This window comes from Streptomyces sp. NPDC101237 (assembly GCF_044767465.1).
GTDB classification, from domain to species: domain Bacteria; phylum Actinomycetota; class Actinomycetes; order Streptomycetales; family Streptomycetaceae; genus Streptomyces; species Streptomyces gramineus.
This window is the reverse complement of record NZ_JBIWNY010000020.1, coordinates 1-57,671: the sequence shown is the minus strand read 5'-3', so window position 1 is coordinate 57,671 and position 57,671 is coordinate 1. Positions and strand designations below refer to the sequence as shown.

Here is a 57,671-nt window from a genome sequence, read left to right as displayed (position 1 = left end):
TTGAAGAGCGCGAACAGGGGCACCGCGAGCCCCGCCGACAGAGGCCGCACCAGATGCTCGATGCGCTCGCCGGGCGAGTGCCGTTCGCCCTCCCGGGTGGTGCAGCGCAGCATCAGGCCCATGGCGACGCCGGCGATGGTCGCGTGCACACCGCTGTTGTACATCAGCGCCCAGATGACGACGGCGAGCGGCACGTACACGTACCAGCCGCGCACGCCCTTGCGCAGCAGCAGCCAGAAGACGGCCAGACCGAGGAACGCGCCGCCGAGCGCGGCGAAGTCGATCCGGGCGGTGAAGAAGACCGCGATGATCAGGATGGCGAACAGGTCGTCGACGACCGCGAGGGTGAGCAGGAAGGCGCGCAGCGCGCCCGGCAGCGAGGTGCCGATGACCGCCAGCACGGCGAGCGCGAAGGCGATGTCGGTCGCCGTGGGCACCGCCCAGCCGTGGGTGGAGCCGCCGCCGGTCAGGTTGGTGAGGGTGTACACGAGTGCCGGTACGGCCATGCCGCACAGGGCGGCGACCACCGGCAGCGCGGCCGCCTTCGGGTCGCGCAGGTCGCCTGCCACCAGTTCGCGCTTGAGCTCGATCCCGGCGACGAAGAAGAAGACGGCGAGCAGGCCGTCGGCGGCCCAGTGGGTGACGGAGAGGTTCAGGCCGAGGGCGCCGGGGCCGAGGTGGAAGTCACCGGCCGCCTCGTAGCTCCGGTGCAGTGCGGGGATGTTCGCCCAGACCAGTGCGGCCACGGCGGCGCACAGCAGGAGCACGCCGCCGACGGTCTCGGTCCGCAGCGCATCGGCGACGAAGGTCCGCTCGGGCAGTGAGAGCCGCCCGAGGACCCTGCGGACGGGCGTGGTGCGGGGCGCGGACACGGGGACCTCCGGTCGGTGGGCAGGACTGAACTACTGCCGACCAGACTTCCCGGCACACCTTGAGAGACACGCTGCATTACTTAGGTTACCTAAGGTGTGCCGGTGGTTGCCAGACGAGTCTCACGGTAGGGGCAAAAGGGGCGCCCGGCGCGTCCGCGCCGGGCGCCCCTCCGGGACCGTCGACCGGGGTCAGTCCTCGCTGGGCGCCGCCGGGAGCTTCGCCTGGATGAGGTCCATGACCGTGGAGTCGGTCAGCGTGGTCACGTCGCCGAGCTGGCGGTTCTCCGCGACGTCGCGGAGCAGCCGGCGCATGATCTTGCCGGAGCGGGTCTTCGGCAGTTCCGCCACCGGCAGGACCCGCTTGGGCTTGGCGATGGGGCCGAGCGTGGCGCCGACGTGGTTGCGGAGTTCGTTGACGAGGCCCTCGTCCTCGGCGTTCGCCGTGCCCCGCAGGATCACGAAGGCGACGATCGCCTGCCCGGTCGTCTCGTCCGCCGCGCCGACCACGGCCGCCTCGGCGACCGACGGGTGCGACACCAGCGCGGACTCCACCTCGGTCGTCGAGATGTTGTGCCCGGAGACCAGCATGACGTCGTCCACCCGGCCGAGCAGCCAGATGTCGCCGTCGTCGTCCTTCTTCGCCCCGTCACCGGCGAAGTACGTGCCCTCGAAGCGCGACCAATAGGTGTCCAGGAACCGCTGGTCGTCGCCCCAGATGGTGCGCAGCATCGACGGCCACGGCTCGGTCAGCACCAGGTAGCCGCCACCTCCGTTGGGCACCTCGTGCGCCTCGTCGTCCACCACGGTCGCCGAGATGCCGGGCAGCGGGGTCTGCGCGGAACCGGGCTTGGTCGCGGTGACGCCCGGCAGCGGCGAGATCATCATCGCGCCGGTCTCGGTCTGCCACCAGGTGTCCACGATGGGGGTCTTGTCCGCGCCGATGTGCTTGCGGTACCAGATCCAGGCCTCGGGGTTGATCGGCTCGCCCACCGAACCCAGCACCCGCAGGGAGGACAGGTCGAACTTCGCGGGGATGTCGTCGCCCCACTTCATGAACGTCCGGATCGCGGTGGGCGCGGTGTACAGGATCGTCACCCCGTACTTCTGCACGATCTCCCAGAACCTGCCCTGGTGCGGGGTGTCCGGAGTGCCCTCGTACATCACCTGCGTCGCGCCGTTGGCCAGCGGTCCGTACACGATGTACGAGTGGCCGGTCACCCAGCCGACGTCGGCCGTGCACCAGTACACGTCCGTCTCCGGCTTGAGGTCGAACACCGCCCAGTGCGTGTACGACGCCTGGGTGAGGTAGCCGCCCGAGGTGTGCAGGATGCCCTTCGGCTTGCCCGTCGTACCGGACGTGTACAGGATGAACAGCGGGTGTTCGGCGTCGAAGGCCTCGGGCGTGTGCTCGGCCGGCTGCCGGTCCACGATCTCGTGCCACCACACGTCCCGCGTCTCGTCCCAGGCCACTTCCTGCCCGGTGCGCCGTACGACCAGTACGTGCTCGACGTTGCCGGCCTTCGCGGCCGCCTCGTCCACGGCCGGCTTGAGCGCGGACGGCTTGCCGCGCCGGTAGCCGCCGTCGGAGGTGATGACCACCCTGGCGTCCGCGTCCTGGATGCGGGTGGCGAGCGCGTCCGCCGAGAAGCCGCCGAAGACCACGGAGTGGGCGGCGCCGATCCGGGCGCAGGCGAGCATGGCGATCGCCGTCTCCGGGATCATCGGCATGTAGACCGCGACCCGGTCGCCCTTCCTGACTCCGAGCTCCAGCAGCGCGTTGGCCGCCTTGGAGACCTCGTCCTTCAGCTCCGCGTAGGTGATGGCGCGGCTGTCGCCCGGCTCGCCCTCGAAGTGGATGGCGACCCGGTCGCCGTGGCCGGCCTCCACGTGCCGGTCCACGCAGTTGTACGCGACGTTCAGCTCGCCGTCCTTGAACCACTTGGCGAACGGCGGGTTCGACCAGTCCAGCGTCTCGGTCGGCTCCTTGGCCCAGGTCAGCCGGCGGGCCTGCTCGGCCCAGAAGCCGAGCCTGTCAGCCTTGGCCTGTTCGTACGCCTCGGCCGTGACATTGGCATTCGCGGCCAGGTCAGCGGGCGGCGCGAAGCGTCGCTCCTCCTTCAAGAGGTTGGCCAGGCTTTCGTTGCTCACGACATCTCCCTTTCCAAGGGTGTCCGTTGTGTCCCAGGCCACAGCTCATCAGACCTGGGGGTCCGGTGACAAGGGCCGTCGAAAAATTGGTTTAGACCTGTTGGGTGCGACGGTGTGCGCGGAGCCCGCCGGTGACGGCCTGGACGGCACCGGCAGGCCCCGCACCGCCGTCCCTCAGGCCGGGCCCCGCAGCTCCCCGGCGCCCGCCACCCCCTCGAACACCCCTCCCTCGCCCTCGCCGTCGGCCCGGCGCAGCAGATAGGACTGCGCCTCGCCCACATGGAAGTACATCCCGTGCAGTTCCAGTTCGCCTGCCGCCAGCGCCCGCGACACCGACTCGTGGGCCCGCAGATGGTCCAGCTGCTGGACCACGTTGGCCAGGCAGAGCCGCTCCGCCGTGTCCGCCGCCGCCCGCCCGGTCAGCCGCACTTCAGGCGCTCCGTCCTCGGCCAGCCGGGCCAGGCTCGGCAGCCCGTGCCGCAGCCAGCGCCCGAGCGGACTCGTGCCGTCCGCGGACCCGGAAGCCAGCAGCGCCTGCATCGCCCCGCATCCGGAGTGCCCGCACACCGTGATGGAGCGCACCTTCAGCACGTCCACCGCGTACTCGATCGCGGCCGCCACCGAGTCGTCGCCGTTGTCCTCGCCCGGGAGGGGGACCAGGTTGCCGACGTTGCGGACCACGAAGAGGTCGCCAGGACCACTGGAGGTGATCATCGATGTGACGAGCCGGGAGTCGGCGCAGGTGAGGAAGAGCTGCGACGGCCGCTGTCCCTCGCGCGCCAGCCGGGCCAGCTCCTCCCGCACCAGGGGCGCGGTCTCGCGCTGGAACACTTCGATCCCGTCGGCGAGTTCATGGCCCGAACCGGCCGGTCTGGCGCCGCCCCAGCGGGCGAGGGCCGGCGCGACGGGTCCCGCACCGTCGCCGCGACCCGCCCGGAGCCCGGGACGCGACCCGAGGTCCGGCTCCCGCTCCGGTCCTCGCTCCTGCTCCCGCTTTCCTCCCCGCCCCGGTCCGTGTCCGTACTCCGGTGAGCGCACGCCCACCCGGCAGCCGGTCAGCTCGGCCGAACCGCCCCGCGCGGTGTGGGCCCTGTGCCAGTCCCGCAGCGACTCGTAGGCCGCGTGGTCCATGAACGAGCCGTCCAACTCGACCACGGCCCGGGCGCCCTGAGGGACGAGATGCAGGGCCCTGCTGAGCCGGGGCACCGCCAGGAACGTCAGCTGTCCTCTCACGTGCACACGGTGGACTCCTTCCTCCTCTTCATGGGTGATGCGGGTGTGGGCCAGACGGCGCAGGGCGAGGGCGACGGCCACCGCGACCCCGAGGAGCACGCCCTGCAGGACGCCGACCAGCACCACGCCGAGTGTGGTGACGGCGTACACCGCGACCTCACGGTGGCGGGTCACCGTGCGGATGTGGTGCAGGGACACCATCTGGATGCCGACGGCCATCACCAGGGCGGCGAGCGAGGCGAGCGGGATGAGGTCCAGGACGGGGACCATCAGCAGCGCGGCGGCTACTACGAAAACGCCGTGCAGCATCGTGGAGTTCCGGCTGACGGCGCCGGATTGCACGTTCGCCGAACTGCGCACCGCCACGCCCGCGACCGGCAGCCCGCCGAGCGCTCCGGAGACGATGTTGGCCGCGCCCTGGCCGAGCAGCTCGCGGTCCAGGTCGGAACGGCCGATGCGGGACTGGGGTCCGGAGCGGCCGGCCACCAGCTTGTCCACGGCGACCGCGCCGAGCAGCGACTGCACGCTGCACACCAGCGTGGTGGTGAGCACGGCGGCGACCAGGCCGAGGACCGGCCCCTCGGGGAGCCCGGCCAGGGCGTGGCTGCTCCAGGACGGCAGGTCGACCCGGGGCAGGGCGAGTCCGGTGAGCGAGGCGGTCGCGGTGGCACCGGCGACGGCGACCAGGGCCGCCGGAACCGTGCGCAGCACGCGGCCCGCTCTGCCGGGGATCCGGGGCCAGCCGAACAGCAGGGCCAGGGTCAGCGCGCTCATCGCCACGGCGGCCGGATGCAGGTGCGCCAACTGGGCGGGCAGCGCCAGGACGTTGTCGAGGACCGCGCTCTGCGGGTTGCCGCCGAGCACGATGTGCACCTGGGCGACGGCGATGGTGACACCGATGCCCGCGAGCATGCCGTGCACCACGGCCGGGCTGACGGCGAGCGCGGTACGGGCCACGCGCAGGCAGCTCAGGCCGAGTTGGGCCAGGCCCGCGAGGACGGTGATGCCGCAGGTGGCCCGCCAGCCGTAACGGTGGATGAGGTCGGCGGTGACCACCGTGAGCCCGGCGGCCGGGCCGCTGACCTGGAGCGGGCAGCCGGCGAGCCGCCCGGCGACCAGGCCGCCGACGGCCGCCGCGACCAGCCCTGCCTGCAGCGGTGCGCCGGTGGCGAGGGCGATGCCGAGGGAGAGCGGCAGGGCGATCAGGAAGACCGAGACGGACGCGGACAGGTCGGCGCCCTCGATCCGCGGGCCGCGGCGCGACGGGCCGGCCGGAGCCGGCGCCCGGCCGGCGTGCTCGACGGGCTGGGGACTCGTGGCCTCGGCCGGGGCTCCGGAACGGGCCGGGCCGAGGTTCTCGGGTTGGGTGGGTACGCAGGCTGACGACATGTTTCCCGTCTCCTCCGGGGCAGCGCGGTCGCGGAACAGGGGTCCCCTCGCCAGCGGGCCGGGGCGTGGTCGCGGCCGTGGGTCACGGGCGTGCAGTGGCGGGATGAATCAACACTCGGTAAACGAATCGTAATGCAAAGTAAAGGTCAGGCATGGATGTTCTGCGCAAATGGGGCACCCCTTCACCTCCATGGGTGAAGTGAGCAGTTCATCGGCTTGTCGTATTAATCCCTCTCTCGGTCCCATGCGACCTTGGCGGCGCTGTCGGCACGTATCCGGCACACCGCCATAAAACGCCGTGATCGGCGTTCGCCGAGAGAAGGAAGAAGGTGGGCGGAATTGGCCGCCACCCAGAGGATCGCCGTCGGCGCCGTGGCCGCCGCGGCCTGTGCCGCGTCGCTGGCGGGCTGCGCGACCGGCACCCACACCAAGGAAGGGGCGCCCGGTCCGGAGAAGGGAGCACCGGCGCCCCAGAGCCTGGTCCGTCTGATCGGCGACGGATCCACCTCCTACACCGGCGCGCAGCCCCATCTGCCCCGGCCGGAGAAGCTCAAGCCGGGCGAGAAGCCCCCGCAGTTCGTGGTGTTCTCCTGGGACGGCGCGGGCGAGGACAGCCAGAAGCTGTTCTCGCACTTCCGCAAGATCTCCAAGGAGAACAACGCGACCATGACGTACTTCCTCAGCGGCGTCTACATGCTGCCCGAGGAGAAACGTGACCTCTACCGTCCGCCGCAGCACTCTCCCGGCCGCTCCGAGATCGGCTTCAACGACGAGCAGGGCATCTCCGACACCGTCAAGCAGCTACGGCTCGCCTGGCTGGAGGGCAACGAGATCGGCACCCACTTCAACGGGCACTTCTGCGGCCCCGACGGGGGTGTCGGCGAGTGGTCGGTGGCCGAGTGGAAGAGCGAGATCGCCCAGGCCAAGCGGTTCGTGAAGAGCTGGAAGACCAACACGGGCAAGAAGGACGCCGCGCCGCTGCCCTTCGACTACGACAAGGAGCTCATCGGGGCCCGCACCCCCTGCCTGGAAGGGCAGAAGAACTTCGTGAAGGCGGCGAGCCAGCTGGGCTTCCGCTACGACACCAGCGGCGTCAACGACCAGGTCTGGCCCAAGAAGCGCGAAGGGCTGTGGGATCTGTCGATGCAGCTCGTCCCCTTCCCGGGCCACACCTTCGAGCAGCTGACCATGGACTACAACTTCATGGTCAACCAGTCCGGCACCTCCACCCAGGGCGACCCCGACAAGTACGACTACTGGGGCGACCAGATGCGTGACGGACTGATCCAGGGCTTCAACCGGGCCTATAACGGCAACCGCGCACCGCTCGTCATCGGCAACCACTTCGAGTCCTGGAACGGCGGCACCTACATGCGGGCCATCGACGACGTCGTCGAGAACGTCTGCAACAAGCCCGAGGTGCGCTGTGTCTCCTTCCACCAGCTGGCCGACTGGCTGGACGCCCAGGACCCGAAGGTCCTGGCGAGGCTGCGCACCCTCGAGGTGGGCGAGGCCCCGCGGCAGGGCTGGGCGTCCTTCCTCTCCGGGCGGCCCGCCCCGGCGCCGAAGGGGGTGCCCGGGGCGCCGGCGGTCAAGCAGTAACCGGCGGGCGGGCGCGGCGTCCCGCCGGCGGAGTGCCCACCTCCGTCAGACGGGCGCCGCCACACCCTCGCCGAGCACGAAACCGGGGTCGATCTGGGCCGCCAGGTCGACCCCGGTGCGCTCGTTGCCCCACGACTGGGCGTTCTTCAGGTGGAAGTGCGCCATCTGCCGGGTGTAGCGCTCCCAGTCCCGCAGGCCGTACGTGGCGTCGGCCGCGGTCTTCAGGCTGCGCAGAGCGAGGGAGTTGGCGTCCTCGAGGAGCTCGAAGCGGGGCGGACGGCCCTTCTCCATGGCGCGCACCCAGTCCGAGTGCCCGACCGTGACCAGCAGGTCGTCCCCTACCTCCGCGCGCAGGAAGTCGATGTCGTCCTGACCCTGCACCTTGTTGCCGACGACCTTCAGGACGACGCCGAAGTCCCGGGCGTAGTCTTTGTACTGGCGGTAGACGGAGACAGCCTTCCGGGTCGGTTCGGCGACGAGGAACGTGATGTCGAAGCGGGTGAACATGCCGGAGGCGAAGGAGTCCGAACCGGCCGTCATGTCGACCACGACGTACTCGTCCGGGCCGTCGACCAGGTGGTTCAGGAACAGCTCCACCGCGCCCGTCTTGGAGTGGTAGCAGGCGACTCCCAGGTCGGCGTCCGTGAAGGACCCCGTGACCATCAAACGGACGGCGCCGCCGTCGAGTTCCACGGGGCGCGCACAGGCGTCGTAGACCGGATTGGGTTCCCGGACCCGGACCAGCCGGGAGCCCTCGCCGGGCGGGGTGGTCTTGATCATCGTGGCGGCGGAGGCGATGCGCGGGTTGTTGCCGCGCAGGTAGTCCTTGATCAAGGAGAGCCGGTCGCCCATCGCGGGCAGTGCCGCCGACTCCGTCTCGTCGAGTCCGAGCGCGGGGCCCAGGTGCTGGTTGATGTCGGCGTCGACGGCGACGACCGGCGCGCCGGCGGCGGCGAGATGCCGGATGAACAGGGAGGAGAGCGTGGTCTTGCCACTGCCGCCCTTCCCGACGAAAGCAATTTTCATGTTCACGAAGAGTAGTCGTGTGATAGCTGTACGTGTCAGGCGAAGTGAAGAAGACCACTCCTTCGTGGAGTGCCGGGCAGGGGATGCGTAGGGTCGTACTCATGAGTACGACACGTGCGACCGCCGATCCGCTCGCGGCCCTGGGCTCGCTGCCCGGAGTGGCCGAGTCCGTGGAGTCCGTGCGCAAGGCCGTGGACCGGGTCTACGGGCACCGGGTCATGCGGCGCCGCAGCCACGCCGTCACGTCCGAGGCCGCGCTGCGCGGCGCCCGGGGCAGTGCGGCGCTGTCCGGGGCCGACTGGGCGCTGGAGGAGGTGCGGCGGCGCTCCGACTTCGGTGCCGACGGCGAGGCGCGGGTGGTGGGCGCGGCGCTGCGGCTGACCGCGGAGGCCGGTCAACTGCTCTCCGTCTGGCGGCAGTCGCCGCTGCGCGTGCTGGCCCGGCTGCACCTGGTGGCGGCCGCGACCGCCGGCGACGAGGTCGGCCGGCCGCGCCGGGCCGGTGAAGGCGTCGACGAACCGCTGATCGAGCTGCCGCTGCCGAGCGCCGACGAGGTGTCGGGGCGCCTGGAGGGGCTCTCCGGGCTGATCATCGCGGAGAGTTCCGCGCCGGCGCTGGTGACGGCCGCCGTGGTGCACGGCGAACTGCTCGCGCTGCGGCCCTTCACCTCGCACAACGGGCTGGTCGCCCGCGCGGCCGAACGGATCGTGCTGATCGGCAGCGGCCTCGACCCCAAGTCGATCTGCCCGGCCGAGGTCGGCCACGCCGAACAGGGCCGGGCTTCCTACGTGGCCGCGCTGGAGGGGTACGTCTCGGGCACCCCGGACGGCATGGCGGCCTGGATCGCGCACTGCGGCCGCGCGGTAGAGCTGGGTGTCCGGGAGTCGACCGCGGTCTGCGAGGCGCTTCAGCGCGGCGCGGCGTAGCGGTCCGGCAGGGCCGGAGGGTCTGCCCCAACGGGTTGCGGCGGTACGAGGACTCGTACCGCCGCTGGCATGTTCACCGGGTTACCAAGCGTCCTCGAAGTTCGCCCATCAGGTCGGGAACTCTGCCCGTCACCTGGTGCGGCTGGCCCGTAATCGACGGGTCGACGTCGCGTGGGTGCCCGGTGTCCATGCTGGGTCCGTGGGGCCGAATGCGTTGGAAAAGGTGATCCTCTCGGATGTCCTCGGGTCTCGCGGGCCGCTAAACCCTTTGTACTGCAAGCCCGGGGCAAGCGGAACCCCTGCCTGCAGTTCTTTACTTTTGCGCTCAAAGTCGGACTGAAGAGTGTGAAATGCTCTTCGGTGCGCTGAACGGGTGAAAAGGGAGGCCGGTGCGGCCGTTCAGGCGACGGTGTTCCGGCGCCGGCTCGCGTACCAGACCAGACCCGCCGTGGCCGCAGCCGCTCCTATCGCCGCCGCGGCGACCAGGGCGGGCCGCGGGGGTGCGGGGATCCGCTGCTTGAGCCGGACCGGGCGGTGGAAGTCCAGGATCGGCCAGCCGCGTCCGAGCGCCTCGCGGCGCAGGGCGCGGTCCGGGTTCACCGCGTGCGGGTTCCCGACCGCCTGGAGCATCGGCAGGTCGGTCGCCGAATCGCTGTACGCGTAGCTCCGGTCGAGGTCGTACCCCTCGGAGACGGCCAGCTCCCGGACCGCCTCGGCCTTGGTCGGGCCGTAGGCGTAGTACTCCACCTCGCCCGTGTAGCAGCCGTCGTCGCCGACGACCATGCGGGTGGCCACCACCCGGTCGGCCCCCAGCAGTTCGCCGATCGGCTCGACCACCTCGGCGCCCGAGGTGGAGACGATGACGACGTCCCGGCCGGCCCGGTGATGGGCCTCGATGAGGGAGGCGGCCTCGTCGTAGATGATCGGGTCGATCAGGTCGTGCAGGGTCTCGGCGACGATCTCCTTGACCTGCTGGACATTCCAGCCACGGACCAGACCGGACAGGTAGGCGCGGGTGCGCTCCATCTGGTCGTGGTCCATACCGCCGACCAGGAACACGAACTGGGAGTACGCGGTGCGCAGCGCCGCCCTGCGGTTGATCAGACCGCCTTGGTAGAACGACTTGCTGAAGGTGAGCGTGCTCGACTTCGCAATGACCGTCTTGTCCAGGTCAAAGAAGGCCGCTGTGCGGGGCAAGGAGTGGTTTTCCACGTCCCCGAGCATAGGCGCCCACCATTCGGCGTAAGGTGGGGCGCGTGGGTTTGCCTGAGAGGGCTCTCGGGTACACCATGGAAGTCACGGATCGTTCGCGACCGTGCTAACCCGGTCCGGCTCCTCCCCCCCCGAGTCGGCCGTGGAGACGACCCCCACTCTCCCCCCCGGTGGGGGTCGTCGCATGTCCGGACGGGTTTTTCCCCTCCTCTCCAGATGTCGAAGCCTTGGCCGGGCGGCTGCCGCCCGGCCTTTCGTGCACCCATGATTCATCACTCTGGGTAGTCGTCGCGCTGCGCTGTGGAAGTCGCACAGCGCCCAGAACAGGCCTCACCGGTATGGGTGACGGCGATATTCACAGCCGTCGTCTTGTCCACAGTTTTCGACCAAGATCCACACGATTTCCGGGTTCGTCGCACCGTGATTCCAGCGCGCTCCGACGGGCGGCGAGTTCATGGCCGGTTCCGTTTGTCGGGCGCCCATGGCCGGTTTCTGTCGGCCGTGCACAGGGAGACCGCAAGCCGGTTCTCCACACGTATGGGAATCGCGCGGCCCTGGAGGCCGCACGCACGAACACAGCCGAGGGGGAACCTCACGTGGCCGGAACTGTCACCTACGAATCACCGTCCGCCGCCCCGGGACGACCCGGACGACCGATGATCGTCACCGAGGACGCCGAACTCCTCGACGACCTGCTGCGCCTGTGCGCGGCGGCCGGCGCCAAACCCGAGGTGCACCACGGACTGCCGGAACGCGGCGGCGGCTGGGAGTCCGCCCCGCTCGTCCTCGTCGGTGACGACGCCGCCTGCCGGGTGCGCGGAGCCACGCGCCGACGCGGGGTGGTGCTGGTCGGCCAGGACCAGGACGACCCCGACGTGTGGAAGCGCGCCGTGCAGATCGGCGCCGACCACGTCCTGATGCTGCCGGACGGCGAGCAGTGGCTCGTGGACCGGATCGCCGACGTCGTCGAGGGCGTGGGCCGACCGGCCCTCACCGTCGGGGTGATCGGCGGCCGGGGCGGGGCCGGAGCCTCCACGCTCGCCTGCGCGCTCGCCGTCACCTCGGCGCGAGAAGGACTGCGCACCCTCCTGGTGGACGCGGATCCGCTGGGCGGCGGCATCGACGTCCTCCTCGGCGCCGAGACGACCGAGGGGCTGCGCTGGCCCGCGTTCGCCGCCTCGCGCGGCAGGCTCGGCAGCGGCGCGCTGGAGGAGTCGCTGCCCGAACTCCACTCGCTGCGGATCCTCAGCTGGGACCGCGGCGACAGCGTGGCCGTTCCGCCGCCCGCCGTCCGCGCGGTGCTCGCCGCCGTCCGCAGGCGTGGCGGCACGGTCGTCGTCGACCTGCCGCGCCGCCTGGACGACGAGGTCGCCGAAGTCCTCACCCAGCTCGACCTCGCCGTCCTGGTGGTCCCCGCCGAGATCCGGGCGATCGCTGCGGCGGGCCGGGTGGCGGCCACCGTCGGCATGGTCGTGCGCGATCTGCGGGTGGCGGTACGGGGCCCCTACGCGCCGGGACTGGACGACCGCGAGGTGGCCCGGCTGCTCGGCCTGCCGCTGGCCGGCGAAGTGCCCGCCGAACCCGGCCTGTCCCGCCCGAACCGGAAACCCCCTGGCTCCGCCGCACGCGGACCGCTGGCCCGCTTCTGCAAGGGCTTCTGGGAGCGCACGCTCGTCGAGGCGGGTGGCGTATGAGGCCCGGCACGGCGGCGGCCGAAGGGCCGGCCCTGCTCGACGGGGTCAGGCGCTGGCTCGCCGAACACGGCGCCGAACCGACGCCCGCGCGCGTGGCGCAGGCGCTGCGCGCACAGGGCCGGGTGCTCGGCGACGCCGAGGTCCTCGGAGCGGCCGAGCGGCTGCGCTCCGAACTGATCGGCAGCGGCCCGCTGGAACCCCTGCTCGCCGACCCCACGGTCACCGACGTCCTGGTCTCGGCCCCGGACCGTGTCTGGGTGGACCGCGGCGGCGGACTGGAACTGACCCCGGTCGCCTTCCCGGACGCCGCGGCCGTACGGCGGCTCGCGCAGCGCCTGGCCGCGGTGGCCGGCCGGCGCCTGGACGACGCCCGGCCCTGGGCGGACGCCCGGCTGCCCGACGGCACCCGCCTGCACGCGGTGCTGCCACCGGTGGCCGTCGGCTGCACCTGCCTGTCGCTGCGGGTGGTGCGACCGCGGGCTTTCACGCTCGGCGAACTGGTGGCGGCCGGGACCGTGCCGCCGGGCGGCGACCTGATCCTGCGCGCGCTGCTGGCGGCCCGGCTCTCGTTCCTGGTGAGCGGGGGCACCGGCACCGGGAAGACGACCCTGCTCAGTGCCCTGCTCGGCCTGGTCGGCCCGGGGGAGCGGATCGTGCTCGCCGAGGACTCGGCGGAGCTGCGGCCCGAACACCCGCACGTCGTACGGCTGGAGACGAGACCCGCCAACCAGGAGGGCGCCGGTCTGGTCACCCTGGAGGACCTGGTCCGGCAGGCACTGCGGATGCGCCCTGACCGGCTGGTCGTCGGCGAGGTGCGCGGCCCCGAGGTCGTCGACCTGCTGGCCGCGCTCAACACCGGGCACGAGGGCGGCTGCGGCACGGTGCACGCCAACGCGGCCGCGGACGTCCCCGCCCGGATGGAAGCGCTCGGTACGGCCGCCGGACTCGACCGGGCGGCCCTGCACAGCCAGTTGGCGGCCGCGCTGTCGGTGGTGCTGCACCTCGTGCGGGACCGCGCCGGCCGGCGACGGATCGCCGAGGTGCACGTCCTGGAGCGGGACTCCTCGGGTCTGGTGCGGACGGTGCCGGCCCTGCGCTGGGGGACGGAGGCCTTCGAGCGCGAACCGGGGTGGGAGCGGCTGCGGGAGCTGCTGCGAAGTGACGAACGTGATCTGCGAGCCGGAAGGGCTGTGTGCGATGGGTGAGACGACGGTCGGTGCGGCCGTGATGTGCGGGGGAGTCCTGGCGTGGCTCCTGGCCGAGCGGCAGCGCGAGGTACGGCGGGCCCGACTGCTGCTCGCCGGAGGCGGGGCGATGGCGGCCGGACCGCCTTCCTGGGAGCGGACGGCCGGGGAACTGCGGCGGCTGCGCGCCCGCTGGCGGGGCGAGTGGTGGGCCCTGGCCGCCGGCATCGCGCTGGCCCTGGTCGCCGCCTCGGTGATTCCGGTCCTCGCCGGGGCGGCCGGGGTGCCGGTGCTGCGCCGGCTGCGGCTGGCCCGGAGGGCCGCCCGGATCCGGCAGGCACGTGCGGACGCGGTGATCGCTTTCTGCGGGACGCTCGCCGGTGAGCTGCGCGCCGGACGGCAGCCCGGCGAGGCGCTGCTGCGGGCCGCGCGGGACTCCGGCGGGCTCGGCGAGGCCCGGGCGGCCGTGGTGGCGGCGGCCCGCTTCGGCGGAGACGTCCCGGCCGCCCTCGTGACGGCCGCACGCCGGCCGGGCGCCGACGGCCTGCTGGGGCTCGCCGCGTGCTGGCGGGTGGCCGTCGACCAGGGCGCCGGGCTCGCGGCGGGGCTCGGCCGTCTGGAGACGGCTCTGCGCGCCGAACGGGACCAGCGCGCCGATCTGCGCGCCCAGTTGTCCGGCGCCCGGGCCACCGTGGTGCTCCTCGCCGCGCTGCCCGCCCTCGGTCTGCTGCTCGGCTCGGCCATGGGCGCCGACCCGCTGCGCGTGCTGCTGCACACCGGGGCCGGGCTGGGCTGCCTGGCCGCCGGAGCCGTGTTCGAGGGCGCCGGGATGTGGTGGGCGGCCCGGATCGTGCGAGGAGCTGAGGCGGTATGACAGCGGATCTCGGGCCGGGGACGGCGGCCCTGGCGCTGTCGGCCGCGGGCTGGCCCGCGTGGCGGCTGTGGACCGCGGGACGTGGCCGCCTGGCCCGGCGCAGGGCGGCCGAACTGCTGGGCCTGGAGCTGCCGGAGCGGCGGTCCGGCAGCGGCCGTGCCGTCCGCCGGTGGCTGCCGGTGGCCGGTGTGGTGTGCGGCGGCTGGGCGCTGGTCGGCGGGGTCGTCGGCCTGCTGGTCGGGCTGGGCGTCGCGGCGGCGCTGTGGCGCCTGCGGTCCCGCGAGGCGGACGCGGCACGGGCGGCCGAGGCCGAGGCGTCCCGGGCCGCCCGTCAGCTCCCGCTCGCCTCCGACCTGCTGGCCGCCTGCATCGCCGCCGGGGCGGCCCCCGCGGTCGCCGCCCAGGCCGTCGGCGAGGCGCTCGGCGGCCCGGTCGGTGAAGGGCTCGCCCGGGGTGCCGCGGAGGTCCGGCTGGGCGGCGAACCGGCCGACGCCTGGCAGCGGTTGGCGGCGCTGCCGGGAGCCGCGGCCCTGGCCCGGCTGCTGGAGCGCGCGGCGGAGTCCGGCCTGCCGGCGGCCGCCCCGGTCGCCCGGCTCGCGGCGGACGCCCGCGCGGAATGGGCCAGGGGCGCGACCGAGCGGGCCCGGCGGGCGGCCGTGTTGATCTCGGCACCGGTGGGGCTGTGCTTCCTGCCCGCGTTCATCGCGGTCGGCGTACTGCCCGTGGTGATCGGGCTGGCCGGCGGGGTGATGCGAGGGGGTGGTGGATGAAAGAGGCGATACGGGTCGTCCAGTGATCAGAACATCGGAATGCGGAATGCTTCGGAATACCTAGGAGTCGGGATGTACGGGAAAGTGCGGAAGGCGCTGCGCCGGGACGCGGGAATGGTCACCTCGGAGTACGCGATGGGGATCATCGCCGCCGTCGGGTTCGCCGCGGTTCTCTACGCGGTCGTGACGAGCGGAGAGGTCAGCGCAGAACTCCAGGACATCGTGAAACGGGCCCTCGGTGCGCGGATGTGAGCGGGGGCGCGGGGCGGACCGCGGGTTCGTGACGGCGGAGACGGCCGTGGTGCTGCCGGTGCTGGTGGCGTTCACGATGGCGCTGGTGTGGGGGCTGCTCGTGATCGCCGACCAGGTCCGGTGCGTGGACGCGGCCCGCACCGGGGCGCGGGCCGCCGCGCGGCAGGACGCCGAGGGCGCGGTGGTCGCCGTGGTGAAGGAGGCCGCGCCGCACGGGGCGTCGGTCACCGTCGGGCGGGAGGGCGACCTGGTCAGGGTGACGGTGGTGGCGAGGCCGCCGGTGCTCGGGGCGCTGCCGTTCGAGGTGCGGGAGTCGGCGGTGGCGCTGGCCGAGGAGGCGGGGCCATGAGACGCCGGTACGCGGACCGGGGGTCGGCCACCGTCTGGAGCGTCGGCGCGATCGGCGTCCTGTGCGCGGTGTTCGGGGTACTGCTCGGGCTGGGTCAGGCGATCGTGGTCCGGCACCGCGCGGCCGGTGCCGCCGATCTGGCGGCCCTCGCGGCGGCGGACCGCTGGGCCGAGGGCACGGCGGGTGCCTGTGCCCGCGCGGACCGCGTGGTCCGGGCGCAGGGGGCCCGGCTGACGCGGTGCGTGATCGTCGGGGACGTCTCGGACGTGACGACGGCGTCGGGCGGCGGGCTGTTCGGAGCGGAGATCCGGGCCAGAGCCGGCCCGGCGGTCCCGCCGCAGACGGCTCCGGCTCCCGCTCCGGCTCCGGCTCCCGCTCCGGCTCCGGCTCCCGCTCCCGCTCCGGCACCGGCTCCGGCTCCCGCTCCGGCACCGACACCGCCACTGGCGGCCGTGCCGGCCACCCGGGCCGCGCCGGCTCCGCCACCGGCCGCCGGCCCGGCCACCCGGGCCGCGCCCGGTCGGCAGCCCTCGCCGCACGCGACGCCCGCACCGGGCACCGGTCCGGCCCCCGGCACCGCGTCTAGTCGGGAGCCCCCTTCAGCAGCACCGTGAGCAGCCGCACCGCGCCTCGCTTGTGCAGGGGGTCGTTGCCGTTCCCGCACTTGGGCGACTGGATGCAGGACGGGCAGCCGGCCTCGCACTCGCACGCCGCGATGGCCTCGCGGGTGGCCGTGAGCCACGTGCGGGCGGTGTGGAAGGCGCGTTCCGCGAAGCCCGCGCCGCCCGGGTGGCCGTCGTAGACGAAGACCGTCGGGAGGAGGGTGTCGGGGTGCAGGGGGACCGACACGCCGCCGATGTCCCAGCGGTCGCAGGTCGCGAAGAGCGGGAGCAGGCCGATGGAGGCGTGTTCGGCGGCGTGCAGGGCGCCGCCGAGGATCTCCGGGGTGATCCGGGCCTCGTCGAGCTGGTCCTCGGTGACGGTCCACCACACGGCGCGGGTGCGGAGGGTGCGGGGTGGCAGGTCGAGTTTCGTCTCGCCGAGGACCTCGCCGGTGATGAGCCGGCGGCGGAGGAAGGAGACCACCTGGTTGGTGACCTCGACGGAGCCGTAGCAGAGGCGGCCCTCGCCCCACGGGATCTCGATGTCCGTCTCCAGGACGGAGATGGCCGTCGTGTCGCGGGCGACCGTGGAGTACGGCGGCTCGGCCCGTTCGACCAGCGCGACCGAGTCCTCCAGGTCCAGGGAGCGGACCAGGTAGGTGCGGCCCTGGTGCAGGTGGACCGCGCCCTCGTGGACCGCGGAATGGGCGGCGCTCGCGTCCACCGTGCCCAGCAGCCGTCCCGTGCCCTCCTCGACGATCTGCACCGGGCGTCCGCCCTCGCCGCGGATGTCGGTCAGCTCCGCGGCGCGCTCCCGCCGGGTCCAGTGCCAGGCCTTGGCGCGGCGGCGCAGCAGCTTCGCGGCCTCCAGCTGCGGCAGCAGCTCGCGGGACGCGGGACCGAACAGGTCGAGGTCGTCGTCGGTCAGCGGGATCTCGGCCGCGGCGGCGCACAGGTGCGGAGCGAGGACGTACGGGTTGTCGGGGTCGAGGACCGTCGATTCCACCGGTTGGTCGAACAGGGCCTCGGGATGATGGACGAGGAAGGTGTCCAGCGGGTCGTCGCGGGCCACCAGGACCGCCAGGGCGCCTTGGCCGGAGCGGCCCGCCCGGCCCGCCTGCTGCCACACAGAGGCCCTCGTACCCGGGTACCCGGCGATCAGTACGGCGTCGAGCCCGGAGACGTCCACGCCCAGCTCCAGGGCCGTTGTGGCGGCAAGTCCGAGGAGCTCCCCGGAGTGCAGCGCGCGTTCCAGGGCGCGCCGCTCCTCGGGGAGGTAGCCGCCGCGGTAGGCCGCGACACGCCGGGCCAGGGACCGGTCCACCTCGGCCAGCCGTTCCTGGGCGATGAGTGCGATCAGCTCGGCGCCACGCCGGGAGCGTACGAAGGCGACCGACCGCACGCCCTGCACGGCGAGGTCGGTCAGCAGGTCGGCGGTCTCGGCGGTGGCGGTACGGCGGACCGGGGCGCCCTTCTCGCCGTGCAAATCGGTCAGCGGCGGCTCCCAGAGGGCGAAGACCAGCTCGCCGCGCGGGGAGGCGTCGTCGGCGATCTCGACCACCGGCAGGCCGGTCAGGCGGCGGGCGGCGACGGCCGGCTCGGCGGCGGTCGCGGAGGCCAGCAGGAAGACCGGGGAGGCGCCGTAGCGGGCGCACAGGCGGCGCAGCCTGCGCAGCACCTGGGCGACGTGCGAGCCGAAGACGCCCCGGTAGGTGTGACATTCGTCGATGACGACGTACTTCAGCGACTTCAGGAAGGAGGACCAGCGGGCGTGCCCGGGGAGTATCCCGCGGTGCAGCATGTCGGGGTTGGTGAGCACGTAGTTGGCGTACTGGCGGACCCACTCCCGTTCCTCGTACGGGGTGTCGCCGTCGTACACGGCGGCCCGTACGGCGGTGTCCAGCGGTTGTGAAAGTTCCTTCACCGATCGGCACTGATCTGCCGCGAGCGCCTTGGTGGGGGCCAGGTAGAGGGCGGTGGCGCCACGGCCGTTGGGCGCCTCGGAGCCGTCCAGGAGGGTGGACAGGACCGGTACGAGGTAGGCCAGGGACTTGCCGGATGCGGTGCCGGTGGCGACCACCACCGACTCGCCGTCCAGGGCGTGCTCGGCGGCCAGTGCCTGGTGTTCCCACGGGTGGTCGATGCCGGCGGCCTGCACGGCGGCGATCACTTCCGAACGAATCCGGTCAGGCCAGACGGCATGCCGACCCGCTCGCGGGGGCAAGTGCTCCGTATGAGTGATGCGCGAAGCCCGGCTCGGCCCGGCGGCGAGCCGGCCCAGGACCGTGCCCGGAGAGGACCCGGAAGCGGCTGGGGCCGAGGGTCGATCGGATCGGTGATTTATGGCCATCGGGACCGAGTGTGTCACCGGCGTGACGGACAATGGGGCCAAGGCGTCGTGCACGCCTGCCGGTAAGTGATTGAATGCCATCGCGGCTGGCGTACCGTCCCGGGGGCCGCAAGCCGAGGTGTCCCAAGGGGCGACCCGCTCGATAGCAAGGTGCTGGAGGATCCGTGGACCTGTCCCTGTCGACCCGTACCGTCGGCGATCGTACGGTCGTCGAGGTCGGTGGTGAAATCGACGTATATACCGCGCCCAAGCTGCGCGAGCAGCTGGTCGAGTTGGTGAACGACGGGAATTTCCACCTCGTCGTCGACATGGAGGGCGTGGACTTCCTCGACTCCACCGGACTCGGCGTGCTGGTCGGCGGCCTGAAGCGGGTGCGTGCCCATGAGGGCTCGCTGCGCCTGGTCTGCAACCAGGAGCGCATTCTGAAGATCTTCCGCATCACCGGCCTCACCAAGGTGTTCCCGATCCACACCTCGGTCGAGGAAGCGGTGGCGGCCACCGACTGACCCGGGCCGGCCGACGGCTTCCGGACCGCGGATCGGTCCGGGTGCCGTCCGGCCGGCCTCTGACACGGGCTCGTACGGAACCGTACGCAGGGCCCGTGTCGCTTCCGCCCGCTCGGGCCCGCATGCCCGTGCCGGCAGCCGTTCACGGGTCGCAGGTCCGTGGCGGACGCAATTCATCGGGGGCCCGGGTTTTCGGCGACCCGGCCCCCCACCGCACGCCCGTAGTTCCGAGGGGGACGTATGGCCACCGTTGAACTCCGCTTCAGCGCGCTGCCCGAGCACGTCCGCACCGCCCGACTGGTGGCGGCGGCGGTGGCGCGCAGGGCCGGAGTGGACGAGGCCGTCCTGGACGAGGTCCGGCTGGCCGTCGGCGAGGCCTGTTCCCGCGCTGTCGGACTGCACCAGAGCGCCGGCATCAACGAGCCGGTGCGGGTCGCGCTGATCGAGGAGGAGAAGCAGTTCTCCATCGAGGTCGGCGACGAGGCGCCCCGATCCGTTCCCGTCGACCGGGCGACCGGTGCGGCGCCGGACGTGGAGGCCGAGGAGGACGAGATGGGCCTCGCGGTCATCAGCGGTCTCGTCGACGACGTGGAGGTGACCGCCGGCGAGCACGGCGGCCTGATCCGCATGAGGTGGCCGACCACTCCGCCCGGAGTCACGCTCGTCTGAGCGTCACCCGATCATGAGCAGGGCCCTGCCGAGCAGGGCCCTTCTTGTTATTTTCCGGCCGATGTCATCCGTTCGCCGAATTCGTGAAAGAATTCACGATCGACGGTCCCGGCGGATCGCCGGATAATTTGATCAAGCGCCGAATAGGCCAGTGGTGATCGTCAATGCTTTTAAGGCGTTACCGCTTTCGGGTTCGCCGTCGTGACCTCGATCATTTGCTGAAGGGCACGAGAAGGCCAATTCCGCTTACCGTCCCCTTTTTAGATCACTCGCGGGTACCTAGAATCCGTCCACATCTTGAGCTCAGCCCAAGCGTCAAGGAGGACGAATGGCGGGGCTTTCTACCCCTCATCAGCTCGGTCACCCCACAACCCTCGCGGCCGCGGTCCTGACCGACGACAACCGGGTCCTGGTCGCGGTGATCGCCGTCGTGGCGCTGGCCGCGCTCGTGGTCGCCTGGATCCTGGTGCGCCAGGTCCTCGCGGCAGGCGAGGGCACCGACAGCATGAAGAAGATCGCGGCGGCGGTCCAGGAAGGCGCGAACGCCTATCTGGCCCGGCAGTTGCGCACCCTCGGCGTATTCGCCGTCGTGGTGTTCTTCCTGCTCCTGCTGCTGCCCGCGGACGACTGGAATCAACGCGCCGGCCGATCGATCTTCTTCTTGATCGGCGCGGCGTTCTCGGCGGCCACCGGCTATATCGGCATGTGGCTCGCCGTGCGCAGCAATGTCCGTGTCGCGGCGGCCGCCCGGGAAGCCACCCCGGCGGAAGGCGAACCGGAAAAGGATCTCACCGCCGTCTCGCACAAAGCCATGAAGATCGCTTTCCGTACGGGCGGCGTGGTCGGCATGTTCACCGTGGGCCTCGGCCTGCTCGGCGCCTCCTGCGTGGTGCTGGTGTACGCGGCCGACGCGCCGAAGGTGCTCGAAGGCTTCGGCCTGGGCGCCGCCCTGATCGCCATGTTCATGCGTGTCGGCGGCGGCATCTTCACCAAGGCCGCCGACGTCGGCGCCGACCTGGTCGGCAAGGTCGAACAGGGCATTCCGGAGGACGACCCGCGCAATGCCGCGACCATCGCCGACAACGTGGGCGACAACGTCGGCGACTGTGCGGGCATGGCCGCCGACCTCTTCGAGTCCTACGCGGTGACCCTGGTCGCCGCGCTGATCCTCGGCAAGGCGGCCTTCGGCGACGCGGGACTCGCCTTCCCGCTCCTGGTACCGGCCATCGGTGTGCTGACGGCCATGATCGGCATCTTCGCGGTCGCGCCGCGTCGCAGCGACCGCAGCGGCATGAGCGCCATCAACCGCGGGTTCTTCATCTCCGCGGTGATCTCGCTCGCGCTGGTCGCGGTCGCGGTCTTCGTGTACCTGCCGGGCAGCTACGCCGAACTCGACGGGATCTCCGACGCGGCCATCAAGGCCAGGGACGGCGATCCGCGGATCCTCGCGCTGGTCGCGGTCGCCATCGGCATCCTGCTGGCGGCCGTCATCCAGCAGCTGACCGGCTACTTCACCGAGACCAACCGGCGTCCGGTCATGGACATCGGCAAGTCGTCGCTGACCGGCCCGGCCACCGTGGTCCTCGCCGGCATCTCGATCGGCCTGGAATCGGCCGTCTACACCGCGCTGCTGATCGGCCTCGGCGTCTACGGCGCGTTCCTGCTCGGCGGTACGTCGATCATGCTGGCGCTGTTCGCGGTGGCGCTGGCCGGCACCGGCCTGCTCACCACGGTCGGTGTGATCGTCGCCATGGACACCTTCGGGCCCGTCTCCGACAACGCCCAGGGCATCGCCGAGATGTCCGGCGACGTCGAGGGCGCGGGCGCGCAGGTGCTCACCAACCTGGACGCCGTGGGCAACACGACCAAGGCCATCACCAAGGGCATCGCCATCGCCACCGCCGTGCTCGCGGCGTCGGCGCTGTTCGGGTCGTACCGGGACGCGATCACCACGAACGTGCAGGACGTGGGCGCGAAACTGTCCGGAGCCGGCGCGCCGCTGACCCTGTCGATGGACATCTCGCAGCCCAACAACCTGGTCGGGCTCATCGCGGGCGCGGCGGTCGTCTTCCTCTTCTCCGGACTCGCCATCAACGCGGTGTCGAGGTCGGCGGGTTCGGTCGTCTACGAGGTGCGGCGGCAGTTCCGCGAGCACCCCGGGATCATGGACTACACGGAGACGCCCGAGTACGGCAAGGTCGTCGACATCTGCACCAAGGACGCCCTGCGCGAGCTGGCCACGCCGGGACTGCTCGCCGTGATGGCGCCCATCTTCGTCGGGTTCACGCTCGGTGTCGGCGCGCTCGGCTCCTATCTCGCGGGCGCGATCGGCGCAGGCACCCTGATGGCCGTCTTCCTGGCCAACTCCGGCGGTGCCTGGGACAACGCCAAGAAGCTCGTCGAGGACGGCCACCACGGCGGCAAGGGCAGCGAGGCCCACTCCGCCACGGTGATCGGTGACACGGTCGGCGACCCCTTCAAGGACACCGCGGGCCCCGCGATCAACCCGCTGCTCAAGGTCATGAACCTGGTCTCGCTGCTCATCGCACCCGCGGTGATCAAGTTCTCGTACGGCCACGACAAGAGCGTCGGCGTCCGGATCGTGATCGCGATCCTCGCGCTGCTCGTGATCGTCGGCGCCGTGTACATCTCCAAGCGGCGCGGCATCACCGTCGGGGACGACGACGAGGACGGCGCGGCACGCGTCGCCAAGTCGGCCGACCCCGCGGTGGTTTCGTAGGCGGTCTTACGACGGCCGGCCCGGTTCGCGCGAGCGGGCCGGGCCAACGACCGGGCGGACGGCGTGTGCTGACACGCCGTCCGCCCGTTGCGCGTGCCGGAGAGCGCCCGCCGGTCCGGCCGCGCGGCCGGACGTGGTCCCGCGCCCCGGCGCAGGGTGTGCCCGGCGTCTCGTGGTGAGCCTTCTCTCCCCCCGGTCAAATCGACCTAAAAGCATCTTTAATGCATGGTCTCTATGGGGGTGCTGTCCGTGCGCCGTGTAGATTCCGGGGGCCGAGAGCCATTGAAGGGACCTATCCGGTGAACAAGAAGCTCGCGGCCGCACTGTCCGGCGGTGCGGTACTCGTAGTGGCGCTGTCCGGGTGCAGCAGCAACAAGGGGACCGATCCCAAGCTGATCTCCTGGGCCAAGACCGTGTGCGACGCGGTTCCTGCGCAGGACGCGAAGATCAAGGCGGCCAACGCCGCCATCTCGCAGACGGCCTCGGACACCACGAGTTCGCCCGCCACCATCCAGAAGACCGACTCCAAGGCCTTCCAGGACATGTCCGACGGCTACAAGGCGCTCGCCGCGGCCATCAGCGGCGCCGGCGCGCCTCCTGGGATCGACGACGGCGCCAAGCGCCAGCAGGACGTCGTCAAGAACCTCAACAGCCTCTCCGCCTCCTACGCCGACCTGAAGAAGAAGGTCGACGCGCTGGAGACCAAGAACCAGGCGAAGTTCGCCTCCGGTCTGCACGACGTCGCCTCCCAGATGGCCGACCTGGAGACGCAGAACAAGAGCGGCACCGCCGCGCTCGAGGCCCTGGAGCAGGGCGAGGTCAAGGACGCGATCGCCGAGCAGGCCAGCTGCAAGAAGGTCTCCGCGACGGCGCCGGCGTCCGCCTCGTCCACCGCGAGCTGAGGCGGTCCCCGTGCGGGGGCGCGGGCCACAATGGAGGGCGTGACTGACTCCGGCCTCGCCACCCTGCCCGCCTCCGACCGCCCCGACGTCGCCGCACGGCTGCGCACCGCCCTGCTGGGCGCCTCCTTCACCGCCGACGGACTTCTGGAGCTGCTCGGCGCGCCCGCCTACGCCGCGCTGGCCCGCAGCGAGACGGTGCCCGCGCTCCGGGCCACCCGCGGCGACACCCCGCTGGAGACGCTGGTCCGGCTGTTCCTGCTCCAGCAGCCCGTGCCGCACGCGCGCGTGGCGGACACGCTGCCCGTGGACGGCCTCCTGGAGAGCGGCTGGCTGGTCCGCGCCGGCTCCGACGAGGTCGCGGCCACCGTGGACGTACGGCCGTACGGCGGGCCGGAGGGCGAGGACTGGTTCATCGTCTCCGACCTCGGCTGCGCGGTCGGTGGCGCCGGCGGCATCGGACAGCGCGACGAGGGCGTCGTCCTCGGCGTCGGCGGCGCGTCCACGACGCTGGCCGGGATCACCGTCCGCACGCCCGTCTCCGCCGCCCTCGACCTCGGCACCGGCTCCGGGATCCAGGCGCTGCACGCCGCCCAGCACGCCACGCGCGTGACGGCGACCGACCTCAACCCGCGGGCGCTGCACGTCACGGCGCTCACGCTGGCGCTGTCCGGCGCCCCGGCGGCCGACCTGCGCGAGGGCTCGCTGTTCGAGCCCGTCAGGGAAGGGGAGTCGTACGACCTCATCGTCTCCAACCCGCCGTTCGTGATCTCGCCGGGCGCCCGGCTGACGTACCGGGACGGCGGGATGAGCGGGGACGATCTGTGCCGGTCGCTCGTTCAACAGGCCGGGGAGCGGCTGACCGCGGGCGGGTTCGCACAGTTCCTCGCCAACTGGCAGCACGTCGCGGGGGAGGACTGGCAGGACCGGGTCAGGTCGTGGGTGCCGCGTGGGTGCGACGCGTGGATCGTGCAGCGCGAGGTCCAGGACGTCAACCAGTACGCGGAGTTGTGGCTCCGGGACTCCGGCGACCACCGCGGGGACCCGGCGGAGTACCAGGCGCGGTACGACGCGTGGCTCGACGAGTTCGAGGCGCGGAAGGTGAAGGGGGTGGGCTTCGGCTGGATCACGCTGCGCAGGACGGACGCCGCCGAGCCCGTCATCACCGTGGAGGAGTGGCCGCATTCGATCGAACAGCCGCTCGGTGAGACGATCCGCGCGCACTTCGACCGCCTCGACTACCTCCGTGCGCACGACGACGCGGATCTGCTCGAAGGCCACTTCAGGCTCGCCGTCGAGGTCGTCCAGGAACAGGTCGGGCTGCCCGGCGCCGAGGACCCGGAGCACGTGGTGCTGCGCCAGCACCGCGGGATGCGCCGCGCGACCAAGGTGGACACGGTCGGCGCGGGCTTCGCCGGGGTGTGCGACGGCTCACTGAGCGCGGGGCGGATTCTCGACGCCATCGCCCAGCTGATGGGCGAGGATCCGGTGCTGCTGCGGGACCGCACGCCCGCGCAGATCCGGCTGCTGGTGGAACAGGGGTTCCTGGAGCCGGCGGGCTGACGGCCCCGGGGGCCGGCGGGTCGGGAACGGGCCGGTGCGGTGGGCGGCGGGGCGTGGGCCGGCCGCCCGGAGGACACGCCGGAGGAGGAAAAGGGCCGGAAAAATGTGGCCGGAATGTTCCTCTCGTAGTCAGTCGACCGAATGTTCGAGATGTCGGTGATATCTCGTTCACCTCGATTTCGCCCGCCGGTCTCCCGTCCGCCGCCCGCCCGTGGCAGTCTCCCCGCGCTGGGCAGTCACGGGCGGACGGGAAGGGGCGCGCGGGTCATGGAGAGCGGACCGGCGATCTTCGCGGGGGCGGTGTTCGCCCTGTTCGGAGGCGCACTGCTGGTGTGGACCGGCGTCCGGGTCCGGCGCGGTGAACCCGTCGCCCAAGGCGTGAGCCAGGTCGCGTCCGCGACCCTCGCGGGCCTGGCCTCGGTGATCGCGCTGGGCCTCGGGGCGTACTGCCTGACCCGCCTGTGAGGGTCGCCTCCGGGTGACCGGAGCGTCACGCTCCGGACAGGGCCGGGAGAACGGCCGGGGACTCCGGGCGGCAGGAATGGCGGTAGTCGGGTTACCGTTCGAGTGGCCGTTGCGGGCTTTTCCCGTTTGACACGGGGGCGGGATGTACCGTCACACTCCGCAGCGTCACCAAGTGAGCGGGCATCCGTGCCCGTGCCGCGCCCCCGGGAGCAAGGCCTGGGGAGGCCCCAGCGTCGACCGGAGAGAAGAGCGAAGTTGTCCCCGACCAGCGAGACCGCACAGGGCGGCCGCCGACTCGTCATCGTCGAGTCGCCTGCCAAGGCGAAGACGATCAAGGGCTATCTGGGCCCCGGATACGTCGTCGAAGCGAGCGTCGGGCACATCCGTGACCTTCCCAACGGCGCCGCGGAGGTGCCCGAGAAGTACACCGGCGAGGTCCGGCGCCTCGGCGTGGACGTCGAGCACGACTTCGAGCCGATCTACGTCGTCAACGCCGACAAGCGGGCGCAGGTCAAGAAGCTCAAGGACCTGCTGAAGGACTCCGACGAACTCTTCCTCGCCACCGATGAGGACCGCGAGGGCGAGGCCATCGCCTGGCACCTGCTGGAAGTCCTCAAGCCCAAGGTCCCCGTCAAGCGGATGGTCTTCCACGAGATCACCAAGGAAGCGATCCGTGCGGCCGTCGCCAACCCGCGCGAACTGAACCAGCGCATGGTCGACGCCCAGGAGACCCGCCGCATCCTCGACCGCCTCTACGGCTACGAGGTCTCGCCGGTCCTGTGGAAGAAGGTCATGCCGCGGCTGTCGGCCGGCCGTGTGCAGTCCGTGGCGACCCGCCTCGTGGTCGAGCGGGAGCGGGACCGCATCGCGTTCCGTTCCGCCGACTACTGGGACCTGACCGGCACCTTCGCGACCGGCCGGGCCGGCGACCCGTCGGACCCGTCCTCGCTGGTCGCCAGGTTGCAGGCCGTCGACGGCAAGCGCGTCGCCCAGGGCCGTGACTTCGACTCGCTCGGTCAGCTGAAGTCCGCGAACACCCTCCACCTCGACGAGGCGAACGCCCGCGCGCTCGCCGCCGCCCTGGAGAACACCCGGTTCTCGGTCCGCTCGGTCGAGTCCAAGCCGTACCGCCGCTCTCCGTACGCCCCCTTCCGTACGACGACCCTCCAGCAGGAGGCGAGCCGCAAGCTCGGCTTCGGCGCCAAGGCCACCATGCAGGTCGCGCAGAAGCTGTACGAGAACGGCTACATCACGTACATGCGTACCGACTCCACGACGCTGAGCGACACCGCCGTCGCCGCGGCGCGGGCCCAGGTCACGCAGCTCTACGGCGCCGACTACCTGCCCTCGTCCCCGCGCGTGTACGCCGCGAAGGTCAAGAACGCCCAGGAGGCGCACGAGGCGATCCGCCCCTCGGGTGATCGTTTCCGCACCCCGGCGGAGACCGGCCTGACCGGCGACCAGTTCAAGCTCTACGAGCTGATCTGGAAGCGGACCGTCGCCTCCCAGATGAAGGACGCGACCGGCAACAGCGTCACCGTGAAGATCGCCGGCACGGCCGCCGACGGCCGGGACGCCGAGTTCAGCGCCTCCGGCAAGACGATCACCTTCCACGGCTTCCTCAAGGCCTACGTCGAGGGTGCCGACGACCCGAACGCCGAGCTGGACGACCGCGAGCGCCGGCTGCCGCAGGTCGGCGAGGGCGACGCGCTCTCCGCCGAGGAGATCACGGTCGACGGGCACTCCACCAAGCCCCCGGCCCGCTACACCGAGGCCTCGCTGGTCAAGGAGCTCGAAGAGCGCGAGATCGGCCGCCCGTCGACGTACGCCTCGATCATCGGCACGATCCTCGACCGCGGCTACGTCTTCAAGAAGGGCACGGCCCTCGTGCCGTCCTTCCTCTCCTTCGCCGTGGTCAACCTGCTGGAGAAGCACTTCGGCCGGCTGGTCGACTACGACTTCACCGCGCGCATGGAGGACGACCTCGACCGCATCGCCGCCGGTCAGGCGAAGGCGGTGCCGTGGCTGAAGCGGTTCTACTTCGGCGAGGGCACCCCCACGGGCGGCGCGGCCGACGCGGGCAACGGCGACGGCGACCACCTCGGCGGCCTCAAGGAACTGGTGACCGACCTGGGCGCGATCGACGCGCGCGAGGTGTCGTCGTTCCCGGTGGGCGAAGGCATCGTGCTGCGGGTCGGCCGCTACGGGCCGTACGTCGAGCGCGGCGAGAAGGACTCCGAGGGCCACCAGCGCGCGGACGTGCCCGAGGACCTGGCACCCGACGAGCTGTCTGTCGAGCTCGCGGAGGAACTGCTCGCCAAGCCGAGCGGCGACTTCGAACTGGGCGCCGACCCGGAGACCGGCCACCAGATCATCGCCCGCGCGGGCCGCTACGGTCCGTACGTCACCGAGGTGCTGCCCGAGGGCACCCCGAAGACCGGCAAGAACGCGGTCAAGCCGCGCACGGCGTCGCTCTTCAAGACCATGTCCCTGGACACGGTCACGCTGGCGGACGCGCTCCGGCTGATGTCGCTGCCCAGGGTCGTCGGCGCCGACGCCGAGGGCCAGGAGATCACCGCGCAGAACGGGCGCTACGGGCCGTACCTGAAGAAGGGCACGGACTCGCGTTCGCTCACCTCCGAGGACCAGCTCTTCACGATCACCCTCGAAGAGGCGCTGGCGATCTACGCCCAGCCCAAGCAGCGGGGCCGGGCCGCCGCCAAGCCGCCGCTGAAGGAACTGGGCACCGACCCGGTCAGCGAGAAGCCGGTCGTGGTGAAGGACGGCCGCTTCGGGCCGTACGTCACCGACGGGGAGACGAACGCGACCCTGCGCTCCGGCGACAGCGTCGAGGAGATCACCCCGGAGCGCGGCTTCGAACTGCTCGCCGAGAAGCGGGCCAAGGGGCCCGCCAAGAAGACGGCGAAGAAGGCGCCCGCGAAGAAGACGACGGCCGCCAAGAAGGCCGCCCCGGCGAAGAAGGCGGCGGCCAAGAAGACCGTCGCCAAGACGACGACCGCGAAGAAGACGACCGCCAAGAAGGCGACGGCCGCGAAGGCCGCCTCCGAGGACTGAGCCACCCTCAGGCACATCTGACGGTCACACCGGTTCGCGCCGGTCGATTCGGTCCATATCGGTCGCACTGGTTCACACCGTCTTCGCAATGCACACGCCCCGGCATCAACTTGGTGTCGGGGTGTGCGTACCTGTGGACGGTCGCGACGTGCTGTCGGCGGCTGCCGATAGGCTGAAAGCATGACGCCAGCCGAGCAGCCAACGGCCCCCCAGACAGAACCGGACGACGCACTGGTAGCGGATTCCCGCGAGCGCGCCGTCCGCTCGCTGCTGCGCCGACCCGAGCTGAGGCGTTTGTGGAGCGCCCAACTGGTCAGCGGTGTCGGTGACACGCTGGCCCTCCTGGTGCTTGTCGTGCTCACGCTTCAAGCGGCGATCACGCAGGGATCGTTCGGTGGTGGCTACCGCGGTGCGGCGTTCGCGGTGGCGGTCGTCTTCGGCGTGCGCATCCTGGCCACCCTGCTCTTCGGCGCGGTCCTGCTGGGCCCGCTGACCACGCTGACCGCCCAGGACGGCCCGCTGGACCGCCGCTGGACGATGGTCGGCGCCGACGGCCTGCGCGCGCTGCTCCTGATCGTCGCCCCGCTGTGGATCGACTGGACGCCGGAGAACGCCCCGGCGGTCCTCCTGGTGACGGTCTTCGTCACCGGAGTCGCCGAGCGCTTCTGGACGGTCTGCCGGGAGAGCGCGGCCCCCGCGCTGCTGCCCGCCCCGCCCCCGGAGGGCGCGACGGTACGACCGCTGCCGGACCACCTGGACGCACTGCGCCGCCTGTCGCTGCGGACGACCTTCCTGGCCGTCCCGCTCGCGGCCGCCGCGCTGGTCGTCGCCTCCCTGGTCAACAACCTGCTGGGCACGGGCATCGCCTGGTTCGCCCAGCACCAGGCGGCCCTCGGGTCGTACGTGGCGGCGGGCCTGTTCGCCGCCTCCCTCTCGGTCCTGGTCTACCTGGAGGTGCCCGGCACGCGCACCCCGCGCCCGCGGTCGCCGCTGGAGGGCCTGCGCCGTCCCAAGGCCGGCACCGGCACCGACCGGGGCCGCACCGGAGTCATCCCGCTGCTGGTGACGGCCTGCGCCGCCGTCGCCGGAGCCATCTCCGCCGCGGTCGCCGTCTCCGTGCTGCACGCCAAGGACCTGGGCGGCGGCCCGGTCCTCTACGGCCTGCTGGTGCTCGCGCTGACCGGCGGCGTCGCCGTCGGCATCCGCACGGCGCCCGCGCTGCTGCCGACGCTCTCCCGGCGCCGTCTGCTGTCGCTGGCGATCGCCTTCACCGGCATCGCGCTGCTCGCCGGCGGCCTGGTCCCGGACGTCACCTCGGTGCTGCTGATCGTCACGGTGGCCGGCATCGGCGCGGGCGTGGCCGCCAACACCGGGCACACCCTGCTCGACCAGGAGACCGAGGACCACCGCAAGGCGCGCGCCGCCGAGCACCTGCACGCGGTCGTCCGGGTCGCCATAGCGGTCGGCGCGCTGGTCGCCCCCCTGGTCGCGGCCCTCATCGGGCCGCACCGCCTGGAGAACGGCAAGTTCGTGTTCGCGCACGGCGGCGCCGCGTTCACGCTGATGCTGATCGGCGCGCTGCTGCTGCCGGTGGCCGCGCTGGTGCTGGCCAAGATCGACGACCGTGCGGGCGTACCGCTCCGGCACGACCTGCGGGACGCGCTGCTCGGCGGCGACGACCCCACGCAGGCGCCCACCTCCAACGGCTTCTTCATCGCCCTGGAGGGCGGCGACGGCGCCGGGAAGTCCACCCAGGCCGAAGCCCTCGCCGAGTGGATCCGCGCCAAGGGCCACGAGGTCGTCCTCACCCGCGAGCCCGGTGCCACCCCGGTCGGCAAGCGGCTGCGCTCGATCCTGCTCGACGTCTCCTCGGCCGGTCTGTCGCACCGTGCGGAGGCGCTGCTGTACGCCGCCGACCGCGCGGAGCACGTCGACACCGTCGTGCGGCCCGCCCTGGAGCGCGGCGCGATCGTCATCTCCGACCGGTACATCGACTCCTCCGTCGCCTACCAGGGCGCCGGACGCGACCTGTCCCCGACCGAGGTCGCCCGCATCAACCGCTGGGCGACCAACGGGCTCGTCCCGCACCTGACCGTCCTGCTGGACGTGGAGCCGGAGACCGCCCGCGAGCGGTTCACCGAGGCTCCCGACCGGCTGGAGTCGGAGCCGGCCGAGTTCCACGCGCGCGTGCGGGCCGGTTTCCTCACGCTGGCCGCTTCCGACCCGGGCCGCTACCTGGTCGTCGACGCGGCCCAGGAGCCCGAGTCGGTGACCACCGTCATCCGGGCCCGGCTCGACACCGTGCTGCCGCTGTCCGAGGCCGAGATCAAGGCCGCCGAGGAGGCCCGCAAGGCCGCCGAGGAGGAGGCCCGGCGCAAGGCCGAGCTGGAGGCCGCGCGCAAGGCCGAGGAGGAGCGGGTCGAGCGCGAGCGCCAGGAGCAGCTCGCCAAGCTCCGTGCCGAGGAGGAGGAGCGCAAGCGCCGCGAGCTGGAGGAGGCGCAGCGCCGTGAGGCCGAGCGGCAGGCGGAGGAGGCCCGGCTCCGTGCCGAGGAGGCCCGCCGCCGTGCCGAGGAGGAGCAGGCCCGCCTGCTCGCCGAGGAGAAGGCGCGCGCGGAGGCGGAGGTCCGCCGCCAGGCCGAGGAGGCGCGGCGCCGCCGTCAGGCCGAGGAGGAGGCCCGGCTGCGCGCCGAGGCCGAGGAACTGCGCCTGGAGAAGCAGCGCAGGGCCGAGGAGGCCCTGCTCAAGGCCGAGCAGGCGCGCCGTGCCGCGGCGGAGGCCGCGGCCGCGGCCGACGCGGCGGCCCGCGAGTCGTCGGCGCCCCGGCCCACCGCGCCCGGTGTCACGCCCGAGGCGACGACCATGCCGACGCCCGTCGTGCGACCGGACGACGAGACGCCGGCGGCGCCGAGCCGCGCGGCGGACGAGACGGCGGTGCTGCGCCCGGTGCGCGCCGACCGCGAGCCGCCGGCCCGCGAGTCCGAGGCCGAGGTGACGGCCCAGCTGCCGCAGCCGCCCGCGGGTGCGGCCGACGAGACGGCGGTACTGCCGCCGGTGGTGCCGGGAGCCGCGGACGAGACGGCCGTGCTGCCCGCCGTGGGCGCGGCCGACGAGACGGCCGTCCTGCCTCCCGTGCGCGACGAGCCGGCTCCCGCGGCCGACAGCCCGGCGGACCGGATGCCGTCCGGCTTCTTCCGGGACGAGCGGACGGACGGTGCGGCCGGGAACCCCGACGGCACCGACGGCCGCACCCGCGAGCTGCCGCAGGTCGACGACGGCACGGGCCGGCGTCAGCGGCCCCGTCCCGACTGGGCCGAGGAGACCCCGCTGGACGACCTGCCGTCGCTGGCCGACGAGCTGCTGGGCTCCTCGTACGAGGAAGAGGAGCTCGACGAGGGGCGGGGCCGCCGGGGCCGCGGGCGCCGGGGCTGACCCGTCCCGGGGACGGATGACGCTCGTACGGGGGCGGCGCGGGTCGGGGAGCCGACCGGTGCCGCCCCCGTCGTCGGCGGGAGCCGCTTGTCCATGGGCATCCGCTGGTCAGTAGGCACTCGCTGGTCAGCGGGCACCTGCTTGTCGGAGGCGCACGCTCGTCAGCGGGCACCCGCTTGTCAGTGGGCGCCCGCACAATGGAGTCCGGCCGAAGAACCGGTGCTCGAAGTACCGGTGGCCCGGAGACCGGTCGCCGAGACCGAGACCGGGATCGAGACCGGGGCCGGAAATCGGGGATCAGGACGTGGCACGGACGGAAGGGCGGCGTGACCCATGACCGTATGGGACGACCTCGTCGGGCAGGAGCGGGTGAGCGAGGTGCTCACCGACGCTGCCCGTGACGCCGACGCCCTGGTCACCGCCGCCGCGGCCGGCCGGCCGGCGCCGGAGACGTCGAAGATGACGCACGCCTGGCTGTTCACGGGGCCGCCGGGCGCCGGGCGCAACCAGGCCGCGCGGGCGTTCGCCGCCGCCCTCCAGTGCGTGAGCCCCGACCGGGCCCTCGGCGGCGTCCCCGGCTGCGGCTTCTGCGACGGCTGCCACACCGCGCTCGTCGGCACCCACGCGGACGTCAGCTCGGTCGCCGCCGTCGGCGCCGAGATCCTGGTCAAGGACATGCGCGACACGGTCCGCAAGTCCTACACGGCCCCGGCGACCGGCCGCTGGCAGGTCATCCTCGTCGAGGACGCCGAGCGGCTCAACGAGAAATCGGCCAACGCCGTTCTCAAGGCCGTCGAGGAGCCCGCCCCCCGCACCGTCTGGCTGCTGTGCGCGCCGTCCGTCGAGGACGTGCTGCCCACGATCCGCTCCCGCTGCCGCCACCTGAACCTCACCACCCCCTCGGTGCAGGCGGTCGCCGACATGCTCGTACGGCGTGAGGGCATCGAGCCCGAGGTGGCCGCGTCGGCCGCCCGCGCCACCCAGGGGCACGTGGACCGGGCCCGGCGCCTCGCCACCGACCCGGCCGCCCGGGCCCGCCGGGCCGCCGTGCTGAAGCTGCCGCTGCGGCTGGACGAGATCGGGGCGTGCCTGAAGGCCGCCCAGGAGCTGGTGGACGCGGCGGCCGAGGACGCCAAGCAGCTCGCCGAGGAGACGGACGGCAAGGAGACCGAGGAGCTGAAGACGGCGCTCGGCGCGGCCGAGGGCGGCCGGCTGCCGCGCGGCACGGCGGGTGTGATGAAGGACCTGGAGGACATGCAGAAGCGCCGCCGCACCAGGACCCAGCGGGACAGCCTCGACGTCGCCCTCACCGACCTCACCGGCTTCTACCGCGATGTCCTCGCCCTCCAGCTGGGTTCCAGGGTCGCGATCGCCAACGGGGACGCCGAGGAGGCCCTGGACCGGCTGGCCCGCGCGGGCTCGCCCGAGGCCACGCTCCGCCGGATCGAGGCGATCGCCGCCTGCCGGGACGCCCTGGACAGGAACGTGGCGCCACTGCTCGCGGTGGAGGCGATGACGATGGCACTGAGAGCGGGCTGAACGCGACCGGCGGCGGGGCCGCCGGCTCCGTGGATCCGGCGGTAGGACGAGAGGCGGTCGGCCGGTTGACCGGGGTCACCCGTACGAGCCACGGTCAACACGCAGCGCACGGAGATCATCTCTCGGCGTTACGCTCGATCGATGCACACCAGGCGAACCCTCCGCCGTACCCGGACCCGCACCAGCGCCCTGACCGCCGCGGCCCTGTTCTCGGCCGCCGCCCTGCTCGTCTCCGCGTGCTCCGGCCGCGACGGCGCGTCGGCATCGGCCTCGGCCGGCATCGCCCAGCTGGCCGCGCTGCCCCGCTCGACCCCGTCGGCACTGGCGTCGTACTACGACCAGAAGCTCAGCTGGCGCAGCTGCGGAGTACCCGGCTTCCAGTGCGCGACGATGAAGGCCCCGCTCGACTACGCGAATCCCGGCGCGGGTGACGTCCGGCTGGCGGTCGCCCGGAAGAACGCCACCGGCAAGGCCGAGCCGCTGGGTTCGCTGCTGGTCAACCCGGGCGGGCCGGGCGGCTCGGCGGTGGACTACCTCCAGCAGTACGCCGGCATCGGCTACCCCTCCGAGGTGCGGGCGCGCTACGACATGGTCGCGATGGACCCGCGCGGCGTCGCCCGCAGCGAGCCCGTCGAATGCCTCGACGGACGGCAGATGGACGCGTACACCGAGACCGACGTGACGCCCGACGACCAGAAGGAGACGGACCAACTGGTCGGCGAGTACAAGAAGTTCGCGGAGGCCTGCGGGGCGCGCTCGGCGAACCTGCTGCACCACGTCTCCACCGCCGACTCGGCACGCGACATGGACATCCTGCGGGCGGTGCTCGGGGACCCGAAGCTGAACTACGTGGGGGCGTCGTACGGCACCTTCCTCGGCGCGACCTACGCGGGGCTGTTCCCGGACCGGGTCGGGCGGATGGTCCTGGACGGCGCGATGGACCCGTCCCTGTCCGCGCGCCAGCTGAACCTGGAACAGACCGCCGGGTTCGAGACGGCCTTCCAGTCGTTCGCGAAGGACTGCGCGAAGCGCACGGACTGCCCGCTCGGCGCGAAGGGCAGCACCCCGACGCAGATCGCGGACAACCTCGGCACGTTCTTCCGCAAGCTCGACGCACACCCGCTCCCGACCGGCGACCCGGACGGCCGCAAGCTCACCGAGTCCCTCGGCACGACCGGGGTCATCGCGGCGATGTACGACCAGGCGGAGTGGGAGCGGCTGCGTGACGCGCTGCACAGTGCCACGAAGGAGAACGACGGCGCCGGCCTGCTCGCCCTCTCCGACAGCTACTACGAGCGGGACGCGGACGGCCGGTACTCGAACCTCATGTTCGCCAACGCGGCGGTGAACTGCCTGGACCTGTCCCCCGCCTTCACCGGTCCCGAGCAGGTGGAGAAGGCGCTCCCCGAGTTCGAGAAGGCCTCGCCGGTGTTCGGGGCCAACCTGGCGTGGGCCTCGCTGAACTGCGCGTACTGGCCGGTGCGGGCCACGGGGCAGCCGCACCGCATCGAGGCGAAGGGCGCCGCCCCGATCGTCGTGGTCGGCACCACCCGTGACCCGGCGACGCCGTACCCGTGGGCCCAGTCCCTGGCCCGCCAGCTCAGCTCGGCCCGGCTCCTCACCTACGTCGGCGACGGCCACACCGCGTACGGCCGGGGCAGTGCCTGCATCGACTCGGCGATCAACACCTACCTCCTCAAGGGCACCCCGCCGGCGAACGGAAAGCGCTGCTCATAGGCCCTGCGCACACCCCGGGAAGCCGGCTGCCGGGGCGTGTCCCGAGCACCCTCGGAAACTGTGTAGACTTACCGACGTCGCTGATCGCACCATAGTGCGGGCGACGCGCCGCCTTAGCTCAGATGGCCAGAGCAACGCACTCGTAATGCGTAGGTCTCGGGTTCGAATCCCGAAGGCGGCTCCACCGAAACCCCAGTCCGGACCTTCTCCGGCCTGGGGTTTTTGTCGTGGTGGGGTGTGTCCGTGGCGGGCCCGGGTGGAGTCGCCCGGTTCCGGGAGGCGTTCGGCGAAGCGGAGGCCGAGGTTCGCGTGGCGGAACTGGTGGGTGCTGCCGAACTGGATGATCAGGTTCAGGGTGTCCCTGCGTTCGTGGGCGAGGATCTCGTCCAGCGCGGCGGCGCCGGGCTGCGGGACGCCCTGCGGTGCCAGGACCGCGTAGGCCGCCGCGCAGGCCAGGCTGAGCGGCGCGACCGCGGTGGCCGGCCGGCGTTCCGGTTCGGTGGCGAGGAGGGCCGCGCGGGGGATCGGCATCAGCGACGACCGAGCCGGTTTCGGCGCTGTGGACCACCGTCCGCGTGACCGGCGCAGAGGTCTTCGGATGCTCCGTGCCCCCGTTCGCGGTACCCGTGCTGACAGGTGGTCATGTCCGGTACCGGGGTGGGTCGTGCGGCGGCGTCGCGTTCCGTCGCCCTGTCCCCTTCCCGGCGGGGGAGCGCGAATCCCTGGTTCCGGTGGGCGAATCGGGCGGCGCGGCGGGGCGTCGGGCGGGTGACCTTATGGCCGGCGAAAATGGCCGATCAAATCATCGTCAAAGCCGACACAAAGGGGGCTCATGCCCGGAGCTCCGTCGTATCTGGGGCAACATCCTGGTGAACGGTGAGTGACCCGCGGCCCGACGTGGGCACCGCCGCCGGCCGGATGAGGTGAGGGCATGGCGCAGCCGAGGCTCGCGGTGGCCGTGGTGACCATGGGGAACCGGCCCGACGAGGTCGACGCCCTGCTCAGGTCCGTCGCCAAGCAGGACCTCGTCCCGGACCGCATCGTGATCGTCGGCAACGGTTGCCGGCTCCCCGAGTTCGCCCGCCGCCTTGACCTGCCCGGCGAGGTGACGACCGTCGACCTCGACGACAACCTCGGCTGCCCGGGCGGCCGCAACGTCGCCCTCGCGCGGCTGCGCGCCTTCGGCGACGTGGACGTCGTGGTGGAACTGGACGACGACGGGGTGCTCGTCGACGTCGAGGTGTTCCGGCAGGTCAGGGATCTGTTCGCGGCCGATCCCCGCCTCGGCATCGTCGGCTTCCGGATCGCGGACGAACGGGGCGAGACCCAGCAGCGGCACGTGCCGCGCGTCGGCAACGCCGACCCGATGCGCGGGGGCTACGTCACCGGGTTCCTCGGCGGCGGGCACGCCCTGCGCATGGCCATGCTCGCGGAGACCGGCGACTGGCCCGCCGAGTTCTTCTTCGCGCACGAGGAGACCGACCTGGCGTGGCGGGCCGCCGACGCGGGCTGGAGGATCCTCTACGCGCCCGAGCTGCTGCTCCAGCATCCGCGGACGTCGCCGGCCCGGCACGCCGTCTACTTCCGGGTGACCGCCCGCAACCGGGTCTGGCTGACCCGCCGCCGTCTGCCGCTGCCGCTCATCCCGGTGCACCTGGCCGTGTGGACGCTGATCACCGTCCTGCGGACCCGCTCGACGCGCGGGCTGCGGGCCTGGTTCGGAGGTTTCGTCGAGGGGCTGCGCGAGCCTGCCGGTGAACGCAGACCGATGCGCTGGCGCACGGTATGGCGGCTCACCCGGCTGGGCCGCCCACCCGTCATCTGACGTCGGCGGCCCCGGTCGAAACGGGACGAGGGTCCCGGTCGTTCACCTCCGCCGACCGGGACCCTCTCGCGTCCCCGGATCCAGGCCTGCGGCGACACTCCCCCGAGTTGCGCGTGGTACACGCGCGCCGTCGGGCCCGATCCGATACGAAGATCACATCAGGGCTCACCAACGAATCGCTAACATATGGCCAGCGGTTCGCCCGGAGGTCGCCGACCGGTTGGCGTGAAGCCTTCGTACGACTCCGCGAACAGGCCGGACATCCTGCGGATTCCGGTCCCGGCGGCACGGAGAAGGTGGCGGGAACTCGCCCTCGACGGGGGTGAATTCCGCCAGGAGCCAGGTCAGGCGCCAGATAGCGGCGGGCATCCCCGCCGTGCGGCGCGGTCGGCACGACCGTACGGGAAGGGGATGGCGGAGTGATGCGGCGGTACGAGCTGCGGTTCGGACTGCTGGGCGCTCCGGTGCTGTACGTCCCGGGCGGCGACGTCCGGCCCATCGGCAGCCCCAAGGTGCGCGCGCTGCTCGCCGCACTGCTCCTGGAGGCGGGACGGATCGTCTCCGTCGACTCGCTCAAGGACGCGCTGTGGGCCGGGGCGCCTCCGGTGTCCGCCCAGGCCTCGCTGCACAACCACGTCACCCGGCTGCGCCGCCTGCTCGACGATCCGGAGCGGCTGCGCGCGGTGCCGCCCGGGTACCTGCTGCGGGTCGACGGCGGTGAGCTGGACGTCGAGGTGTTCGACCGGCGGGTGGCGCAGGCGCGCGCGGCCCATGGGCGCCGTGAATGGGTGCCGGTGCTGAGCGCCTGCGCCGACGCGCTCGCCCTGTGGCGCGGCAGCCCGCTCTGCGGCCTCCCCGCCGGCTTCGGCGGGCACGCCTTCGTGCAGCGCCTGGAGGAGGCCAGACTCCTCCTCCTCGAGTGGCGCTACGACGCCGAACTCGCCCTCGGCGGGCCGCGGCTGGGCGGCGTCGTGCCGGAACTGTCGGCGCTGGTCGCGGAGCACCCGCTGCGCGAGACCTACCACCGTCAGCTGATGCTCGCCCTGCACCGCACCGGCCGCCAGGCCGAGGCCCTCGCGGTCCACCGCGACCTGCGCCACCGCCTGATCGAGGAACTCGGCGTCGAGCCCGGGGCCGCGGTGCGCGAGGCCCATGTGCAGGTGCTGCGGGAGAGCGCCGGGACGGCGCAGAGCGGGGCGGAGCAGGGCGCGACCGGCGAGGGCGCGCCGGGCGTACGGGCGCGGGACGCGGCGGTGACCGGCGAGGACGTGGTCGCGAGCGGGTCGTGGCCGGGGCCGGGCACGCGGCTCTCCGAGCCCGCCGTCGGTCCGTCCGGTCAGCCCCGGCCGAGGAGCGGGAGCGAGGGTGGGGGCGCCGGCAAGGAGAAGGACGTGGGTGGCGTGGCAGGGCCGGACCCGGACGGCGAAGAGGAATCGTCCGCCGGGCCGGGTTCGTCGGCCGCCGCCTCCGGGTCCCCCCGGCCCGCCCAACTCCCGCCGCCCCCGGTCCACTTCATCGGGCGCGCCGCCGTCGGCGAAGCGCTGGGAGACGCCCTCCTCACCGTGGGCGCCCCGGCCGTCGCCGTCGTCAGCGGTATGGCCGGGGTCGGCAAGAGCGCGCTCGCGCTGCATGTGGCCCATCGCCTGAGGGAACGTTTCCCCGACGGTCAGCTCTACGTCAGCCTGCACGGCGCCACCCCGGGCGTCCCCCCGCTCACCCCCGCCCAGGCTCTCGCCGCGCTGCTGCGCGACCTCGGCGCCGACCCCCGGCACATCCCCGACCACCCGGACGCGGCCGCCGCGTTGCTGCGCTCCCTGCTGGCGCCGACCCGCACGCTGTTGCTGTTCGACGACGCCGCGCACGCCGCCCAGGTGCGGCCGCTGCTCCCCGCAGGCCCCGGCTGCGCGGTGATCGTCACCAGCCGTTCGCCGCTCACCGCCCTGGACGGTGCCCACCGGTTCCCGCTCGCGCCGCTGACCGTCGAGGACAGCGCGGCCCTGCTCCGCTCGGTCAGCGGGCGGGCGGAGATCGACGCCGGTCACCCGCTCGTCGGCCTGACCGGCCGGCTGCCGCTGGCCCTGCGGGTGGTCGCCGCCCGGCTGGCCGCGCGCCGCGCCCTCACCCCCGACGCGCTCGCCGGTCAGCTCACCGCCACCGAGGGCAGGCTGCGGCATCTCGAGTACGACGACCTGAGCGTCCGGCGGTCCCTCGCCGTCGCCCACGACGCGCTCGCCGCCTCCGCCCGGGTCTCCGACCGCGACGCCGCCCTCGCCCTGCGCCATGTCGGGGCCCTCGACCTGCCCGCCTACGGTGCCCCGTTGGTCGCCCGCCTCACCGGTCTCGACGACCGCCGGGCCGAGGCCGCCCTGGACCGGCTGGTCGAGGTGGCCCTCCTGGAGGAGACCGCCTACGGCCGCTACACCCCGCACGACCTGGTACGGGACTTCGCCCGGGAGCTGGCCGAGGGGAGTGACGGCACCGAGGCCGCACTCACCGCGCTGCGCTGGTACGCCGCCGTCGCCGAACTGGCCCTCGTCGCCATCGTCGAACCCGGCCTGGACCAGGACGACCGCCGCCGGCCCACCGACGCCCAGCCCGCCGAGCACCAGCCGTACGCGGCCGCCCTGGAGCCCTTCACCTGCGCCGAGCACGCCTTCGCCTGGGGCGATCTGGAGCTGGAGAACATCGTCGCCCTGGTGGAGCGGCACGCCGGTACCGCCGATCCACGGATCAGCGCCTACCTCTCCACGCTGGTCCGGCTGCTCTTCCCGTACGTCCTGCGCGGCGGCCGGGTCGCCGAGACGGAGGTGCTCGGCACGGCCGCGCTGGCGGCCGCCCGGCGCCTGGGTGACGAACCCGCCGAGGCCTACGCCCTGGGCGACCTCGCCGGGCTGCACTTCCTGGCCGGCCGCCAGCGGGAGGCCCTGGCCCTGACCGACCAGGCCCTCGCCATCTGGCGGCGGCTGGACGTGGCCTCCTGGATCCGGCGCTGCCTGAACAACCGGGGGCTGCTGCTGGAAGGGCTCGGACGGTACGACGAGTCGGGCGAGGCGCTGCTGCAGAGCCTGGCCTACTCCCGGCAGCTCGACGACCCCTACGGCGAGGCCGTCACCCACAGCCACCTCGGCAACCTCTACGAGCACACCGATCCCCGGGGCGCCATCGAGCAGCACCGTCGGTCGCTGGCGATCGGCGACGCCATCGGCGCCGTCATCGTGCAGCACTCGGCGCGCTGCAACATCGGCTACGCCCACCTCACGCTCGGTGAACCGGCCGCCGCCGCCGTGCACTTCGAGGACAGCCTGCGCATCCTCGGCCACCACGGCGACTGGCACGGCGAGTCCCAGACCCGGCTCGGGCTGGTCCGTGCCCTGCGCGGCATCGGTCACACCGATCGCGCGCACCGCGAATGCACCGAACTCCTGGAGCGCGCCGACGCCCGTGCCGACCGCTACAGCGGCGGTCTCGCCCGCCACCAGCTCGGTCTGATCCTGAGCGAGCAGGACCGCACCGGCGAGGCGCACGACGTCTGGCGCGCCGCCCTCACCGCCCTGGACGGCACCGACGAGCCCGGCGTCCTCCAGGAGCTGCGCCGGCTGCTCGCGGCCGACGACTGATCACTTCGCGTCGGCATAGCACTCCACCACCGCCGTCGTGAACGGGAAACGGACCGGTGTGTCGCCGAACGTCAGCCGTCCCGCCAGGTCGGCGGCCTCCCGGATCGCCGCCACGACCACGTCGGTCTCCTCCTCGGGGCAGTGCACGATCACCTCGTCGTGCTGGAAGAAGACCAGCTCGGCGGCGAGGCCCGCGCAGCTGCGGCGCAGCGCCGCGAGCATCAGCAGAGCCCAGTCGGCGGCGCTGCCCTGGACGACGAAGTTCCGTGCGAAGCGGCCCCTGGCACGGGAGTTGGTGGACGCGTAGCCCGGCACCCAGCCGTCGGCCGTCTGCTCCTCCGCGTCCTGCTGGGGCATGCCCGCCTCCTCCGCGCCGTCGCCCGCACCGGCCGCCGGCGGACAGGTCCGGCCGAGCCAGGTCCGCACCAGCCGGCCCTCCTCACCGGCCCGCGCCGCGTCGTCGACGAAGGCCACCGCCTTGGGGAACCGGCGTCTGAGCGCGGCCAGGTTCTTCAGGCCGTCGCCGGAGGTCTGGCCGTAGACCGCGCCGAGGACCGCGATCTTGGCCTGTCCGCGGTCGCCGGCGAAGGCGCGGTCGGAGACGGCCTGGTAGAGGTCGGTCTCGCGGCCCGCGACCTCCATCAGCCCGGGGTCGCGGGAGATCGCCGCGAGCACCCGCGGCTCCATCTGGTCGGCGTCGGCGACGACCAGCCGCCAGCCCGGGTCGGCGACCGCGGCCCGCCGGATCACCTTGGGGATCTGCAGCGCGCCCCCGCCGTTGGTCACCCAGCGCCCGGTGACCGTGCCGCCCGCCTGGAACTCGGGACGGAACCGGCCCTCGCGCACCCAGTCCTGGAGCCAGGTCCAGCCGTGCGCCACCCAGATCCGGTACAGCTTCTTGTACGCGAGGAGCGGCTGCACCGCCGGGTGGTCGATGCCGGAGAGCTCCCAGCGGCGGGTGGACTTCACCTTGATCCCGGCCTGGGCGAAGGCCTTGACGACGTCGGCGGGCAGGTCCGGGCGGACCCGTCGGCCGAACGCGGCCGACACCTCGTCCGCCAGCTCGGCCAGCCGGCGGGGTTCGCCGCCGCCCGCGTACCGCTCGCCGAGCAGTTCGCGGAGCACCTCGCGGTGGACCTCGGCGCTCCAGGGCAGGCCGGCCCGGTTCATCTCGGCGGCGATCAGCATGCCCGCCGACTCCGCGGCCGTCAGCAGGCGCATCCGGTCCGGGCGCTCGGTGCGGTCGTGCCGGCGCTGCTGCTCGGCGTAGACGGCGAGGAGTTCGTCGAGCGTCAGGCGGGCGCTGCCCTGCGGCTCGAACAGCGGGGACTGCGCGCCCGGTTCCGCGGAGCGGTTCGGCGGATCGGGCGGCACGGGGCCGCCGCGGAGGCGGGCCAGGGCGGCAGCGGCCGAGTGCGGCTCACCGGACCGTCCCTCGTGGCCCAGCAGCAGGGTCTCGGCGTCCTCGATGTCGTAGCACCGTTCCACTCGCACCCCCGTGGCGAGCAGACGCGGGTAGACCTCGGCGGTGGACCGCCACACCCAGCGCGTGACCTCCGGGCGCCCCCTGACCGCCCCGGCGAGATCGGGCTCCCGCCGCACCGGCCCGGCGGGCAGCCCGTCCGGGCCGAGGGGGGCGAGGTCGACGCCACCGTCCTCGGCCGGTGCGAGAGCCCACCGGTCGGTCATGCGGCGAGTCTGTCACCCGGCACTGACAACGCCTGTGACCTGCGTCTTCGATGCCGGTGTGAGTCTCTCAGCCGGCGTTGCCGGCCGCGTCCTCGTCCGCCTTCGCCGCGTTGGCCGCCTCCGCGACCGCTTCGCGCTGGCCGGTCCACAGGCTCAGGACCTTGGCGACGTACTCCTCGGTCGCGGGCTTGGTGACGCCGAGGCCGCTGAGGACGCCCGCGCCGTTCTCGTGCTCCAGGAGGGCCAGCAGCAGGTGTTCGGTGCCGATGTAGTTGTGGCCGAGGCGCAGGGCCTCGCGGAAGGTGAGTTCGAGGGCCTTCTTGGCCTCCGGGCCGTAGGGGACGAGGTCCGGGACGTCGTCGGCGGCCGGCGGGAGGGCGGCCGTCGCCGCCTGGCGCACGGTGTCGAGCGGGACGCCCTGCGCGACGATCGCCTTGGCCGCGATGCCGTCCGGCTCGGCCAGCAGGCCGAGGACCAGGTGCTCGGGGCGGCCCTCGGCGTTGCGTGCCGCGAGGGCTTCGTTGTGGGCCGCCATGACCACGTTCTTCGCCCGCTGGGTGTAGCGGCTGAAGCCCTGGTTCGGGTCGAGGTCGGCCGACTCCTTGGGCACGAAGCGCTTCTGGGCCGCCTGCCGGGTCACGCCCATGCTCTTGCCGATCTCGGTCCAGGACGCGCCCGAGCGCCGGGCCTGGTCGACGAAGTGGCCGATCAGGTGGTCGGCCACGTCGCCCAGGTGATCGGCGGCGATCACCGCGTCCTGGAGCTGGTCGAGGGGTTCGGGGTGCACCGTCTTGATCGCCGCGATGAGGTCGTCGAGGCGTACGGATGCCGTGATGTTCGGGTTGGTCGCCATGTGTCAACCGTAAGTTGACAGGCGAAGGGTGTCAACCTTCGGTTGACAGCTGTCCGGTCCGCGGAGGAAGGCTCCTCGACCCGCCCGGAAGGCGATGCCCCGGACAGTTGTCCACAGGGTGTGGACGGCCATCGCCCGCCGTCCGCGGCGCATGGCACGATCGGGGTGTGAGCAGCAGTGGACCCAGCACCGTCGACCGAGCCTTCCAGGCCGCCCTGTACGACGGCACCGACTCAGGCCTCGACACGGGAGCGTCCCTCCTCGCGGCCGATTCCGGCGCGGACGCGGAACTGGCGGGCCGGGGCCGGGAGTTCGTCGCGGCGGCCTGGCGGCGCGGCTGGCAGCCCGCCGACGTCGTACGGCTGGTGCGGCGCGAGCTGGAGGACCCGCACGTTCTCCTCGTCGCCGGGCTGATCCGGGCGCAGCGGGCGGACGACGGGCCGCGCGGGCCCCGCTGGCGATCGCAGCTGGAGGCGCTGCCGGACGGCCGGGCGCGCGCGGGCGACCGGTTCTCGCACGCGACCGCCGTCCTGGAGCTGTACCGGCTGCTGCTGCGGCTGCCCTCCCTGGAGCCGCTGGACGAGCGGGGACCCCGCGCGGGCGCGCGGCCGGAGTCCCGCATGCTCACCCGCATCCGCGCGCTGCTCGCCAAGGCCGAGGCGACCGGCTATCCCGAGGAGGCGGAGGCGCTCAGCGCCAAGGCGCAGGAGCTGATGGCCCGGCACAGCGTCGACGAGGCCCTGCTCGCCGCGGCGGCGCCCGCCCCGGACGCGCCCGGCGCCTGCCGGATCGGCGTCGAGCCGCCCTACGAGCAGGCCAAGGCGGTGCTCCTGGACGCGGTCGCCACCGCCAACCACTGCCGCGCGGTGTGGAACGAGCCGCTGGCCTTCTCCACGGTCGTCGGTTTCGAGGCCGATCTGGAGGCGGTCGAACTGCTCTACACCTCGCTGCTGGTCCAGGCCACGCACGCCATGACGAAGGCGGAGGCGGCGCAGCGGGCGGGCGGACGAAAGCGCACCAAGACCTTCCGTCAGTCGTTCCTGGCGGCCTACGCGCACCGGGTCGGCGACCGGCTGGCGGCCGCCGCGCGGACGGCCGTCACCGGGACGCGGGAGTCCGAGGACCTGCTTCCGGTCCTGGCCACCAGGGAACTGGCCGTGACCGACCGCATGGAGCGGATGTTCCCGGAGACGACCACGACCCGGCTGCGCGGGGTGACCGACGAGGCGGGCTGGACGGAGGGCACCAGAGCGGCGGACCGGGCCCAGGTCCACTCCCGCTCGCCCCTGCCCTAGGTGTATTGCCCTGGCCCTTCCGCCCGGACTCAGTCGCCCGCCTGCTGGAACGCCCCGACCGTCGCGTCCGGCTTGTCCGCGGAACCCTTGCCCGCGACCGTGCCGTACTTCCACGGGAAGTCCTTCGTCGCGTCGTCGCCCGGCAGGGACACCGTCATCGAGGTCGCCGCGACGCCCGTCGTGTCGCCGTCCTTGCCCCGCACGTAGGTCACCGAGAAGGTCGCGGAGTCGCCCTTGGCGAGCTTCAGCTTCTCGGGCTTCGCGCCCGGCAGGGCGGAGACCGCCGCCGACGTGCCGCCCGCCTTCAGCGTGACGCCGGGGAAGCCGTCCAGCGTGCAGGGCGCGCTCTGGTTCGTGAGGCTGACCGGCACCTCGCCGGTGTCGCCCGCGGCCGGCGCGACGCTCGCGGAGCCGATCTCCACGGAGACGTTGTCGATCCGGCAGGCCGAGCTGTTCTTGCCGCTGGTGCCGCCGTTGCCGTCGCCGCAGGCGGTCAGGGCGAGGGCGGCGGCGAGGGCCGTGACGGTGAGCGGAATGGCGCGCATGAGCAGATCCCCATCGAGGTGGTGGCGGTGTCCCTGCATCATCACGCCCCGGCCGGGGTGCCGCGCGCCCGCCCCCGTCCCCGCCCGGACGGCGGCATGCGCGCATCGGCCGTCGCACGCCGGTGAAAATACGACTCAGCCGCCGGGAGTGCCCTTTCTTGCCCCGGTATCTCCTACTGGCTGAGGCTCGCCGTCGGCAGTCCGGACGGCAACTTGCCGCCTTCGGCCCGGGTGTAGGTCTCCTCGCCGGCTTTTCCGGACCAGGTGACCTTCATGCTGCTCTTGCTGACCGAGTCGACCATTCCGGTGACCCGGTCCTTGCCGCCGCCGGTACAGGTGAGCCGGATCATCCGCATCCCGGACTCCTCGCCCGCGGATCCGCTGCACACGGATCCGCCGGTCTCGAAGAGCCCGGCCTGCTTGCCGGTGACCACGAGGGCGACGATCTTGCCGCTGCTGGTGGTGATCCAACTGCCCTGCAGGGCGTCGGACCGCGCCCCGGTCCCGTCCGTGCCGGAGGAGGCGGTCGCGGCCGCGGACGACGTGCCCGAAGAGGTGGCGGAGGAGCCGCCGCCGGAGTCACCGCCGCCGCCGCACGCGGCCAGCGTGAGCGCACCGGCCAGCACCGTCGCGGCGGCGGCCACGATCCGCGCGGCCGGACGCACGGCAGGCCGTGCGTCCGCGCGTGTCGTCCCGGCGTGCGTCGTAGCCGTACTCGCCGTCGTAGCCGTACTCGCCGTAGTCGTGGTCACCGCAGCGCTCCCGAGCTCTAGGGGTCGGCCGCCCGGACGCCCGGACGACAGCCGCAAGCTACCAGGACCGGCCCGGAGGACTCGCGGACGCCGGGTGGGCGTCTCCTGTGAGGCCGCCCTCCGGCGTTTCACGGGCGCGACGCTCACCGGACCATCACACGGACCGTGGAACAGGAGAGCCTTCGTGCGCGTCTCTTCCTAGTACACGCGGGGTCCGATCCGGTCGGCCCGGCACCGACGAGCACGCGCACGATCATGGACGGGGCCGGGGACCGCATGTCCGGGCAGGTCCGGGGCAGGCGCCGGGACAGCTGGGGTAAAGCGGTCGTCAAAGCTGTAACCACGGGAACACCCCCCGTGCACGTGCATCTGCTCATGCATTTGCACGTGAACAGGGTTATGATCCGGGTCTGTTGACCACTGCATCAATGGCCACATCAGCCAGTTAGTGCACCACCGGGGAGCGACCTGTGGACCTCGACGTTGACGGCGTGTACGAGGGGTTTGACGTGTACAACGGCATGGCTGCGACGCAGCTGGACGGAGTGGCCTGGCAGAAGAGCAGGCACAGCAACTCGCAGGGTTCCTGCGTCGAGTTCGCGCGGCTGCCGGGCGGCGACGTGGCGGTCCGCAACTCGCGCTTCCCGGACGGGCCGGCGCTCGTCTACACGCGCGCGGAGATCGAGGCGATGCTCCTCGGCGTGAAGGACGGCGAGTTCGACCACCTGATCGCGGGCTGAGGCCGGACGCACCGTGAGGAAACCCGCACGCCGGCCACGAGGTGCGGGACGATATCGCGCGGACGCGCGTAGAAACCCGGCGTCGTCCGACGCCGGGTTCCCTATTCGGCGGACCGGAGCCGGAACAGCGCCCAGACCACCTTGCCACTGAGGGTGCCGGCGAGCGGGTGCCAGCCCCAGCTGTCGCTGAAGGAGTCGACCAGGAACAGTCCGCGTCCCGACTCCGCGGAGAAGTCGCCGGAGTCCCCGGGCGCCGGGGTGTCGTGGCTCGGGTCGCGCACCGCGCACACCAGGCGCTCGGTCCACCGCATCAGGTGCAGCCGTACGGCGGGGGCCCGCGACGCGGTGGGGCGGTCGGGCTCACCGGGCACCGCGTGCCGCAGGGCGTTGGTGACGAGTTCCGAGACGACCAGGCAGATGTCGTCGAAGCGCTCGCCGACGTCCCACTGGTCGAGGGTCTTCCGGGTGAACGACCTGGCCTCGCGCACCGCTTCGTAGCGGGCCGGGAGGGCACAGGAGGCGGCGTCGGACACGGCCGCGGGATCAAGCGGCGGAAGGCCCTGCCGTAATGGCTTGAGCATGGTCGATCCATTCGTCCCCATGCGAGGCACTCCCGGGAATTCGCGGTCGTTGCGATGCAGCGGTGGCGCGGGACCATGGTTTCGGATGCGCACAGCAGATGCAAGGGCAGATGCACGTGCACGAGACCGAATTGGACCCTCCCGTACCGCTTGTTGGCCATTTTTTCCGCCAACTTGCAGCTGTTGGCTCACTACCTGCTTGCAACTTCCTGCGCTTAAACTTTGGCCGCTTTCCGTTTCCGTAACCGGGCGAGTACTGCTCGGAGTGTTTTAGTGGCAGACTGCGGGCCCAGAAGACGGTTGGGGAGGCTGGCGAACGTGAGCGCGGGAGAGCCCGGATCGGTGGTGCGGCGAATGCTGCTCGGCTCGCAACTCAGGCGGCTGCGCGAGGCCCGCGGCATCACCCGCGAGGCCGCGGGGTACTCGATCCGTGCCTCCGAATCCAAGATCAGCCGCATGGAACTCGGTCGGGTGAGCTTCAAGACCAGGGACGTGGAAGACCTGTTGACGCTGTACGGCATCACCGACGAGGTCGAGCGCGAGCAGCTCGTCTCCCTCGCCAGGGAGGCCAACGTGGCGGGCTGGTGGCACAGCTACTCGGACGTCCTGCCGAGCTGGTTCCCCACCTACGTCGGGCTGGAGGGCGCGGCGCATCTGATCCGCGCGTACGAGGTCCAGTTCGTGCACGGCCTGCTGCAGACCGAGGAGTACGCGCGCGCGGTGGTGCGCCGCGGCATGAAAGGTGCAGGCGAGGCCGACGTCGAACGCCGGGTCACCCTGCGCATGGAGCGGCAGAAGTACCTGGTGGCCGAAAACGCTCCCGACTTCCACATCGTCCTCGACGAGGCGGCCCTGCGTCGGCCCTACGGCGGCCGCGAGGTGATGCGCGGTCAGCTCCAGCACCTCGTCGAGATCTCCGAGCGGTCCAACGTACGGCTGCAGATCATGCCGTTCAGCTTCGGCGGCCACTCCGGCGAGGGCGGCTCCTTCACGATCCTGAGCTTCCCGGAGTCCGACCTGTCCGACGTGGTCTACCTGGAGCAGCTCACCAGCGCCCTCTATCTCGACAAGCGCGAGGACGTCGCCCAGTACGAGCTGGCACTCAAGGAGCTCCAGCAGGACAGCCCCGGACCGGACGAGAGCCGGGACCTGCTGCGCGGACTGCTCCAGCTGTCCTAGGGGCGGGGCCGTACCGGCCGTCCTGGATGCGTCTCCGCACGTGGGGATTACCCTCGACACGGTCGGGAGATCACCGAACTGGTGTCCCAACTGCCCTGTCACGCAAGTACGATGACGTGTGATCAGACCGTGATGTGGATGCGGGTCGGGTGGCCGCATCGACTGCCGACGCAGCAGGGGATCGAGGGATCACATGTCGTCCTACTTCACCGACCTGGCCCAGCAGTACATCGACGGTGAGTGGCGTCCGGGGACCGGGTCCTGGGACATCATCGACTTCAACCCGTACGACGGCGAGAAGCTGGCGTCGATCACCATAGCCGCGGTCGACGAGGTGGACGAGGCCTACCGGGCCGCCGAGCGCGCCCAGAAGCAGTGGGCCGCCACCAATCCCTACGCCCGCCGCGCCGTGTTCGAGAAGGCCCTGCGCCTGGTCGAGGAGCGCGAGGCCGAGATCACCGAGGCGATCATCGCCGAGCTGGGCGGCACGCATCTGAAGGCCGGCTTCGAACTGCACCTGGCCAAGGAGTTCCTGCGCGAGTCGATCCAGTGGTCGCTGCGTCCCGAGGGCCGGATCCTGCCCTCCCCGGTGGACGGCAAGGAGAACCGCGTCTACCGCGTGCCGGTCGGCGTCGTCGGCGTGATCAGCCCCTTCAACTTCCCCTTCCTGCTGTCGATCAAGTCGGTCGCGCCGGCCCTCGCCCTCGGCAACGCCGTGGTCCTCAAGCCGCACCAGAACACCCCGATCGTCGGCGGCACCCTGGTGGCGAAGCTCTTCGAGGACGCGGGCCTGCCGGGCGGCCTGCTCAACGTCGTCGTCACCGACATCGCCGAGATCGGCGACGCCTTCATCGAGCACCCGGTCCCGAAGGTCATCTCCTTCACCGGCTCCGACAAGGTCGGCCGGCACGTGGCCACCGTCTGCGCCTCGCTCTTCAAGCGCTCGGTGCTCGAACTGGGCGGCAACAGCGCCATCGTGGTCCTCGACGACGCGGACGTCGACTACGCGGTCGACGCGGCCGTCTTCAGCCGGTACGTCCACCAGGGCCAGGTCTGCATGGCCGCCAACCGCGTGCTCGTCGACCGCTCGATCGCCGACGAGTTCACGGAGAAGTTCGTCGCCAAGGTCAGGACCCTCAGGGCCGGCGACCCGCAGGACCCGCGGACCGTCATCGGCCCGCTGATCAACTCCCAGCAGGCGGAGTCGGTTTCGGCCACGGTCGAGCAGGCCGTCACCGAGGGCGCGACGGCCCTGGTGCACGGGAGGACCACCGGCAACCTGGTGGAGCCCTCCGTTCTCACCGACGTCCCGGCCGGCTCCGAGCTGCTGCGGCAGGAGGTGTTCGGCCCGGTCGCCTTCCTCATCCCGTTCGACGGCGAGGAGGAGGCCGTACGCATCGTCAACGACACCCCGTACGGCCTCAGCGGCGCCGTGCACACCGGGGACGTCGAGCGGGGCGTGGCCTTCGCCCAGCAGATCGACGCGGGCATGTTCCACGTCAACGACGGCACCGTGCACGACGAGCCGGTCGTGCCCTTCGGCGGCGAGAAGCACTCCGGCCTCGGCCGCCTGAACGGCGAGAGCACCGTGGACGCCTTCACCACCCAGAAGTGGATCTCGGTCCAGCACGGCCGGAGCGGCTTCCCCTTCTAGCCGCGTCCCGATCGGTTCGGCCACCACGGGCCCTTTAGGACGCGATCTGTCCTAGAGGGCCCGTAGCTTCGTCGGTGTCAGGGCAACAGGACCCGAGGAAAGGCGGCCGGTCATGGTCACTCACGTTCCCGCGGAAGCACAGGGCGACGAGCGCGGAGCACTGCTCTCCTTCATCGAGGAGCAGCGGGGCGGCATCCGCCGGGCCCTGCTCGGCCTCACCGACGAGCAGGCGGCGAGCAGGCCGAGCGCGAGCGAGCTGTCGCTGGCGGGCCTGCTCAAGCACTGCGCGGAGGTCGAGCAGAGCTGGATCGCCCGCGCCAGGCAGGAGCCGCCGGCGATCCAGCGCGACCAGTCCAACTGGCACGAGACCTTCCAGCTGGTCGGCGACGAGACGCTGGCCTCGCAGCTCGCCCACTGGGAGCAGGTCGCGGCCGAGACGGAGAAGTTCATCCGCTCCGTCCCCAGCCTCGACGACACCTTCCCGCTCCCGTCCCAGCCCTGGTTCCCGCCGGAGGGCCGGGTCTCCATGCGCTGGGTCTGCCTCCACCTGATCCGCGAGACCGCCCGGCACGCGGGTCACGCCGACATCATCCGGGAGTCCCTGGACGGGAAGACGGCCTTCGAACTCGTCGCCCTGGAGCAGGGCTCCTAGTGGTGGAAACCGGTGGCCGCGCCCTTGTCGTGGGTCAGCGGATGCGGCTGCCGGCGCAGTTCGGGCAGCAGCCGGGACAGGTCCTCGACGAACAGGTCCGCCAGGTCCTTCGAGAACCCGTTGCGGCACACCACGCGCAGCACGGACAGGTCCTCCCGGTTCTTCGGGAAGGTGTACGCGGGCACCAGCCAGCCGCCTTCGCGCAGACGCCGGGAGACGTCGAAGACGTCGTACGACGTCACGTGGTCGGCGGTGGTGAAGGCGAACACGGGCAGCTGGTCGCCCCGGGTGAGCAGCCGGAAGTCGCCGAGATCCTCGATGCGCTGCGCGAGCCCGGTGGCCACGTCCCGCGAGGCCTGCTGCACCGCGCGGTAGCCGTCCCGGCCGAGCCGCAGGAACGTGTAGTACTGCGCGACCACCTGGGCGCCGGGGCGGGAGAAGTTCAGGGCGAAGGTGGGCATGTCGCCGCCCAGGTAGTTGACCCGGAAGACCAGTTCCTCCGGCAGCGCCTCCCTGTCGCGCCACAGCGCCCAGCCGACACCCGGGTAGACCAGGCCGTACTTGTGCCCGGAGGTGTTGATCGACGCCACGCGCGGCAGCCGGAAGTCCCACACCAGGTCCTGGTCGAGGAAGGGCGCGATCATTGCGCCCGAGGCCCCGTCGACGTGCACCGGGACGTCGAGGCCGGTGCGCTCCTGGAGGGCGTCCAGGGCCGCGCAGAGATCGGCGATCGGCTCGTACGAACCGTCGAAGGTGGAGCCGAGGATGCCGACGACCCCGATGGTGTTCTCGTCGCACAGGTCGGCGGCGGCCTGCGGGTCCAGGTGGTAGCGGTCGCCCTCCATGGGCACGAACCGGGGCTCCACCTCCCAGAAGTTGCAGAACTTCTCCCAGCAGACCTGCACGTTGATGCCCATGACCAGGTTCGGCCGGGCGGTGGCCGGATAGCGGTCCGGGTTGCGCTGCGCCCAGCGCCGCTTCATCGCCAGCCCGGCCAGCATGCAGGCCTCGCTGGAGCCGGTCGTCGAACACCCGATCGTGCCGGTCGGGTCCGGCGCGTTCCACAGGTCGGCGAGCATCGCCACGCAGCGCCGCTCCAGCTCGGCGGTGCGCGGGTACTCGTCCTTGTCGATCATGTTCTTGTCGTCGCACTCCGCCATCAGGACGCCGGCCTGCGGCTCCATCCAGGTGGTGACGAACGTGGCCAGATTCAGCCGGGCGTTGCCGTCCAGCATCAGCTCGTCGTGCACCAACTGGTACGCGGTCGAGGGCGGCAGCGGACCGGCCGGCAGCCGGTGCGTGGGCGGGGCCTCGTCCATGCCGGCGACCGGGTTCGCCTCGCCGAAGAACGGGTTGACGGACATGGGGCGCTCGTGGTGCTTCCCGGATCCTTTGTGGAGCGGCATGTCAGGTGCCTCCTAAAGCGAGTTCACAGGGTTCAGCGCAGGGCCGTGCCGTCCGCCCGCAACTGCATCTTCGGGCGGCCGGTCACCAGCAGCCAGGCGGGCAGCGAGGCGATGCACAGCAGGGTGATGATCGATGGCGAGGCCACGAGGACGGCTGCCGTGAACAGGCTCACCCAGCCCTGCCTGGTGATCGCCAACAGCATGCCCAGTACACCTGCCGCCACGCCCACCGAGGGCTGAACCGCGGGGACCAGGGCGTGGGCGCACAGCCCGAGGGCCGCGCCGACGAAGACCGAAGGGAAGATCCGGCCACCGCGAAAACCGCAGGCGGCGGCCACCACCAGCGCGGCCAGCTTGACGACCGTCATCACCGCGTACTGCCCCCCCGACCAGCCCTCGGGGTCCTTCGCCAGTTCCGCGACCTCGTCCAGTCCCTTGAAGAGCGTCAGATGGCCGCCCAGCGCCCCCAGCAGGCCGAGGACGAGGCCGCCGGCCGGCAGCGCCAGCATGGGGTGCCCGAGGCGCCGGAAGACCCCGTGGACGTACGGGAAGGCGCACACGGCCAGCAGGCCGAGCAGCGCGGCGGCCGGGGCCAGCACGAGGGCCGACAGCAGATCGGGCCAGCGCAGCCTGCCGATCGCGGGCAGCCCGAGGTCCAGGGTGGGACGGGCCACCAGGGCGGTCGTCATCGCGCCCGCGCCCGCGGCCGTCAGTGGCCCGAAGAGGTTGTCCCACAGCGCGCCCTTGAGCGGCTTGCCGGCCAGTGCCTCGGAGATCACCAGGGCCGCCGCCACCGGCGTGCCGAACAGGGCGCCGAGCGTCGCCGCGTCGGCCAGCGCGGGCCACAGCGAGCCCGGCAGCCGGGGCATCGCCAGCCGCCCCAGCCACAGCGCGAGGCCGACGTTGACGGCGATGATCGGGTTCTCCGGCCCGAGGCTCGGCCCGCCCGCCAGCATCAGCACGGTGGCCAGCAGCAGTCCCGGCAGGGCGGCGGGCGGCAGCGCCACCGCCTCCAGGCCCAGGCTCGCCGGATCGGGCCCCGCGTGGCCGGGGACCTTCCAGACCACCAGGCCGACCGCGACACCGGTGGCGGTCAGCATCACCAGCGTCCACACCACCGAGTACCGGCCGATGCCCAGCGCGTCCGGCAGGTTGTTCCAGAGCACGTGCTGCAGCCGCTCCGCCAGCGAACTGACGATCAGGAAGAGCAGGCTGCTGCCGACTCCGACGACGAGGGACGGCACGATCAGCGGCAGCAGGGCGCGCGCGGGGGTCGAGGGCGGAGTGGGGAGCGCCTGCCGCGCGGTGTCCTGGGCCACGGGCCCACCATAAGCGGGCAAAACCGGCACAACATCCTGGCGTGAGCCGCCACCCGGAGCCGTGGGACGCCATGGACTTGCACCTCACGCGACGTGAGGACCCAAGGTGGGGCACGGAAAGGAGCGGAAGTGGACTACTCCGTCGGACAGGTCGCCCGATTCGCCGGCGTCACCGTGCGCACCCTGCACCACTACGACGAGATCGGCTTGCTGGTCCCGGGCGAGCGCAGCCAGGCCGGGCACCGGCGCTACGGCGACGCCGACCTCGACCGGCTGCAGCGGATCCTGTTCTACCGGGAACTCGGCTTTCCGCTGGAGGAGGTCGCGGCGCTGCTCGACGATCCCGGCGCGGACCCGCGCGCGCACCTGCGCCGCCGGCACGAACTGCTGACCGCCCGCATCGAGAAGCTGCAGAAGATGGCCGCGGCCGTCGAACACGCCATGGAGGCACGCAGGATGGGCATCGATCTCACCCCCGAGGAGCGCTTCGAGGTCTTCGGCGACGACGACCCCGAGCAGTACGCCGAGGAGGCCGAACAGCGCTGGGGCGGTACCGGGGCCTACGCCGAGTCGCAGCGCCGGGCCGCCCGCTACACCAAGGCCGACTGGCAGCGCATGAAGGCCGAGTCCGACGACTGGGGCGTGCGTTACGCCGCCCTGGTGAACGAGGCCGAGCCGCCCACCGGCGCCCGTGCCATGGACCTGGCCGAGGAGCACCGGCGGCACCTCTCGGACTGGTTCTACGACTGCCCGTACGAGATGCACCGCGGTCTCGCCGCGATGTACGTCTCCGACCAGCGTTTCACGGACTTCTACGAGGCGCTGGCCCCGGGGACGGCCGCACACCTGAAGTCGGCGATCGACGCGAACGCGGCACGGCACACGCCGTGACCCGCGCCCGTGGGCCGGGCTAGTCGATCCGGTCGACGACGACCGCGGTGCCGTACGCGCACACCTCGGTGCCCACGTCCGCCGCCTCGGTCACGTCGAACCGGAAGGCCAGCACGGCGTTGGCGCCCCGCGCGCGTGCCTGCTCCACCAGCCGCTCCATGGCCTGGGTGCGGGTCTGGACGAGCGTCTTGGTCAGCCCCTTCAGCTCGCCGCCGATCATCGACTTCAGGCCCGCGCCGATCTGACTGCCCAGGTGCCGGGAGCGCACGGTCAGGCCGAAGACCTCGCCCATGACCTCCCGCACCCGGTACCCGGGCAGATCGTTCGTCGTGACCACCAGCACATCGGGCCGGGGTCCCTGTCCGCCGCCGTATTCTTCGATTCCCATGTCCACAGCCATTCCCTGGGGTGGGCACAGCGCATCCAGGTCCCCCCGTGGAACCTGGAGCCGACACCTTGCGTTGATAGCTTTGTGCGGCCGCACAAGGAACTCGTAGTGCCCTCACCCCACAGGAGCCCGGAACCGTGACGACCGGAACCGCGATGACGCTCGCTCTCGGCCCGAGCTGGCTGGATCCGAACAGCCTTCTCGACTCGTTCGGCATCTGGGGCCTGCTCCTGGTGGTCTTCGCCGAGTCCGGCCTGCTGATCGGCTTCTTCCTGCCGGGTGACTCCCTCCTGTTCACCTGCGGCCTGCTGATCACCTCCAGCCAGCTCGACTTCCCGCTGTGGGGCGCCATCGCGCTGATCTGCGTCGCCGCGGTCCTCGGCGACCAGGCGGGCTACATGTTCGGCAAGAAGGTCGGTCCCTCGCTCTTCAACCGGCCGAACTCCCGCCTCTTCAAGCAGGAGAACGTCGCCAAGGCGCACGAGTTCTTCGAGAAGCACGGCCCGAAGTCCCTGATCCTGGCCCGCTTCGTCCCCGTGATCCGCACGTTCACGCCGATCATCGCGGGCGTCAGCGGCATGGCCTACCGCTCGTTCGTGGTCTTCAACGTCGTCGGCGGTGTCCTGTGGGGTGCCGGTGTGACCCTGCTCGGCTCCTGGCTCGGCAATATCGACGTCGTCAAGAACAACATCGAGGCGATCCTGATCCTGATCGTCCTCGTCTCGGTGGTCCCGATCGCCATCGAGTTCCTGCGGGCCCGCTCCAAGAGCAAGAAGGAAGCGCCGGCCGAGCAGCAGCAGCCGCTCCAGCAGCACTCCGCCCCGCCGGTGATGGACGACGCGACGACTCAGCTCCGCAGGGTCGAGCCGGCCTACACCCCGCAGCAGCCCCAGCGGCAGTACGGCCAGCAGCCCCAGCAGCCCCAGCAGCAGCCCCAGCAGCCCCGGCAGTACGGGCAGCAGCAGCCGCAGCAGCAGTACGGCCGGCAGCAGCCCTACTACGACCAGAACGGCTACGACCAGAACGGCTACGACCAGAGCGGTTACGACCAGAACGGCTATGGCCGGGACGGTTACGGCCGGAGCGGTCATGAGCAGAGCGGCTACGGCCAGAACGGGCACGGCCAGGACGGCTACGGCCAGGACGGTTACGACCAGAGCGGCGGTCACGGTCGGCCGCGCAACCCGTACAACGAGGACCAGTACCGGACTCCGTGAGCGGGTCCGGGGGGCCTTTCGGGGCTGCGGGGGAACCTCGCCCCGGCGGGCCCCGGCAGCCGCTCAGAACCCGCGCGTCCGCTTCGCTGCGCGCCGCTTCCGGGCGGAGCCCACGCGCAGCCCGAGCCGTGAGATCTCCGACCCCAGGTTGACCCCGATGGCGATGGCCATGGCGAGCGAGGCCGCCTTGGCCAGCGACACCAGTCCCTTGTCGACGTCGTTCTGCGCCATCGACAGCAGCCCGAAGTACGTCGCCGAGCCCGGCAGCAGGGGCCCGATCGCCGCGGTCGTGTACGGCAGGGCGGAGGCGAACCGGTACCGGGACAGCAGCTGCCCGAACAGCCCCACCAGCCCGGCCGCCGCGGCCGTCGAGGCGACCGGCGAGATCTCCCCGGCGTAGTGCATCGCGCCGTACACGCACCAGGCCACGCCGCCGTTGAGGGTCACGGCCAGCACGGTGGACCGTTCCTGTTGGAGCAGGACGGCGAAGGTCAGCGACAGCACCATGGACGCGGCGATCTGCAGCAGCGGTCGCGCGGAGCCGATCAGGGCCGCGTCGGGGTTGAGGCGGCCGCCCAGCTTCACGCCGAAGTACAGGACCGTCAGCACGCCGATGACGATGCCGACGAAGAAGTACATGACCTCCAGCAGCCGTGCGGCGGCGGTGATGTAGAAGCCGGTGAGCCCGTCCTGGACGCCCGCGACCAGGGCCCGTCCGGGCAGCAGCGCGAACAGTCCTCCGGTGACGACGGCGGACGCCTTCACGTCGACGTGGGCGAGCGCGAAGGCGACCCCGATCGCGGCCGGCGGCATCGCGGCGATCATGAACTGGTAGAACTCCGGCAGCCCCCGCCCCGCGCACAGCCAGGCCAGCCGGTCGCCGAGCATCGCGCCGATCGCCGCCGCCACGAACACCAGGAAGTCACCGCCGACGAGCACCGAGGCGGCTCCGGCGAGCAGCCCGCTCGCGCCGGTCAGCGCCCAGCCGGGGTAGGGGTGCCGGTTGCGCCGGATCTCCGCGAGCCGCCGGTATGCCTCCTCGAGGGAGACATGGGCCTCGGGGTCGGTGAGGTCGTCCACGAGCCGGAAGACGGCGGCCAGACGCGTGTAGTCGGTCCCCCGCCGCCGCACCGTACGGGACGCCGTCACCGGGTCGTCGACCAGGGACGGCTGGTAGGAGATCGCCAGCAGCGTGAAGGTGACACCGGGCTCGCAGCGGTCCAGGCCGTAGGACCGGCAGACCGCGAACATCGCGGCCTCCACGTCCTCCGCGCCCTCGCCGCCGGCCAGCAGCAGTTCACCGATACGCAGGGTCAGGTCGAGCACGCGGGGGACGGCGGGCCCGTCGTCCTCGGTCTTCTGCACCGTTTCCGGAGCCGGGCGCTCGGTCACCGGCATGCGCAGCATCGTGCGCATGCGGTCCTGCCAGGGCGCGTCCTTGACGAGGCTGACCGCGGGGAATCCGGAGGCGGGCGTGAACGCGGTGTCGTGGGAGCTGAAGGTGCGCGGCACGCTGAACGCCGAGCCCTCCGGCTCACCGGCCGCCGGCTGCGGTGTAGCCAGCCCCTTCGGGACCACGAACTCGGACGTGGTCTCGGGCTCGACGCCGGCCTCGGGGACCGCGATGCCCGCCGGAAGGGCGAACTCGGACGTGATCTCCGGGTCGTACCGCGCCTCGTCCGACCGGGGCTTGCGGTCCTCCTCCTCCGTCACCGTCGTAACGCTCCCTGAACGACAACCTCACGTACGCCTCGTACGCCTCAGTATGCGCATGACCATTCAGCGGCCACAAAAACCCGCGCCGCCGGTCGGCGGACGTCCGGCGGCGCGGGAAGCGCGCACGGAGAACGGGCCGCACGCACGCGTGCGGCCCCGTCTACCTGCGCGGGAACGGCCGTTAACCCCCAGCGACGGGTAGCGCGTGTTAGAACCCCCGCTCAAGAACACCGCGGCGGGGCGGCCC

Annotated in this window: 43 protein-coding genes and 1 tRNA gene (1 of these 44 running past the window's edge); 29 read left to right on the top strand and 15 right to left on the bottom strand. The window is 72.3% G+C overall.

The window, feature by feature from the left end:
- The 3 genes from nhaA to ACIRQ9_RS27805 all read right to left on the bottom strand — a co-directional run.
- On the bottom strand, positions 1-872 hold the 5' portion of the coding sequence (nhaA, locus tag ACIRQ9_RS27815) for a Na+/H+ antiporter NhaA (RefSeq protein ID WP_404179071.1). Its footprint begins 559 nt before the window's first position; only the first 872 of its 1,431 coding nucleotides appear in the window; it begins with the start codon at positions 870-872; its stop codon lies beyond the left edge, outside the window.
- 189 nt (positions 873-1,061) lie between these two features.
- The gene (acs, locus tag ACIRQ9_RS27810; protein ID WP_404179068.1) at positions 1,062-3,020 is read right to left on the bottom strand and encodes an acetate--CoA ligase; all 1,959 of its coding nucleotides are present in this window, start codon (positions 3,018-3,020) and stop codon (positions 1,062-1,064) included.
- A gap of 174 nt (positions 3,021-3,194) precedes the next feature.
- A complete protein-coding gene (locus tag ACIRQ9_RS27805) occupies positions 3,195-5,642 on the bottom strand; it encodes a bifunctional SulP family inorganic anion transporter/carbonic anhydrase (RefSeq protein ID WP_404179065.1) in 2,448 nt (815 codons plus the stop codon).
- 339 nt (positions 5,643-5,981) lie between these two features.
- On the opposite strand from ACIRQ9_RS27805, the gene ACIRQ9_RS27800 reads away from it, so the two are divergent.
- Positions 5,982-7,244, top strand: coding sequence for a hypothetical protein (locus ACIRQ9_RS27800; RefSeq protein ID WP_404179062.1), 1,263 nt, complete (start codon positions 5,982-5,984; stop codon positions 7,242-7,244).
- A gap of 45 nt (positions 7,245-7,289) precedes the next feature.
- Here ACIRQ9_RS27800 and ACIRQ9_RS27795 read toward each other — a convergent pair whose 3' ends face one another.
- A complete protein-coding gene (locus tag ACIRQ9_RS27795; protein WP_404179059.1) occupies positions 7,290-8,270 on the bottom strand; it encodes an ATP-binding protein in 981 nt (326 codons plus the stop codon).
- Positions 8,271-8,371: 101 nt separating this feature from the next.
- On the opposite strand from ACIRQ9_RS27795, the gene ACIRQ9_RS27790 reads away from it, so the two are divergent.
- The gene (locus ACIRQ9_RS27790) at positions 8,372-9,196 is read left to right on the top strand and encodes an oxidoreductase (protein ID WP_404179056.1); all 825 of its coding nucleotides are present in this window, start codon (positions 8,372-8,374) and stop codon (positions 9,194-9,196) included.
- A 399-nt stretch (positions 9,197-9,595) separates the two neighbouring features.
- Here the strand turns inward: ACIRQ9_RS27790 and ACIRQ9_RS27785 are convergent, their stop codons facing one another.
- On the bottom strand, positions 9,596-10,420 hold the full coding sequence (locus ACIRQ9_RS27785) for an HAD family hydrolase (RefSeq protein ID WP_404179053.1): 825 nt from the start codon (positions 10,418-10,420) through the stop codon (positions 9,596-9,598).
- 644 nt (positions 10,421-11,064) lie between these two features.
- Here ACIRQ9_RS27785 and ssd point away from each other — a divergent pair.
- The 7 genes from ssd to ACIRQ9_RS27750 all read left to right on the top strand — a co-directional run bounded on the left by ssd (position 11,065) and on the right by ACIRQ9_RS27750 (position 16,145).
- Positions 11,065-12,102, top strand: coding sequence for a septum site-determining protein Ssd (gene ssd / locus ACIRQ9_RS27780; protein ID WP_404179050.1), 1,038 nt, complete (start codon positions 11,065-11,067; stop codon positions 12,100-12,102).
- Positions 12,099-13,307, top strand: a complete 1,209-nt coding sequence (locus tag ACIRQ9_RS27775; RefSeq protein ID WP_404179046.1) for a TadA family conjugal transfer-associated ATPase — start codon at positions 12,099-12,101, stop codon at positions 13,305-13,307. Before ssd ends, ACIRQ9_RS27775 begins: the two co-directional genes overlap by 4 nt.
- Positions 13,300-14,160, top strand: coding sequence for a type II secretion system F family protein (locus tag ACIRQ9_RS27770; protein WP_404179043.1), 861 nt, complete (start codon positions 13,300-13,302; stop codon positions 14,158-14,160). The genes ACIRQ9_RS27775 and ACIRQ9_RS27770 overlap by 8 nt, the downstream gene beginning before the upstream one ends.
- The gene (locus tag ACIRQ9_RS27765; protein ID WP_404179040.1) at positions 14,157-14,930 is read left to right on the top strand and encodes a type II secretion system F family protein; all 774 of its coding nucleotides are present in this window, start codon (positions 14,157-14,159) and stop codon (positions 14,928-14,930) included. Before ACIRQ9_RS27770 ends, ACIRQ9_RS27765 begins: the two co-directional genes overlap by 4 nt.
- Before the next feature lie 72 nt (positions 14,931-15,002).
- Positions 15,003-15,182 (top strand): DUF4244 domain-containing protein, encoded by a 180-nt coding sequence (locus ACIRQ9_RS27760; RefSeq protein ID WP_404179037.1) that lies wholly within the window; start codon positions 15,003-15,005, stop codon positions 15,180-15,182.
- Between the two features lie 28 nt (positions 15,183-15,210).
- Positions 15,211-15,531, top strand: a complete 321-nt coding sequence (locus tag ACIRQ9_RS27755; RefSeq protein WP_404179034.1) for a TadE family type IV pilus minor pilin — start codon at positions 15,211-15,213, stop codon at positions 15,529-15,531.
- Positions 15,528-16,145, top strand: coding sequence for an Rv3654c family TadE-like protein (locus ACIRQ9_RS27750; protein ID WP_404179031.1), 618 nt, complete (start codon positions 15,528-15,530; stop codon positions 16,143-16,145). Before ACIRQ9_RS27755 ends, ACIRQ9_RS27750 begins: the two co-directional genes overlap by 4 nt.
- On the opposite strand, the gene ACIRQ9_RS27745 is transcribed toward ACIRQ9_RS27750, so the two are convergent.
- A complete protein-coding gene (locus tag ACIRQ9_RS27745; RefSeq protein WP_404179028.1) occupies positions 16,114-18,564 on the bottom strand; it encodes a DEAD/DEAH box helicase in 2,451 nt (816 codons plus the stop codon). The two genes, ACIRQ9_RS27750 and ACIRQ9_RS27745, sit on opposite strands and share 32 nt — an antisense overlap.
- An 83-nt stretch (positions 18,565-18,647) precedes the next feature.
- On the opposite strand from ACIRQ9_RS27745, the gene bldG reads away from it, so the two are divergent.
- The 13 genes from bldG to ACIRQ9_RS27680 all read left to right on the top strand — a co-directional run bounded on the left by bldG (position 18,648) and on the right by ACIRQ9_RS27680 (position 40,547).
- Complete coding sequence (gene bldG / locus ACIRQ9_RS27740) at positions 18,648-18,989, top strand: anti-sigma factor antagonist BldG (RefSeq protein WP_010986038.1); 342 nt, start codon at positions 18,648-18,650, stop codon at positions 18,987-18,989.
- A 240-nt stretch (positions 18,990-19,229) separates the two neighbouring features.
- Positions 19,230-19,658, top strand: coding sequence for an ATP-binding protein (locus ACIRQ9_RS27735; protein ID WP_404179025.1), 429 nt, complete (start codon positions 19,230-19,232; stop codon positions 19,656-19,658).
- Between the two features lie 328 nt (positions 19,659-19,986).
- Positions 19,987-22,398 (top strand): sodium-translocating pyrophosphatase, encoded by a 2,412-nt coding sequence (locus tag ACIRQ9_RS27730; protein WP_404179022.1) that lies wholly within the window; start codon positions 19,987-19,989, stop codon positions 22,396-22,398.
- Between the two features lie 299 nt (positions 22,399-22,697).
- The gene (locus ACIRQ9_RS27725) at positions 22,698-23,300 is read left to right on the top strand and encodes a small secreted protein (protein WP_404179019.1); all 603 of its coding nucleotides are present in this window, start codon (positions 22,698-22,700) and stop codon (positions 23,298-23,300) included.
- A gap of 30 nt (positions 23,301-23,330) precedes the next feature.
- Complete coding sequence (locus ACIRQ9_RS27720; RefSeq protein ID WP_404179016.1) at positions 23,331-24,860, top strand: methyltransferase; 1,530 nt, start codon at positions 23,331-23,333, stop codon at positions 24,858-24,860.
- Positions 24,861-25,127: 267 nt separating this feature from the next.
- Positions 25,128-25,325 carry a hypothetical protein gene (locus ACIRQ9_RS27715; protein WP_404179013.1) on the top strand — a complete coding sequence of 66 codons (198 nt, stop codon included), beginning with the start codon at positions 25,128-25,130 and terminating at the stop codon, positions 25,323-25,325.
- Positions 25,326-25,580: 255 nt separating this feature from the next.
- Positions 25,581-28,400: a type I DNA topoisomerase gene (topA, locus tag ACIRQ9_RS27710; protein ID WP_404179010.1), complete on the top strand. Its 2,820-nt coding sequence runs from the start codon at positions 25,581-25,583 to the stop codon at positions 28,398-28,400.
- 180 nt (positions 28,401-28,580) lie between these two features.
- Positions 28,581-31,829, top strand: coding sequence for a dTMP kinase (gene tmk, locus ACIRQ9_RS27705; protein WP_404179007.1), 3,249 nt, complete (start codon positions 28,581-28,583; stop codon positions 31,827-31,829).
- A gap of 333 nt (positions 31,830-32,162) precedes the next feature.
- Positions 32,163-33,368 carry a DNA polymerase III subunit delta' gene (locus tag ACIRQ9_RS27700; protein WP_404179005.1) on the top strand — a complete coding sequence of 402 codons (1,206 nt, stop codon included), beginning with the start codon at positions 32,163-32,165 and terminating at the stop codon, positions 33,366-33,368.
- 141 nt (positions 33,369-33,509) lie between these two features.
- Entirely contained in the window at positions 33,510-35,105 is a 1,596-nt protein-coding gene (locus tag ACIRQ9_RS27695; protein WP_404179002.1) for an alpha/beta hydrolase, read from the top strand.
- A 107-nt stretch (positions 35,106-35,212) separates the two neighbouring features.
- Positions 35,213-35,289: transfer RNA gene (locus ACIRQ9_RS27690), tRNA-Thr, on the top strand.
- A 747-nt stretch (positions 35,290-36,036) separates the two neighbouring features.
- A complete protein-coding gene (locus ACIRQ9_RS27685) occupies positions 36,037-36,930 on the top strand; it encodes a glycosyltransferase family 2 protein (protein ID WP_404178999.1) in 894 nt (297 codons plus the stop codon).
- A 422-nt stretch (positions 36,931-37,352) separates the two neighbouring features.
- The gene (locus ACIRQ9_RS27680; RefSeq protein ID WP_404178996.1) at positions 37,353-40,547 is read left to right on the top strand and encodes a BTAD domain-containing putative transcriptional regulator; all 3,195 of its coding nucleotides are present in this window, start codon (positions 37,353-37,355) and stop codon (positions 40,545-40,547) included.
- On the opposite strand, the gene ACIRQ9_RS27675 is transcribed toward ACIRQ9_RS27680, so the two are convergent.
- Both ACIRQ9_RS27675 and ACIRQ9_RS27670 read right to left on the bottom strand, forming a co-directional pair.
- Positions 40,548-42,236: a bifunctional 3'-5' exonuclease/DNA polymerase gene (locus ACIRQ9_RS27675; protein ID WP_404178993.1), complete on the bottom strand. Its 1,689-nt coding sequence runs from the start codon at positions 42,234-42,236 to the stop codon at positions 40,548-40,550.
- Between the two features lie 67 nt (positions 42,237-42,303).
- Positions 42,304-43,089, bottom strand: a complete 786-nt coding sequence (locus ACIRQ9_RS27670) for a Clp protease N-terminal domain-containing protein (RefSeq protein WP_404178990.1) — start codon at positions 43,087-43,089, stop codon at positions 42,304-42,306.
- Between the two features lie 167 nt (positions 43,090-43,256).
- On the opposite strand from ACIRQ9_RS27670, the gene ACIRQ9_RS27665 reads away from it, so the two are divergent.
- Complete coding sequence (locus tag ACIRQ9_RS27665) at positions 43,257-44,384, top strand: DUF2786 domain-containing protein (protein WP_404178987.1); 1,128 nt, start codon at positions 43,257-43,259, stop codon at positions 44,382-44,384.
- Positions 44,385-44,413: 29 nt separating this feature from the next.
- Here the strand turns inward: ACIRQ9_RS27665 and ACIRQ9_RS27660 are convergent, their stop codons facing one another.
- Both ACIRQ9_RS27660 and ACIRQ9_RS27655 read right to left on the bottom strand, forming a co-directional pair.
- Positions 44,414-44,929 carry a DUF4232 domain-containing protein gene (locus ACIRQ9_RS27660; protein WP_404178984.1) on the bottom strand — a complete coding sequence of 172 codons (516 nt, stop codon included), beginning with the start codon at positions 44,927-44,929 and terminating at the stop codon, positions 44,414-44,416.
- A gap of 173 nt (positions 44,930-45,102) precedes the next feature.
- Entirely contained in the window at positions 45,103-45,594 is a 492-nt protein-coding gene (locus ACIRQ9_RS27655; RefSeq protein WP_404178981.1) for a hypothetical protein, read from the bottom strand.
- 557 nt (positions 45,595-46,151) lie between these two features.
- On the opposite strand from ACIRQ9_RS27655, the gene ACIRQ9_RS27650 reads away from it, so the two are divergent.
- Positions 46,152-46,421 (top strand): DUF397 domain-containing protein, encoded by a 270-nt coding sequence (locus ACIRQ9_RS27650; protein ID WP_404178978.1) that lies wholly within the window; start codon positions 46,152-46,154, stop codon positions 46,419-46,421.
- A 101-nt stretch (positions 46,422-46,522) separates the two neighbouring features.
- Here ACIRQ9_RS27650 and ACIRQ9_RS27645 read toward each other — a convergent pair whose 3' ends face one another.
- A complete protein-coding gene (locus tag ACIRQ9_RS27645) occupies positions 46,523-47,002 on the bottom strand; it encodes an ATP-binding protein (protein WP_404178975.1) in 480 nt (159 codons plus the stop codon).
- 354 nt (positions 47,003-47,356) lie between these two features.
- Here ACIRQ9_RS27645 and ACIRQ9_RS27640 point away from each other — a divergent pair, with 354 nt between their 5' ends.
- The 3 genes from ACIRQ9_RS27640 (at position 47,357) to ACIRQ9_RS27630 (ending at position 50,487) form a co-directional block, all read left to right on the top strand.
- Positions 47,357-48,181: a helix-turn-helix domain-containing protein gene (locus tag ACIRQ9_RS27640; protein ID WP_404179314.1), complete on the top strand. Its 825-nt coding sequence runs from the start codon at positions 47,357-47,359 to the stop codon at positions 48,179-48,181.
- Positions 48,182-48,374: 193 nt separating this feature from the next.
- Positions 48,375-49,835: an aldehyde dehydrogenase family protein gene (locus ACIRQ9_RS27635; protein ID WP_404178972.1), complete on the top strand. Its 1,461-nt coding sequence runs from the start codon at positions 48,375-48,377 to the stop codon at positions 49,833-49,835.
- Between the two features lie 112 nt (positions 49,836-49,947).
- A complete protein-coding gene (locus ACIRQ9_RS27630; protein WP_404178969.1) occupies positions 49,948-50,487 on the top strand; it encodes a DinB family protein in 540 nt (179 codons plus the stop codon).
- On the opposite strand, the gene ACIRQ9_RS27625 is transcribed toward ACIRQ9_RS27630, so the two are convergent.
- Both ACIRQ9_RS27625 and ACIRQ9_RS27620 read right to left on the bottom strand, forming a co-directional pair.
- Positions 50,484-51,893: a glutamate decarboxylase gene (locus ACIRQ9_RS27625; protein ID WP_404178966.1), complete on the bottom strand. Its 1,410-nt coding sequence runs from the start codon at positions 51,891-51,893 to the stop codon at positions 50,484-50,486. The genes ACIRQ9_RS27630 and ACIRQ9_RS27625 overlap by 4 nt on opposite strands.
- Positions 51,894-51,925: 32 nt before the next feature.
- Positions 51,926-53,212 carry an ion channel protein gene (locus ACIRQ9_RS27620; RefSeq protein WP_404178963.1) on the bottom strand — a complete coding sequence of 429 codons (1,287 nt, stop codon included), beginning with the start codon at positions 53,210-53,212 and terminating at the stop codon, positions 51,926-51,928.
- Positions 53,213-53,341: 129 nt separating this feature from the next.
- On the opposite strand from ACIRQ9_RS27620, the gene ACIRQ9_RS27615 reads away from it, so the two are divergent.
- Positions 53,342-54,103, top strand: coding sequence for a MerR family transcriptional regulator (locus ACIRQ9_RS27615; RefSeq protein ID WP_404178961.1), 762 nt, complete (start codon positions 53,342-53,344; stop codon positions 54,101-54,103).
- A gap of 19 nt (positions 54,104-54,122) precedes the next feature.
- Here the strand turns inward: ACIRQ9_RS27615 and ACIRQ9_RS27610 are convergent, their stop codons facing one another.
- Positions 54,123-54,491, bottom strand: a complete 369-nt coding sequence (locus tag ACIRQ9_RS27610) for a YbjQ family protein (protein ID WP_404178958.1) — start codon at positions 54,489-54,491, stop codon at positions 54,123-54,125.
- A 155-nt stretch (positions 54,492-54,646) separates the two neighbouring features.
- Here ACIRQ9_RS27610 and ACIRQ9_RS27605 point away from each other — a divergent pair, with 155 nt between their 5' ends.
- Entirely contained in the window at positions 54,647-55,708 is a 1,062-nt protein-coding gene (locus tag ACIRQ9_RS27605) for a DedA family protein (RefSeq protein WP_404179311.1), read from the top strand.
- Positions 55,709-55,771: 63 nt separating this feature from the next.
- On the opposite strand, the gene ACIRQ9_RS27600 is transcribed toward ACIRQ9_RS27605, so the two are convergent.
- The gene (locus ACIRQ9_RS27600; RefSeq protein ID WP_404178955.1) at positions 55,772-57,421 is read right to left on the bottom strand and encodes a threonine/serine exporter ThrE family protein; all 1,650 of its coding nucleotides are present in this window, start codon (positions 57,419-57,421) and stop codon (positions 55,772-55,774) included.
- Positions 57,422-57,671 lie beyond the last annotated feature (250 nt).

Bases quoted from the DNA above. Each gene is read 5' to 3' on its own strand.
- ACIRQ9_RS27805 (WP_404179065.1), bottom strand. From the start codon at position 5,642: ATGTCGTCAGCCTGCGTACCCACCCAACCCGAGAACCTCGGCCCGGCC.
- ACIRQ9_RS27795 (WP_404179059.1), bottom strand. From the start codon at position 8,270: ATGAAAATTGCTTTCGTCGGGAAGGGCGGCAGTGGCAAGACCACGCTC.
- ACIRQ9_RS27790 (WP_404179056.1), top strand. From the start codon at position 8,372: ATGAGTACGACACGTGCGACCGCCGATCCGCTCGCGGCCCTGGGCTCG.
- ACIRQ9_RS27785 (WP_404179053.1), bottom strand. From the start codon at position 10,420: ATGCTCGGGGACGTGGAAAACCACTCCTTGCCCCGCACAGCGGCCTTC.
- ssd (WP_404179050.1), top strand. From the start codon at position 11,065: ATGATCGTCACCGAGGACGCCGAACTCCTCGACGACCTGCTGCGCCTG.
- ACIRQ9_RS27775 (WP_404179046.1), top strand. From the start codon at position 12,099: ATGAGGCCCGGCACGGCGGCGGCCGAAGGGCCGGCCCTGCTCGACGGG.
- ACIRQ9_RS27770 (WP_404179043.1), top strand. From the start codon at position 13,300: ATGGGTGAGACGACGGTCGGTGCGGCCGTGATGTGCGGGGGAGTCCTG.
- ACIRQ9_RS27765 (WP_404179040.1), top strand. From the start codon at position 14,157: ATGACAGCGGATCTCGGGCCGGGGACGGCGGCCCTGGCGCTGTCGGCC.
- ACIRQ9_RS27760 (WP_404179037.1), top strand. From the start codon at position 15,003: ATGTACGGGAAAGTGCGGAAGGCGCTGCGCCGGGACGCGGGAATGGTC.
- ACIRQ9_RS27750 (WP_404179031.1), top strand. From the start codon at position 15,528: ATGAGACGCCGGTACGCGGACCGGGGGTCGGCCACCGTCTGGAGCGTC.
- ACIRQ9_RS27745 (WP_404179028.1), bottom strand. From the start codon at position 18,564: ATGGCATTCAATCACTTACCGGCAGGCGTGCACGACGCCTTGGCCCCA.
- ACIRQ9_RS27735 (WP_404179025.1), top strand. From the start codon at position 19,230: ATGGCCACCGTTGAACTCCGCTTCAGCGCGCTGCCCGAGCACGTCCGC.
- ACIRQ9_RS27730 (WP_404179022.1), top strand. From the start codon at position 19,987: ATGGCGGGGCTTTCTACCCCTCATCAGCTCGGTCACCCCACAACCCTC.
- ACIRQ9_RS27720 (WP_404179016.1), top strand. From the start codon at position 23,331: ATGGAGGGCGTGACTGACTCCGGCCTCGCCACCCTGCCCGCCTCCGAC.
- ACIRQ9_RS27715 (WP_404179013.1), top strand. From the start codon at position 25,128: ATGGAGAGCGGACCGGCGATCTTCGCGGGGGCGGTGTTCGCCCTGTTC.
- tmk (WP_404179007.1), top strand. From the start codon at position 28,581: ATGACGCCAGCCGAGCAGCCAACGGCCCCCCAGACAGAACCGGACGAC.
- ACIRQ9_RS27700 (WP_404179005.1), top strand. From the start codon at position 32,163: ATGACCGTATGGGACGACCTCGTCGGGCAGGAGCGGGTGAGCGAGGTG.
- ACIRQ9_RS27695 (WP_404179002.1), top strand. From the start codon at position 33,510: ATGCACACCAGGCGAACCCTCCGCCGTACCCGGACCCGCACCAGCGCC.
- ACIRQ9_RS27685 (WP_404178999.1), top strand. From the start codon at position 36,037: ATGGCGCAGCCGAGGCTCGCGGTGGCCGTGGTGACCATGGGGAACCGG.
- ACIRQ9_RS27680 (WP_404178996.1), top strand. From the start codon at position 37,353: ATGCGGCGGTACGAGCTGCGGTTCGGACTGCTGGGCGCTCCGGTGCTG.
- ACIRQ9_RS27675 (WP_404178993.1), bottom strand. From the start codon at position 42,236: ATGACCGACCGGTGGGCTCTCGCACCGGCCGAGGACGGTGGCGTCGAC.
- ACIRQ9_RS27670 (WP_404178990.1), bottom strand. From the start codon at position 43,089: ATGGCGACCAACCCGAACATCACGGCATCCGTACGCCTCGACGACCTC.
- ACIRQ9_RS27660 (WP_404178984.1), bottom strand. From the start codon at position 44,929: ATGCGCGCCATTCCGCTCACCGTCACGGCCCTCGCCGCCGCCCTCGCC.
- ACIRQ9_RS27645 (WP_404178975.1), bottom strand. From the start codon at position 47,002: ATGCTCAAGCCATTACGGCAGGGCCTTCCGCCGCTTGATCCCGCGGCC.
- ACIRQ9_RS27640 (WP_404179314.1), top strand. From the start codon at position 47,357: ATGCTGCTCGGCTCGCAACTCAGGCGGCTGCGCGAGGCCCGCGGCATC.
- ACIRQ9_RS27635 (WP_404178972.1), top strand. From the start codon at position 48,375: ATGTCGTCCTACTTCACCGACCTGGCCCAGCAGTACATCGACGGTGAG.
- ACIRQ9_RS27630 (WP_404178969.1), top strand. From the start codon at position 49,948: ATGGTCACTCACGTTCCCGCGGAAGCACAGGGCGACGAGCGCGGAGCA.
- ACIRQ9_RS27625 (WP_404178966.1), bottom strand. From the start codon at position 51,893: ATGCCGCTCCACAAAGGATCCGGGAAGCACCACGAGCGCCCCATGTCC.
- ACIRQ9_RS27610 (WP_404178958.1), bottom strand. From the start codon at position 54,491: ATGGGAATCGAAGAATACGGCGGCGGACAGGGACCCCGGCCCGATGTG.
- ACIRQ9_RS27605 (WP_404179311.1), top strand. From the start codon at position 54,647: ATGACGCTCGCTCTCGGCCCGAGCTGGCTGGATCCGAACAGCCTTCTC.